We start from the raw sequence: 57,671 nt of genomic DNA on the forward strand, positions 1-57,671 counted from the left end.
GACTAGGTGAGATCCCTCAGGGAGTGAAACGAGCGAGGAAGCTCATGGCAAAAAGGAGGATCGACTAAAGTCGCCACGTCCTGTGGGTACGTCGATCGACCCTACGTCGTGTAGGGCCATAGGAAAGTGTTCAAATGTGGAATCACCCCGAAAGACACGACCAGCATAAGCCGAGCATCAAAAGGATGGTGGTTTTTCCATCCGTTGATGAACGGCTTATGTTGGTCGTGTCTGGGTGATGGAACAAGACGAGTTATTTCCCCACCAGCCCTTCTCCATAACAACATAACGGATCAAAATTATCTCGAAACTGAGTATTCAATTATCCACCCCTATTGCGTAATAAGCCTTATGAAAAATCAACGATAAACGATAACAGATCCTTTAAGTTAAGATTTAAACATTTTCCACGCGGATAGGATAGCGATCAGCCATAAAGGGAAGGAAATCAGCGTACCCCATAGACATCCTTTAAAAAACTTCTGTTCTTCCAAAGAATCCTCTCCTCTTCTCCTTCTATAATTCTATAAGCCTGCTTATCCATCCACACCCTGCACATCAACAAAGGGGAGCTGCTATGTTATCATCGAAGTGCATGTTTTCCCGGATTGATCCTTGATCCCTGGGTTTATCCTACTCCATAGGAAACTAGAAATCTGTTGAAATATCTGCTATATTTATGAAGTTATCCAATTTACAAGTCGATTTTAGAGATAAAGGAGTTTTTAAGTTGAGAATTGCCGTTCTCCTGCCTTGTTACAATGAAGAGCAAACCATTGGCGCTGTCATTGAAGATTTTAGAAAAGAACTGCCAGACGCTGATATTTACGTATACGATAATAACTCTAAAGACCGAACATCTGAGGTAGCCCGTGAGCATGGGGCTATTGTTAAGAAAGAATTCCGGCAAGGTAAAGGACATGTGGTACGCTCTATGTTTCGGGACATTGACGCCGATTATTATGTCATGGCGGACGGGGACCGGACGTACCCGGCTCGATTCGTTCATCAGCTCCTGGAACCTCTAAAAAATCAGGAAGCGAATATCGTCATCGGCGATCGCTTATCTAATGGAACCTACGTGGAAGAAAACAAACGGAAGTTTCATAATTTAGGAAATAATATGGTACGCGGATTAATTAATTTCTTGTATAAAAGTGACCTGAAAGATATTATGACCGGTTACCGTGCATTTGACCGTCTATTTGTAAAATCGATGCCGGTCATGAGTCCGGGCTTTGAAATTGAAACCGAAATGACAATCCACACGCTTGATAAACGTTTTATGATTAAAGAAATCCCGATTGAATATAAAGACCGTCCGGAAGGAAGCGAATCCAAGCTCAATACCTTAAGTGACGGTTATAAAGTACTTAATAAGATTTTTACCTTGTTCAAAGAGTATAAACCCATGTTGTTCTTCTCTTTCTGGTCCATTCTGTTTCTGGTGTTTGGGCTGATTGCCGGCGTCCCCGTGATCATAGAATTTTGGGAAACCGGATTTATTGATAAAATTCCTTCGGCCATCTTAGCGGTTGGACTCGTAATTCTTTCCGTTTTATCGTTCGCTTGCGGCTTGATTCTGGATACCGTAGCGGCCAACTTCAAAAAACAATTTGAATGGGAACTGAACAAAATTAAGCAGGATATGAAGGAACAAGAGTATGAATCGTAAGACAAACCTCTGGTTAATCAGTATCTTAGCCAGTTTATTAAGTACAATAGCTTTAGTCTCCCTTTACCAGAAATTCGGTGAAACACATTGGGTGGTCATTGGATTCACATTGGTCTTTTTCACCGTGATCCATCAATTAATCCTGACATCCTTTTTGAACCAGAAGAATTCATATATTCGTTTTACAATGCGCCCTCCGGTGCTGGTCTTCTTACTCTTATTTTCATTTATCCTGATGTGGAGTTTAAAAACGTCATCCGGGTATTTAGCCGCTTCTTCGTGGCTGTTCGCTGCCTGTGTTTTTCTTATTTCCTATGTAACCTTATTCGTATCCGTCGCATGGCTGCTCTATCTACTGGTCCACCATTCGGTCTCCCTTCACTGGAAAACCGTTTCGAGGTGGAAAATCTGCATTTACGCGATTTTTCCTATTCTAGTCTGGTCTATGTATTTAGTAGCCTATTATCCGGGAACGATGACACCGGATTCTTTATCGCATTGGGAACAAATCCACACCCTTGACTTCAGCAACTGGCATCCGGTTGTGTATACATGGTACATCCTGGGGTTAACGTCCATTTGGGAAACTCCAGCGATCGTAGCATTTTCACAAATTGTCATCCTTGCCCTATTCGGTGGGTACGCTGCATATAGTCTTGAAAAACGTGGAGTGAATTCAAAGTGGGTGTGGATCGGCGTGCTGTTATTCGGTCTTTATCCACTAAATGGGATCTTTCCGATTGCCATATGGAAGGACGTATTCTTTAGTGGTTTTATCTTTTTATTTACGATTTTCACTTATAACATCGTTTCAAGCAGAGGTACCTGGCTAGCTTCCAACTGGCATCAGCTTATGCTCGGGATTAATGCTTTAGCCATTAGTTTAATGCGCAGCAACGGCCTTCCCATTTTCGTGGTTATGGCCATCCTCCTGCTGGTTGCTTACCGGACCTATTTCAAGCGTCTGATAACCACGCTTGTGCTTGTCGGCCTTGCCTACTTCCTCATCTCCGGGCCCTTTTTCAACTATATGGATGTTCGTGCAACAAGCCCAAATGAAGCGTTAAGTATTCCTACACAGCAGTTCGCGCACATCATTAAAGAGAACGGGGAATTAACGAAAGAACAGAGGAATTACCTCGATTCCATTCTGCCACTGGAAACCTGGAAAGAGAATTATAATCCTTATCTGACGGATAAAATTAAATTTGCCGGAGAGTATGACCAGAAAGTTATTTTCGATGACTTCGGCTACTATTTAAGTACGTGGGCCGCTGTCGTTTCCAATAACTTTGGCCTTGCTGTAGAAGCTTATTTAGATCAGACATCGATTATCTGGCAGATCAACCAGCCGGAAGATGGTTACACAAGTACGTATGCAAGAAACGTATACCTTTATAATGACTACGATTTAAAAACGTCTCCTTTGAGCAGCAACGTTTATCAAGTTATCAACGACAACTTAGTAAGGGTTGAAATGTACTTACTGGAAGTGGTCTTAAGACCTGCTGTCTACACGGCCATCATCCTGCTGACAGGAGTAGCGCTGGCTCTCAAAACGGGGGTTCGTTCCCTGCTCATCCTGTTACCCGTTCTTCTCAATTCGGGAACGATGCTGCTCGCTACCCCAGCCCAGGATTTCCGTTACCAATTTGCTAATGTACTGGTGACATTCCTTATGGCGGCTGTCGTGTTCGTTACGTTCGATTCTAAACAAAAGAAGGTCCAGCATGAGTAATTTTACGAAATCTTTAAAAGAAAACCGAATCGGCATCTTGTTCATGGTGCTTGCTTCCCTCCAAACTGCCCTGGGCCAGATGTTCTGGAAAATGTCAGATGGAGGAATAAATTTTTTCTTAATCATAGGCTTTTTCCTTTATTTCCTGGGGGCCGTCATGATGATCGTTTCCTTCCGTTTTGGAAGTCTATCCGTACTCCACCCCCTGCTCAGTATTGGGTACGTTTTCGCCTTATTTTTCGGAAGTATCATTTTGCAGGAAACCATTACCGAAAGCAATTTAATCGGTACCGCTCTCATCATTGTAGGGGCCGCACTTATTGGGGGTGGCGACAATTAGCTGGCTGCTTGTCGTGCTCCTGTTTACGCTGCTAGGAGCTGTAGGCGGGTACTTTTTTAAAAAAGCTACCAGCCATGGATTTGCCTTAAACACGTATTTCTTTAAACATTTAATCGTGGGCTGCAGTTTTTACGGTGCAGGAGCCATACTGAATATCATTACACTAAACTATCTGCCTTACACGATCGTGTTCCCGCTTACGTCAATCACCTATGTGTGGACACTCATTATTTCCTATTTTCTTCTTAAAGAAGTTATTACACTAAAGAAAGTGATCGGCGTTACTTTAATTATCGCAGGATCCTTCTTTCTAATTCTGTAAGATAAATACTATTTAACAAAAAATGGATGGCCTGAGGTGTTCACCTCAGGTCATCCATTTTTTTCCTTATGATTTAACTTTAAGAACAGCCGGTAGAAGGATGAGAAGGAGAGAAATGCGATGATCGATCCTGTAAAGATCGGAATCATCAGCGGAAAGACATAAACACTGATATAAAGCATAATCGCTGAGGTTATAGCAACCGTCACGAAGGACAAAGGACTCACGATCGTAACAAGAAACGCCTTTTTAAACGCTGGTCTTGCTTTAAGATCGAAATGCACCGTTACAGAAAAGAAGTTGATTGTGAATACATATAAGATGATCCCCACGATAAAGAAAACATTCATAATCAACTCATTAACCGTAGAGAAATAATAGATGTCCCCGAGTAAGACGCCCCATAGAATCGTAAAGACTATACCGGCTTGTAAACTTACTTTATAATTTTCCTTATAATAGCTGATATATGTACGGTCAGGTCTGTCGTCGTGATCTTTTCTGACCCATTCCCTTGCTTTAGCAAACAGCGCCGTTGTAGCGGGAAAAAACAAAATCGGCATTAATACGATCAATGTAGGGGCCAGGTAATAGATATCCTCTGTCTTTTCCGCATATATCATGCTGATAACAAGTAAAGCGATCGGCAGGTTGAATACTGCCCATTGTAAATTGTTGAGTGAAAACTTGGCAATCCACTCACTTACTGCATATAGTCCGCCTCTAATTCCTGATGTACGGCTCATCTGTCTCCCCTTCCTATCTGAAGAAAAGCCCTTTTGCTGGAAAAGGGGTTTATACCTATTTATTTACGCCCACCACATCTCGCCTGGTGGTTCTTCAATCAGCACAGAACTCAGGTTTTTCACTGCCTGATTGAAACCTTCGTTGATCGACATGATCGGGTCTTCATGTTCGATGCTGACCACATGATCATAGCCGTATGTTCGTAAAGCACTCATAATATTCGACCATTCCTGCGTCCCGTGGCCATACCCTACGGAACGGAACGTCCAGGCACGAGTCCTCACATTACCATAAGGCTGCATGTCTGTAAGACCATACATATTTACATTTTCCTGATCAATATACGTATCTTTCGCGTGGAAATGGTGGATAGCATCTTCATTTCCAAGAATTTTAATCGCAGCTACCGGATCAATGCCCTGCCACCAGAGGTGACTTGGGTCCAGGTTCGCACCAATAGCCTCATTAGTAGCTTCGCGGAGCTTAAGCATCGTATAAGGCGTGTGCACAAGAAAGCCTGCGTGCAGCTCAAGGCCTACTTTAACTCCATGTTCTTTTGCAAATTCTCCTTGCTCTTTCCAATAAGGAATCAGCTTTTCGTTCCATTGCCATTCTAACACATCTGAGTACTCCGCGGGCCAGGGTGTGACCGGCCAGTTTGGTGCCGTATCGTTTTCATGGCCGCCCGGTGTACCAGAGAAAGTGTTTACAACCGGAACATCCATAAGGCTTGCCAGTTTAACCGATTTCACAAAAGCTTCGTGTGATTCTTCGGCAAATTTCTGATCAGGTGATATTGGATTTCCATGGCAGCTGAAGGCACTGATTGTTAATCCGCGGGAATGTACTTTTTCTAAGTATTCGTTACGCTTATCTTCACTTTCAAGCAGTTCATCAACGTTACAGTGAGCATTGCCCGGGTATCCGCCCGTGCCAATCTCTACCGCCTTAAGTCCAGAAGCTTTCACGTGGTCGAGCATCTCTTCCAAAGATTTATCGGAAAATAGTACTGTAAATACACCTAGTTTCATATCCTGACTCCTCCATTCATTCGTTTAGTCGAGCTTGACACTTGTTCCGGATTCACTGCTTAAATAAATGGCTTCCATTAATTTGGTCACTTTAAGCGCCTGTTCTGGTTTAACAATTAGTTCATCCTGACCGAGGCAGCTGTCGACAAAGTTTTTGGCCTGGTACAACCCTGGCTTTGGTTCTCCTTCACGGATCTTCGCTGAACTATCCCATAAAGCTCCGTATTTTGCCTGATACAGCTCAAAAGGATACACGCTTAAGCCGCCATCTACTCCAGAAATGCTTAATTTTGTATCATCATCTTTAATATTAGCGGCCCATGAGCATTCAAATTGTAGAGATAGTCCGTTATCAAACGTAATATAACTGGTTACATGGTCATCCACATCAAACGTTTCATGATCGAAAGCTCCCCAGTCGTTCACCTGGCCAGGAGTCTTACTCAAACGATTATAAGCTCTTCCCATAACTTCCACAGGCTTAGGGTCATCAAGGAGCCACAGGGCTAAATCGAGAAGATGGCAGCCAAAATCAATCAGGCTTCCTCCACCCTGCAAGTCTTTATTGGTAAAAACGCCCCACCCAGGAACTTTACGTCTTCTCATCGCCTGTACACGTGTAACCAACGGATCGCCAATCTCGTGGTTATCCATTGCTTTTTTGGCAAGCTGGGCTTCAGGGGTGAATCGGTAGTGATAGCCAATAGACAGCAGGCGGTCATTTTTCTTAGCTGCAGCGATCATGCGGGTACATTCTTCCGTTGTAATCGCCATTGGCTTTTCGCAGAGCACATGAACCCCTGCGTTTAGCGCGGCAATCGCGATTTCCGCATGAAACTTGTTTGGGGTACAGATCGTGACAGCATCCACCTTCTGAAAAAGGTCTTCATAATTCTCAAAAACATGAGGGATATCGAATAGACGAGCAGCTTCTTCCGCCCTGTCTTTATTTAGATCCTGTACAGCCGTCAGTACTACGGAATCCTCTAATTGTTGAAAAGAGGGGATATGCCTACCCTGGGCAATCCCCCCTGCTCCGATGATCCCCATCTTCAAACGTGTCACTTCTTGACCCGTTCCAAACTGCTGATTTGTCTTGTTTCTCCAGAGCGAAGGGCTCCCAGGATGACGTCAAGGGATTTCATTCCTTCTTCCCCTGTGATCAACGGCTCTGTATCATTTTGAATACTTTCTACAAAATGATCGACCACATGAGAATTGCTCTGTCCGCCTTCGTCATTGGACTGAATTTTGCCAAGCTGATAATTTACGATATCTCCATTGGTGTACTGCGCTACTAAGGAGTAAACTGGATCATCCTCCAGACGCAAGGTTCCTTTTTCACCATAGATAACGGTCGAATTATCTTCCCCCGGCTGGTACGCCCAGCTTGCTGTCATAGTTCCTACCACGCCTTCTTCGCTGCGCAGAATGCAAACGGCATTATCATCAACGGTAATATTTTCTTTGGCATTGTTCTCGATAAACCCTGCTACATCAATGAACTCTTGGCCTAGTATGTAGCGAAGTAAATCTGCCTTATGTACTCCGAGGTCGCCCATAGCACCTATAAAGGCTTGATCTTTCTTGAAGAACCAGCTGTCTTTTCCTTCTGCACTCCAGCCTTCCGGGCCGCCGTGTCCAAATGTCGTACGGAAACTGTACACCTTCCCAAGCGCTCCAGAAGCGATCAGTTCTTTCGCCTTTACATGAGAAGGAACAAAGCGCTGATTGTGAGCAATCATCAGTTTTTTGTTATGATTCTCAGCAGCTTGAATCATTTCTTCCGCTTCTTCTCTGGAGGTCGCCATTGGTTTTTCACACAACACATGACAGCCGGCTTTTAGGGCTGCAATGGATACAGGTGCGTGAAGATAGTTTGGGAGACACACACTGACGGCATCAATATTCTCTTTAGCCAAAAGATCTTCATAACTCGTGTAAGCGTTGGCTCCATATTCTTCAGCTACTTCTTTAACTCGTGCTTCAACAATGTCACATACAGCTGTGATCTCTACATTTTTATTCGCATCATATTCTAATAAATGCCGATTTTGAGCAATGCTTCCACATCCAAGGACAGCAATCTTCAATTTAGACATAGTGAAAACCTCCTGTTATTTAGTAGAAATTTCTTCTAAAGGCTGGGCGTTCCCATAAACATGTTTCGGGGTATTCGTGTTGTTTACCCATTTTACACCATTTTTGATTACATTTTGTATTTCTTTATTGTGGTAAGTTGGATAGGTTTCATGGCCGGGGCGGAAATAGAAGACTTTCCCTCTGCCACGTCGGAAAGTTGCTCCGCTCCTGAACACTTCTCCCCCTTCAAACCAGCTTAAGAAAATCAGTTCTTCCGGTGTCGGAATATCAAAATGTTCACCGTACATCTCTTCTTTTTCAAGCTCAATATACTCTCCCACACCGTCTGTAATCGGATGAGTTGGATCTACAACCCATATACGTTCTTTCTCGTCAGCTTCTCTCCATTTCAAATCGCAGGTCGTGCCCATGAGTTTCTTAAACACTTTGGAAAAGTGAGCCGAATGTAAAACGACAAGTCCCATACCTTCCAAAACGCGCTGCTTTACCTTTTCGGCAATTTCATCTTTTACGTCTTCGTGTGCTTTATGCCCCCACCAGACAAGTACGTCGGTTTCCGCTAAAACTTCATCGGTCAGGCCGTGTTCTTCCTCATCCAGCGTTGCGGTTTTCACATTTTCGTGATCTTCTCCAAGAAAGCCGGCAATAGCTCCATGAATTCCTTCCGGGTAAATATCACTGACTACTTTGTTTTCTTTTTCATGGCGATTTTCATTCCAAACTAATACGTTCATGATTTCCTCTCCCTTTCTTTATCTCTTTTTTAATGTGGTGTCCGGTCTTGTTCTGGGTCTGTATTTTGAACCTCAAGTCTTATGCAGGATTCTCTTTCGACAATAATGGTCGGGATAATAATGCTCTTTTTCATCATATCCGGATGATTCAGTAATTCGATCAAACTCCTCGCCGATTCGTGACCAAGCTGGAAGGACTGCGTGTCCACTGTTGTAAGCGGCGGTTTGGACAACCTGGCAATCATCGTATTGTTAAACCCGACAATGCTCATTTCATCCGGCAAACGAATTCCTTTGTCCTCCAAGGCCCTCATCACCTTCATCGAGTTGTAATCATCTGTAATCACAAGCCCGGTGGGCGGTTCATTCAACTGCAATATCTCTTCCACCACGGTCTCAGCATCCGCTTTCCCGGATTGGATATTCTTCAAGTAGTCCCGCGGCAGCTCCAGCCCTTGCTCGCTCAGAGATAATTTGAATCCTGACAAACGGTCACGTGCCACTTCATAATGGGAGTCTCCGCCGATAAAACCGATTTTTTGATGCCCCAGACCAATGAGATAATCGGTAACCTCTTTACTGGCCTGGACATTATCATTATCGACAAACATGGTATCACTCGTATGAGAGACAGGTTTACCAATCATCACAAATGGAAAGTTGCATTCCCTTAAGTAAGGAACAACATTGTCATCTTCTCTTGAGTAAAGAACGATCACCCCGTCCACTCGTTTACCCTGAACCATCTTCACCACTTCCCGGTAAACCGATTCTTCTGTATTACCAGTGGTTAAGTAGATACTGTAATCCTTCTCATGGCAGGCATCGCTGATTCCTCTGAGCAATTCCGAAAAGAAAGGATTATCAAAAGAATGGACAGAAGCCACTTTTGTCACAATCCCAATCGTTTGAGTGGACTGGCTGACAAGGACCCGGCCATTATAATTCAGGTGATAGCCAAGTTCATCCATAACTTTCCGAACCCGTCGCTTTGTCTTTTCGCTGATCCTTGGGCTGTCAGAAATGACACGGGATACAGTGGACGGGGCAACATTTGCTTTTTTTGCTACATCTTTAATAGTGACAGACACGTGCATCTACTCCTCTGACTCTATTTCACAGCACCCTCAGAAACTCCATTGATGATTTGTTTCTGCGCGAAGAAATATCCGATAATAACCGGAAGAATTGCAATCGTCAGCCCTGCCAGAGCCAAGTGCCATTGTTTCGTGTACTGCCCAAAGAAATAGAACATTTTCAATGGAATGGTTGCATTCGCTTCACTTAATACTAAAGAAGGCAGCAAGTAGTCATTCCAGATCCAGATTGTGTTCAGAATCCCAACAGTCACGGATATAGGTTTTAACAGTGGGAAAATAATATACCAGAACAACTGGAAGCGGTTAGCCCCATCAATAATCGCGGCCTCATCCATAGATTTAGAAACACCCGTCATCGCCCCGTGATAAAGGAAGATCGACAAGCTGCACCCGAAACCAAGATACATGAAGATTAATCCGCCTGCATTCAACATGTCCGCTTGTCCAAATATGGACACGAGCGGGATCATAACAGACTGGAATGGAATAAGCATCGCAGCAACGAATATGAAGAAAATGAACCCGCTTAATTTACTTTTATTACGAGCAAGAGCATAGCCGGCCATGGAAGAAAACAGAATGATGATAGCTATACTGCATCCGGTGACAAGCACCGAATTAAACAATGATTTAAGAAAAGCTAAGTCGACAAAGGCCTGTGCAAAGTTATCAAAGGCGAGTTCAGATGGGAAACCTAAAACCCCGCCGAAAATATCACGTTTCGTTTTAAAAGCATTTACGACCATTAAGTAGAAAGGAGCGATCCACAATAAACCAAGCAGAAGGCCAAGAATTTCAATGGAAAATAAATTGCGTTTTTCCTGATTCTTTTTCATTACATCTCAACCTCCCGTTTCTTGTTGTAATACACTTGGGTTAATGCAACGACGGCCACAATTAAGAAGAAAATAACCGCCTTTGCCTGCGCATAGGCCATTTGATTGTCAGAGAACGCCGTACGGACAATTTCCATGGAAACCATTTGTGTCGAGTTAAAAGGTCCGCCGTTTGTAAGTGACAAGTTCTGATCATAAATCTTAAAGGACATAGACAGCGTTAAGAACATGCTGATCGTGAAAGCCGGAGCAACAAGCGGAAACGTAATATTCTTGAAGCGCTGGAAACTGCTCGCGCCATCAATTTTTGCCGCTTCTATTAAGTCTTTAGGAATGTTCTCAAGATAAGCAATGTAGATGATCATGATGTATCCGGCCATCTGCCAGGCTGTTAAAATGACCAGACCCCAGAAACCTGTGTTGGTCGTGGATAACCAGCCATTCAAACCTTCAATACCGGTTAAGTTCGCTATGTCGCCAAACACACTAATAAAGATAAACTGCCAGATAAATCCGAGAATCAATCCGCCAATCAGGTTCGGCATAAAGAACACGGTACGCAATAAGTTATTGGACTTAATGTTACGTGTCACAATTAAAGCCAGCGCCATTCCAAATACATTGAGGAGAATAACCGTGACGACAGCAAATTTGATTGTAAACCAAATCGATTGCATGAACTCATCTTCCTGGAACAAATTAATGTAGTTTTGGAATCCTAAGAATTCCGTAGCTGCAAGTCCATTCCAGTTTGTGAATGAATAAATAAAACCATAGATGAACGGAATAACGACAACAATTCCCAACCCGAGGATCACGGGAGTTAAGAATAACCAAAAGGCAAGACTGCGGTTTTTCATGTAAACCTCCTCCAATACTTTACACGTGCACTTTTATGTAAAAAGTCCGTGGTTTATCGATATGATATCGATTTCATATTCTGATAAAATAAACATCTCTCCTATTAGACTACCTATACGTCTAAATATCCTAATAGAGGAGATATTTATATGTACCGGCAGGATCGTATAGAAGCGATCCTGCCGGCTGTTTAGTTAAAGACTACTGACGAGCATCTTCCCAGGCTTTCGTTGCCTGCTGTTCAACTTCTTCCCAGGTAATGTCACCTGCGATGTATTCCTGCATAGCTACACCAAGAGCATCTTCTGTCCAAGCTGTTGGAGCACCAAGGAAGACCCAGCCCAGTGTATTTCCTTCTTTAGCATAGTTATAGATTTCCTGAGAAATCGGATCCGCAATTTCCTGATCTTCATAACCTTCGTATGCCGGAATAAACTTGAATTCTTCCGTTACGAATTTCTTGCCTGTTTCAGACGTGTACATCCAATCTAAGAAATCTTTACTTGCCTGCACGACTTCCTCTTCAGACTCTTTATTTACTACCCAGTAGTTAGGAACGCCAACTGGAATGCTTCCTTCATATCCTTCTACAGGAATCGGAAGAAGTCCAACGTTGTTTTGAGCGAACTCTTCATCCATGGAGGCAACCGTGTTATACACCCAGTTCCCCTGTTGAATCATCGCTACATTCCCAAGTGAGAAATGCTCCTCAACCTGTTGAGAATAATCAAGGCTTAAGGTTGGTTGAATAGAGTTATCATTTTGCAAGTCTGTGAAACGCTTCATTTGGTCACCCATAGTGAATTCAACTGTGTCAGCTTCATAAGCTTCCATCACATCATGGTTAAACTCATCCGCAAGATAGGCATTAGCCAAGTGGTTACCCATTACCCATTTCTCTTTAGCAGGAAATGCAAATGGTGCTTCAATACCCAGCTCGTCCTTTTTACTGTTAAGTGTTTCTACAGCTGCTTCTAAATCATCCATCGATTTAATCTCATCAGGATTGATTCCTGCTTCTTCAAAAACTTTCTTGTTATATAGAAGTCCATAACCTTCCTGGTTGAATGGAAGTCCCAGCACCTGGTCATTCCGCTTAACACTTGACAGCGTTCCTTCAAGAGCGGCGCCCGCTGCTTCTGTATCGGATAAATCAGCTAAGTATTTTTCATATTCATCTACATCTGTCGGACCGCCGACGTTGAAAATATCCGGTTCCTCTCCTGAAGAGAAGGAAGTTTTCAGTGACGCACCATAATCATTTCCGCCGCCAACTGTTTTAACATTAATATTCACGTCAGGATTTTCTTCTTCATACATGGAAACCAGTTCTTCAAACTGATCTTTAAATTCGACTTTAAATTGGAAAACATCCACCGTTACGGCGTCTCCAGATGCTTCCTCTCCTCCTGAATCTCCACCGCTGTCGCCTGAAGAGAAGGAGCAGCCTGTTAATGCGATACTAGAAGCTAGAAGTGCAGTAGCAATACCCGAGTAAAATTTTTTACCTTTCATTTTTCCACCCCTATTTTTCCGAATTATTGAATCCGCTTTCAATATGTGACAAAAAAATAATTGACCTTGCCACACCCTAACTACGATTTAGCGCGCATACGTTTGCACGATTGTTATGAAAAAAAACTCATTCACTAAATTAGAGTCCCTTAATTAAATGAGCTTTCCTACCATTGAGCAAATTTGTGAATACGTTTGCACAAAAATTCAATAACTCTTAAGTTATGTAAATAGTAACACGCTCCTTATATAAAAACAACAAATAATTTTTAAAAAATTCTCTAAATTGGAAGCGATACCAAAATAGATTATCTATCTCTTAAATACTGATTTATTAAAAGCCGCTTTTAAACACCAAACGTGAATGATTCAAGCATCATGAATTTAGTTTGCTTCTCATAAACTAAACCAGCGGGGTGAACTTACTTATGAATAATAAGAACGGTAAATTAAACTGGAATGCTTTTTCTGAGAATGTTGAGAAAGTTCTGGGTGAAGACTTTTGGAACGATATGCATCATGTTATTCCGAAAAGAGGACCTTCTTATGACTATTATGAGACAGAGAAAGAAGGCGTTATAATTGTGGATCTCCCCGGTTATCATTCCAATGATCCACTTCACTTATCCCAGCAGGGTACTCAATTAATTATTAAGGGACAAATCTCCTACCCCTACCCTGTTCCTGAAGAAAAATTACTTCACAGTGAAAGATTGAAAGGTGAATTCAAACGGATTATTCCCGTCCCCTTTCATTTCACGTACGAAGACGTCCAAACATCCTATAAAGACGGGGTTGTTCTTATCAAAATTACAAAGAACTCTTCGGCAAATGAAATAGAAATCCAGTTTTAATAAAAAACGTGGATTTCTTTTTCATAGTCCTCTCTCTTTTTGTGGAGCCGTACTTCAATCGTCCCATCGCTGTATTGAGCGGATATATTCCGCCGGCTGGGCTGTCCGGGTAAAGGAATCGTTTTTTTACTTTCCCCTATGCCTTCCACAAATAATTTACAGTTACCCAGAGTAAGACGCAGTGCATCCATATCTGTTTCTTTGGGCAGTCGAATTTGAACAATATAATAAAGCATTAACTCTACTACCTCATAATCAAAACCTGTGTGTTCCTTGGGATCAGAGGTCGAATGAGGCGAATTAAACATATGCTGGGTTGGTTTAAGGGCATCTTCAATCGATTGCTGCACATATTTATTGATATTTGCCATATCAAACATTGAATTTGAAAAAGGGAGTCCCGGCTTGCCGTCCTTTTGATCACGGTCCGATTGATTGAACCACTTCATAAACTCTTTCATGCTTACAAAATCCTTTCATACCTTAATGACAGGAGGTGGATACTATGACTCGTATATCTTTTCATAACCTCACCGTTGATCAAGTCTCCAACTCTTCAGGAATTTACTCTGGTACAAATGTTCAGTCCAGGTTCTCTGCTCATCGTCAGAAAAATGAAGGTAACGGAATGATTATAGGAAACAAAAATGTCCTGCAGCAGAACAGACATCTGATTATTAAAAAGCCAAATCCTCACGGAGAGTAGATGTCATGTTTTTTGGTAAACGCAATAAACGCTCTCATGATATCGAACATCTCTACAAAGAAATCTTGAAACTCCAAAAAGCCATATTGGAAAATCAGGGTAAAACTGTAGAATATCATTTTCATTTTGACAAAGTTGACATCCATGACCCTAAACTGGAGCAGTTAAGTTTCCAACTGGATCATTTAGATATCGAAGATTTAAGTGGAGCTCTGAATCTGGGAAATAACTTTGGCGTTCAAGTGAAACCATCTTACAAAGAAAAACCTAAATTGGAAAAAACAAAAGATGGTTTAAAATTTACATTCAAAGAAAAGGAGGAGTAACTTGAATTTTCTTTCTCCTAATTTCTTCATCCGCAATATTCATATTGGAACAGTAGAGGACGCTTCATGTGTCAATCTCGGAAATAATGCGCCCAGCGGGTTTGAAAGCCATAAAAAACATAACCAGGGATTTGGAAATGTTTATGGAGACGGCAATTCGCTCAAAGGCTTGCGCTCTATCCTAAGTGATTCAGCGATCCTCGATATGATGGTGAACAGCAAAGATCAGGAAGTACCGGAATGGATTCAAACAATGATAAAAAATGAGATGGAAAAGGACACTCATGCGTCCCCATAGCCTTTTCCATTGGATTTCTTGATCGTTTCTTCTTTAATAGGCATATCCACCATATCTTCATCATGGATCACATTTATATTCTGGTGAACGACATTCCCATTTCCAACAATGGTACCTAATGCCGAATTTTCTTTTTGATGAGAAGACCAGTTGTTTTGACTATTAGATCCTACAAATATCCCTGAACTCATTTTAATCTGGTTGACGTTAATGCAATCGAAGTGCACCTTCATATCATCAGTCCCTTAGTATTGAACGTTAGGCTGCGGGTTACTGATTTCCGGGTTAGTAACTGGCACATCTATTACATCATTATCGAAAATGGTGTTTACGTTACTTGTTGCAATAATTATTCCTACAGGAATGCCGGCAGCATTATTATTCTTCCCCTGCCACGACCAGTCGGCTTGATTATTTTGCCCGGTTGATATTGTTGCATTATCATTAAGTGCATTAACCGCTATCTGGTTAAATACTATGGAAACAGGCATTTATTTCACCTCACCTCATTGTTAAAATATCCTATTCCAGGCCGCAGGGGAACGTGTCAGTCACCCAGGTGTTTGATTATTCTCAGCGGCTCCTTTCCACCTTTCCTCTTCCATAAGATCATAGCAATCTATACACAATTGGATATGGACTTTCCAATCGTCTTCCGGTATGACCAGGTCATCCTCACTTACTTCCCTTTGACAATTCCAGCAGATTTTATTTCTTCGATTTATCTCGCGGAGGAACTCGTCGAATCTTCCCATCTGTTTCTCCCCTTTTCCATGTTTAGATATGTTAAGCGTTGTTATTTTTTATACGGATTTTTCCCATATAGTCGAATACTTGACTCCGGAGTGTGGTATGGGTGGATCTTAATAATCAAAGTATAAGATACTGCTTACTCTTCTACTAATGAGTAAGTTATTATCTTTAAAGGGATTGAATACTGATTATTCAATTTTTTATAAACAAATACAGGATTTTTAAAGGGGTTTTTCTCTCAAATATCTAATGTTGTATAAAGGGGGATAATTATTTAGAAATGGGGATTTACAAATGAAAACAATACCAGTTGCCGCACAAATGTACACACTAAGAGAAGAAGCTCAAAAAGATTTTGCCGGTACAGTCAGGAAAGTAGCCGATTTAGGATTTGATGCTGTAGAGTTTGCCGGGTTCGGCGGATTATCAGCAACAGAAATTAAAAGTTTACTTGAAGAAACAGGATTGCAGGCGGCTTCCTGCCATGTTCCGCTGGAAGATTTAAAAAATAATCTGGAACAAATCATTAACGACCAGAAAATAATTGGAAGCTCTTATATCGTCTGTCCTTACATAGATGAACGTGAGGAAGAAGATTATCAGCAGTTAATTCCTCTTTTAGATTGTCTGGGTGAACAGTGCCGTCAGGAAGGAATCACGTTGTGCTACCACAACCACGATTTTGAGCTGAAGAAGCTGTCGGATGGCCGTACAGCTCTTGAGACCATCTTCGATGATACTCAAGATGAGAACTTAAAAACAGAATTTGATATCTACTGGCTAAAAAAAGCAGGGGAACAGCCGGATCAATGGCTAAAACGATATCAGGGCAGAAGCCCTCTTTTGCACTTGAAGGACATGACGGTGGATGACGAATCATTTTTTGCAGAGCTCGGAACGGGTGGTGTAGACCTGGATGCTGTATTCCAGGCAGGTGAGGAAGCAGGAGTACAGTGGTGGATTATTGAGCAGGATGAGAGCCGTCGCTCTCCTTTAGAAAGCCTCGCGATCAGTATGGATTATATTAAACAAAAATTTAAATAAGAATAAGGCGCAGGCTATTAAAAAAGTCTGCGCCTTTTCTCGGTATGTAAAAAAGCCTGAGTTCACTTGCTGAACCAGGCCTAATTATTTACTTTGATGGATCTTCCATTTATTAAATTCCAGATATTCGCGAAATTGGTCTTTAGACACTCCTGAGTTCATTGCTTCCTGAACGAGTTCCAGCCAGTCATCATCAAGCGTTTCATCCTTTGCATCTGACTCTCCATGAAGAAGAAAATTAATAGAGACATCCAATTCTTTTGATATTTTTTCTAAGAATTGAATGGATGGGTTGGTCTGAATATTACGTTCAATGGAGCTTAAGTATGACTTTGCAACTCCAGCCCTCTCAGCTAATTCAGACAGCGACATATGACGGGCTTTGCGAATTTGTTTGATGCGTTCACCGATCATATTTTCACCTACTTTCTTACCTAGTATGAGTATAGCATATTTTATGAGTGCGTTCTATTTAAAGCACAAAAATCAGTAAGTAGACCTATTCTTGAACATTATAACTCATTCTTTTGTATCTTATAACACAATAGTTATCCAAAATGCCTTTGTAATTCATTCCTATTATATTCATCGGCTGAGAAGTCATTTACTTAAGTTTTTTATTCCAAAAGATCCGTGTTTTAATGTGTGAGACTTTGTTCAATCAGATATAATAAAGATAAATACAAAATAACAGGTGATTGCTATGAACGATCTTGTTGAACGTTTCGAGGTAGCCTTTAATCAAATCCATCAGCACCTTAAGGAGTTTAATGGGTACCCGAAAAATGATAACTTCGTTGAATTATTACAGCGAAGCAAGTTGAAGCACAGTGTGATCCGTGTCCACTTTGATCTTTTAAAACAATATGCAAAACTTCGAAATGCACTTGTCCACGAGAGAATACGTGATGATTATTATATTGCCACCCCTCATTTGGAAGTAGTGGAGAGCTTGGAGCATATTAAACAAACGCTTGATCAACCTCCTGAAGCACTTGAATTTGCAACTCATCCGGTCATTTTCTTTAAAGACACCAGCTTATTGACCGAAATTATGACCGCCTTTGATCAGCAGGGGGTTTCGCAATTTCCTATCTATAGCGGGGACAATGAATTCCTTGGTCTACTAACGAATGATGGAATTGTACGCTGGATTGCTCGTTCAGTGGACAACAACCTTGTAAATTTAGCGGATGTTACTGCTAAGGATGTTCTACAAGACGGATTAAATCCTAGTATAGAATTTTTATCCTCTCACGGAACGGTGTATGAATTAGAGGAACGATTTGAAAGAAGTCTGGAAGAGGAACGCAAATTAAAAGCTGTGATTCTAACTGAATCCGGTAAAGCCAATGACGCTCCTTTAGGAATCGTAACCACCTGGGACTTAATCAAGGTGGATCGGAGGAATGAAGATGAGTGAAGAAAAAACGACGGTTCGGGAGTTCTTCAGGTTTATTAAGGGTGGGATTCCTTCTAAATGGATTCTTACCCTGGCCATTGTCCTCAGCCTTTTTGAAACGGCAGCCAGCCTGGTGGTTCCATTATTCACCAGGAATTTAGTAGACGGGTTGTCTACTGGTTCTTTGAGCACCGGACTCATTACCTTTCTTATCATAACCTTTGTGATTCAAACCGTTTCCAGCGGTTTTTCATATTACTTGCTTGCCTATATTGGAGAACACATCGTTTCATACATAAGAAGACAGTTGTGGGAAAGGGTTCTCCATCTGCCGGTAGCTTATTTTGATGAGCATGAATCCGGTGAAACGATGAGCCGGATCACACAGGATACCAATACTGTAAAAAATTTAATTACCAATCATCTGGTTACTTTTTTTACAGGAATTATCTCCATTATTGGGGCTGTGATCATTCTGTTAACCATTGATTGGAGAATGACGGTCATTATGCTTGCCGCGGTTCCCCTTTCTTTTCTTATCATTCTTCCACTAGGACGTATGATGTACCGTGTATCTAAAAAAATGCAGGATGAAATGGCCGACTTCAGTGCAAATTTGGGTCGAGTTCTAAGTGAAATCAGACTCGTAAAATCATCTAATGCTGAAAGCGCAGAAAAGGCTAAGGGACGGGGAGGAATTAACCGTCTTTTTACTTACGGGTTAAAAGAAGCCCGAATTCAGTCCGTCATTTCTCCATTTATGACGACAATTATTATGGTTGTCCTCGTCATACTTATAGGATATGGAGGTGTCCGTGTCGCTTCTGGGGATCTGAGTGCGGGCTCTCTTGTAGCGATCATCATCTATATGTTTCAAATTATTGTTCCCTTCAGCCAGATGGCTACATTCATGACTGCTTTTCAAAAGGCTATGGGGGCTACTGAGCGAATTCAGGCCCTATTAAAAACTCAGCCTGAAATAAATACGCAGCGTAGTCAATTTAAAATGAAGCCTCTTCAGTTCCATCACGTTTCCTTCTCCTATGCTGAAAACCAGATGGTTTTACATGATTTGAATTTTACGGTGCAACCTGGAGAAACGGTCGCTCTTGTTGGTCCGAGCGGGGCCGGAAAGACTACTGTATTTTCTTTAATCGAGCGTTTCTATGCCCCCGTCTCAGGTGAAATCAGAATGGGTGACACACCCATCCAATCCATTAACCTCGCTGTGTGGCGGCAGTCCATTGGTTACGTTTCACAGGAAAGCCCTATCATGGCAGGTTCTATCCGAGACAATGTGTGCTATGGTCTTGACCGGAGCATAACACATTCAGAAATTGAAAATGCCCTGCACCAGGCTAACGCTTATGAATTCGTCCAAGCATTACCGGAACAGTTAGAAACTTTGGTCGGTGAACGTGGAATCAAACTCTCTGGAGGCCAGAGGCAGCGTATAGCCATTGCTCGAGCCTTACTGCGCAATCCTGCTATTCTGCTATTAGATGAAGCGACCTCGAACCTTGACTCAGAATCCGAAGCTGCGGTGCAGAAAGCTCTAAAGGTTCTTATGCATGGCCGCACTACATTTATCATTGCGCACCGGTTGTCTACAGTGGTTGAAGCGGATCACATGCTTGTATTTGAAAAAGGACAGGTAACTGGGCAAGGGACCCACAAAGAGCTTTATGATCAAAATAATCTTTACCGGCAGCTTGTGGATCAGCAAATTATTTCATAAGCGAATTTAGGTTTTTTATTAATTTTTTATTTGCAAAATATGTTATTGTTGTACCATAACTTGATGAAGTATATCATTAGATTAACTACACTTAAGTAAAGGGGTTTGGTTATGGCAGATGAACGAAGAATTGAACCATTCCGCTACTCATTTAATGAACCGCTGCCAGGGTTTTATAATAAAAAATTAAACCCGAATATCTCCGGACCGCTGCAAGTGAAAGACATCAGCTTGAATGGCCTGCGCTTCTCTTGTGATGAGAACCCGGATCTCTCTATGACAGATGAGGTTCTTCTTTCGTTTATTTATCATAAAGAAACGTACTCAGCAGAAGGACGAATCATTTGGATCAGCTCAGACAATGGTACGATGACTTGCGGGGTTAACATATTTATGTTCCCTGAATCTCTCCGCAATGAAATTTACCGCCTGGGTAATTCCCTGAACAAAAATAAGAACTTTATATAATTTAAAGCCTCCCACACGGGGAGACTTTCTTTGGATATAAAATACCACCTCAGGTCATCCAATATTTGGATGACCTGAGGTGGTGATTTTTGGTTTATGGGTGATAGGTGATGGGATCGTGTGTTATTTTGCTATTTTGATGAGGCCGTTTTGGAAGGTTCTGATTCATTTCCTTCTAAATCGACCGTTGTTACATAATATTTGTATTGAGAAGCTTCGGGATCTGCATACGCTTTTCTCTCATGATTCGAGATACTGGCAACTTTTTCAAATTCCTCTCCATCCTTACTTCTATATACTCTATAGCCCGCTACATAATCTTTACGAACGGCGTACCATGTAACAAGGCTTCCGTTAACTTCGATATTCGTAGGAGCTTTAATATCTGCCTTTTCCATTTCAACTTCTTTCAGGGTGGAGTAAACGACCAGACGATCCTGGTGACCGCCTTGATCCCTAACGAACTCCCCCGTACAAGTGATAAGGTTCAGCCTTTTTTCATCAGTGGGGCCAAAAATCCGACCGATTGGGGACTCTTTCTCTGGATAACTTTCCAATTTCTGAACGACGTATGTTTTCTTTTTGCCGTTTTGATCCGTGACTGTAATTTCATCCCCTTTTTCAAGCTTATCCAAGTCATAGAAAACCGCAGGACCTGTACGACTGTCCACGTGCCCGGCAATAACTGAATTCCCTGTATTCCCAGGTTCCGTACCAGGTTCAAACCACCCCGCTTTATCGGGATCTTCAGGCACGCCCATTTGTCCATTATCAAGGACGCCAACCGATTCAATGTCAGAATTAACATCAATAGCAGGGATTTGAATATTGGCAGGAACAATTCCAGTTTCTTTCTGCTTTTCTTCTTTCACCACTTCAGATGAATTCATATCTTTATTTTTATTAATTACAGTGAACTCTCCGCCAGCCACCTGTTCCTTCAGCTTTTCCTCGGATGGTGTAATATCTGAGGCTTCGACCTCTGGATTTTCAATTCTCTCTACTTGAGTTTCCGTATCCGAACTGGTCAGATTCGCCCATACATTCGTTTCATACCCAACCATGAGAAGGGCTACTATTCCTACGACTGTAAAGTAAATCTTCCACTTCATCTCCATAACCCATCACCTTTTCTTTTATTGATTATTTCATAATTTAAAATAATTAAGAAGAGAGGAGGCTCCTCTCTTCTTAATTCTAACGAACCCACTCATGTGAAGCGAATTTATTGATTAGATTTCTTTCTATAAAGTACTCCACCTGAGAGAAGAGCAAGAATTCCAAATGCTGCCCAGGCCCATGCTGATAGTGAACCTGCCTCACTCATTCCGCCCATTCCTGTATCAGGCATTTCTTCAGGCATTTGATCGTTAGCGAACTGATCTGGCATTTGCTTAGCTATCGCATCTCCAAGCGTTTCACCGATACCAAACATAAAGCCGTAACCCTCACGGAAGCTGTTATAAGCAGCTTCATAATCTTGCGCTGCATAGTGATCAAACGTTTCGAGAACATCTTCTTCATGTGTCCATACCGCTTCAGTTGCGGCTTCTTGAGGAAGGTTGCCTTCCGTGGCTGAAGCTAGGAAAACACCGAAATCTTCCGCAAACATTTTCAAGCTTTCTTCTGCATCCATCCGAGCTTCTTCATTGTTTTCCAAAGCTGCTGTTACAATATCAGATTGAGCTGTGATATGATCCTGCTGCCATACTTTCTCAAATTGCTCTGCCCCTTGTTCTCCATAAAGAGACTCGATTGTTGCCGCAAATTCTTTCGTATGTTCATTTTCTGCCCAGGTTACAAAATCGTAATCAGGAGCCTGGTTGAATCCTTTTTGCATTTCAAGAGTTGCCAGCGCAAAGTGCTCAGATGCCAGCGCATTCAAGTTAGAACGAAGATCTGCTGCCTTAGAATCTGCTGCAGTCTGCTGAAATTTGTCCGGCATTTGGGTCGTAATAGCTGTGGACAAGGCTTTACTAATATCAAACATCCGATGGAATCCTTCGCGGAAAGATTGATAAGCCTTCTGGTATTCTTCATTTACATAGTGGTCAAAAACGTTAATTACGTCCTCTTCGTGAGCAGCCAGTACTTTCTTTGCTGCTTCTTCAGACAGATTTCCCTCTGTTGCTTTTGATAGAAATGCTCCAAATTCATTCACAAATTCTTCTACTTCTTGTTCAGCCGCTTTGCGGGCTTCTGGGTCATCATTCTTTGCCGCTTTCACAAAATCGTCGGAATAATCATTATGACCTCTAAATATGTCCTCAAACTGCTCCGCTGCTTCTTCACCATAGACAGAAGCGATTGCCGGTGTCATATCCTGCGCATTTTGATCCAGCTTATTCCAAACCTGATCGGCATCTTCAGCGTCCTCATAAGATTTCATCATAAACGTAGTAGCCAGTACAAAGTGTTCCGACAACAATTTGTCCAAATCTGCTCTTAAATCCGCGGCAGGGGTTTTAACTGTCGCCATTGTGTCCCCGTGGTTATCAGCCAATGCTGCGGATGGTGCTAAAAGCAGTATCGCCATCATAATGGTCAAAATTTTCTTTAGTGATTTCATGCTCTCATCTCTCCTTTTGATTTTTTCATTTTTTCCGTTGAGTGATTTGCTTTTCACATAGCTATCGTCTAATAAAATCAATTGGATCACTTTTTTGTAAATTTCTTTTTTAATTTTTTAAAATAAAAAAACACCTCAGGTCATCCAAATTATGGATGACCTGAGGTGGAAATAAATAGGAGTCTTATTCTGTTGTTTCTTCTGTTTTGTTTTTACGGAACTTTCCGGTGATCTTATTGGATAAATCGTCAAGGTACGTATAAACCACCGGTATTAAGATAAGTGTAAAGAAACTGGACACCGTCAAGCCAAAGATAATTGTAACGGCTAGCGGCTGCTGAGCTTCCGCACCTCGGCCGATCCCTATGGCCAGCGGCACCATTCCAAGGACCGTAGTCAGCGTAGTCATAAGGATAGGACGCAGACGGTTCGGTCCAGCTTCAAGAATGGCTTCATAACGGTCATAAGATTTCCTTCGCAGGATATTAATGTAGTCCACAAGAACAATGGCGTTGTTGACCACAATACCTGCGAGCATAATAATACCTACAAATGCCGGCAAACTGAACGGTAAATTCGTAATGAACAGACCGCCGGTAATACCGATTAGAGTTGCAGGCAAGGAGAACATAATGATGAACGGAAACAGGAAGTTTTCAAATTGAATGGCCATTACGGCGTAGACCAGGAAGAGGGAGAAGATTAACGCTAAGGAAAGATCCCCAAAAGCTTCCTGCATATCCTGTGCCTGTCCTCCAATTTCAAAAGAATAGCCATCAGGCATGTTCAGGCTCTCCAATTCTGCTCGAACGTCCTCTGTTACGCTTCCCAGGTCCCGTCCTGCGACTTCCGATTCTACATTGACTTGCGGCTGCTGGTCCTGACGAAGCAGCGTAACTGGACCCTGAACTTGTTCAAGTTCAGCAATAGATGCCAGCGGAACAAGTCCTCCATTAGGTGTTTGTACCGTCATTCCTTCCAAGTCAGAAATTGTCTGTCTCTCATCTTCCGGTAGAATCAACCGTACATCAAGTTCGTCGCCGCCCTGGCGATATCGGGTAGCAATTTGACCATTAAACGCAAGCTGAGTCTGTCCAATCACCTGCTGATAAGAAAGACCATATTGCGCCGCTTTTTCCCGGTTTACATTAATACGCATTTCCGGACGCCCTTCCTCCGTAGAAGAAGTAGCATTACTCACACCCTCGACTTGATTCATAACATAAGAAACCTGATTGGCTAATTGGGAAAGGACTTCAAAGTCATCACCATTTAGCTGTACTTGAAGCGGAGCTCCTGTGCCCAGTCCTGCATTCAATTCACTTACTTGAACTTCAGCACCAGCCAGGCCGCTCAGAGATTCATCCAGCTGTTCCATTACTCGCTGCGTGGTCCTTTCCCGTTCATCGGGGTCCACCAGTTGTATGGTGTAGGAAGCCTGATCAGAGGAGCCATTTCCAACGCTTCCCATGCCGCCTCCACCTACAGATAAGTAGCTGACATCAATAACGTCTCCGAACTCTTCAATTCGTGAATCAATTTGGTTTGTAAACTCTTCTGTATCTTCAATAGATGTGCCGGACGGCATTTCCACACTCACTTCAATTTGACCTTGATCAGAAGGAGGTATAAATTCCGTTCCAATGAGAGGAATTAAAGCCGCACTTCCTGCTATAAGAGCCGCAGTAATGGCTATAGTTGTCTTTCTGAACTTTAATACCCTTCGCAGTAAAGAGCGATATTTATCATTTACTTTATCAAGGAATCGATCAAACCAGTAACGCCGTCCGCTATCTTTCAATGATTTCGTCAGCAATTTTGAGGAAAGCATAGGGATTAAGGTTACTGATACAGCCAGCGATGCAATTAAGGCAAACATAATAGTCAACGCTAAAGGGGTAAACAGCTCGGAAGCAATTCCCTCAACAAATATAATTGGTAAAAATACGACAAGCGTTGTAGTAGCTGAAGCAACTACTGCTGGAGCCAGTTCAGATGCTCCCTCTTTAGCCGCTTCCACCATCGAGTAACCCTGCTGCCGATAGCTGACGATATTTTCTAATATGACGATGGAACTATCCACCATCATCCCTATGCCTAAAGCAAGTCCACCCATCGTTAGTACATTCAATGTTTCCCCTGTAAAATACATAAGAGTAAACGTTGAAATAATCGCAATCGGGATCGAGATGCCAATTACAAGAGTGGCCCTGATACTTTTCAGGAACAATAGTAATATAAGAATAGAGAAAATTCCCCCGAGAATGATGTTCAGCACGACACTGTTAATCGAAATCTTTATAAATTCAGATGTATCCAGCACGATTTCCGAACTTACATTTTCCGGAAGATCTGCACTTCCTTCATCAAGTGCTTCTCGAACGTTATTAGCCGCTTCTACGGTATTCGCATCGGTTTTTTTAAGAACTGAGAGTACAACTGAAGAAGAACCATTTACTTTTGCGACTGTATTAGAATTGGTAAGCTTTTCTTCCACCTCAGCTATTTGATCCAAGGTTACCTGCGCACCAGATGGCGATTGTAGAATTGTACTACGAACATCTTCAATTGACTCAAACTCGCCATCAATTCTAATTTGCAGATCTTTTTGTCCTTTATCTACAGCACCTGCAGAGGCCGACTGATTGGAAGCATTCAACGTCTGAACAATGGTTTGAGAATCAAGACCATACTGAGCCATCTGAGCACGGTCCACCAATACCTGTACTTCCCTTACCTTGCCGCCTTCGATACTTACGGACGCCACACCTTCCTGCCTTTCCAGGAAAGGGACAAGCCGGTTCTCAGCCACTTGCTGTAATTCTTCAGGATCATCACCTGATAATCCAACCGTCATGATCGGGAGTTGCTGTGGATCAAAGCGCAGAACACTAGGTTCTCCCGCTCCATCTGGAAGAGCAGCCCGCACCTGATCTACATTTTCCCTCACCTGAAGCAAAGTACTGTCCAAATCTACTCCCGTATTAAATTGCAATAGAACGAGCGAAGCCCCAGCCTGCGATTGGGACTGGAGCACTTCAAGACCTTCAATCGAACTTACGGAGGATTCGACGGGCCGGCTGACCAGTTCTTCCACCTCTTGTGGTGCTGCTCCTTCATAGGAAGTAGAAACTACGGCAATGGGCAGGTCAATTTCCGGATAGAGATCAATCGTCAAGCTACGTAAAGAAACAAATCCTAAAGCGAGAATAGCTGCGACAATCATGATAACCCCAACAGGGCGCTTGACAGACAGATTAACTAGCTTCACTCTGTTCGTCCTCCTCCATGATCGTCACTTTCCCGCCATCTGTCAGCGTCAGCTGACCCGTAGTAATCACTTGAGCATCTGCTGGAAGTTCAGCATTAATGGCTGTACGTTCGGTTTGAGCTTCCACTACTTCAACATTTACACGTACAGCTTTCCCATCCACTACATGGTAGATATAAGACTGATTACCTTCTTCCATTACGGCATCCGTTGGTACAACCAAACTGTTTTCCACTACTGTTTCAGGCAGTAAGAAAGTCGCCATCATGCCCGGTTTGATACGCTCTTCGCCATTTTCAACTGCTGCTTCAACAGGATAAAGACCCGTATCGTCAGGAATAGAAGACACGGATTCTACGGTAGAAGTTACCTTCTCATCTAACGTACTAATTTCCACTTCCAGTTCATCTCCATTATTGAATAGAGAAAGCTGCTCAGCTGTAATCGATGCTGTTACCGTCATAGGGTTCAGTCCTACAATAGTAGCAAAGGGCTGCTGATTCGTTACGAGTGCGCCCTCCGTTACTTCAAGGGAAGCAATCTCACCGGTAGCCGGGGCTTTAATAATTTTGTTCGAGGTTTGATCCTGCGTTTGGTTCAGCTGGACATTCGCCTGCTCCACCTGCAGTTCAGCCTGATCAACAGCAATCCTAGCTTGTTCCAGTTGCTGACGAGCCTGATCCACCTGTGCTTCAGCCTGAGCTATGCCGGAGGATTGCTGCGATCCACCCTTAAGCTGTTTAAGCTGAGCCTGGGCCTGATCCGCCCTGCTTTGAGCCTGTTGATATAGAACCTCAGGAATGATTCCTTCTTCAAAAAGTGATTTCGTCTGATCAGCAAGCCCCTGGGCTTGCTCATATTGCTGCTTAGCCATCTCTTTCGCCTGCTCATTTTGATTTTCCTGTGCATCTTCGGCCTCTTCAGCTAATTCCAGCTGATCCTGCGCATTTTCAAGGCCACTTTCCGCCTGCTCTTTAGAAATCTGCGCATTTTCAAGCTGTTTTTCTGCTTGGCGTACAGCGATTTGCTGAAGTTCAACCTGGCTTTCTCCATCCCCAGGATCCACTACACCAATTTGCTGTCCTTCTTCAATCCGGTCTCCTTTGGAAACGTTCAGCGTAACCAGCTCTCCTGGGGTTTCAGAAATAACGGGGGTCGTATCAGAAGTTGTCGTTCGTCCAATTATTTCGCGATTTATGACAAAATCCTCTTTCTGAACTTGTTCAACTTCTACCGGTGTTACTCTTTCCTCTGTTTCTTCTTCCGTGTTGTCGTTTGAACAGGCGGCCAGAAAAATTAATAGAAATATCAGCACGGCTATTCTTTTCATGTAAGACTTCCTCTCCTTCTATATCTAAGCAGCTCATTTAAAAACCAGAAAACTAGTGTGCGAGGGCGATTATGTAACTTTTTCATTTCCGTAGTGTCTCCTTGAGGACAACTTCCATTCCTTCACTCACGTTCAATTTCATTCTGACCAAGTAGTCATAATTATGAATAATGTTACTAAAGTACGGATTGTAATGCAACTTGTACAAAACACTCTAAAATGACAATATTGTGTCACTTTTTCTGGAAAATAGATTAAATAATGAATTTAAAAAAGTACTCATAAAAAAAGCCGGACCCTGGGCCGGATCCGGTTATTTTTATTGAATGATATTTCCGAGCTGTGCTGTCATTAAGTCCAACTTTTTGACCTTTGGAAGATTGTAATCGCGAAAGCGTTCATCAAAGTGCTTGAACATGGGCTCCATAGCTTCATCATCGATTAGTTCCGTATAAGTTCTGTAAGCATGCTGATATTGTTTCATGTAACGCTTCATCTTCTTCTCAAAACCGGACAAGTGATAAGTGGAAGAAAAGTCGAATGCTTTCACAATATCACTATCGTATGTTGGGAATTCAGGATTGATCGCATGCAGCATGGAAGCCGCTAATGGGAACTGCATGGTCGGGTTGCCTTTGTGGTTCTTAATCTCGTACAAGCTCTTTGTAATTTGTACAATGTTCGGTCTTTCTTCTTTTCTCTGCTCTTCCATCAACTTAAAATAAGATGTTTCGAACTCATTCGTTAAGCTGGGATTGTCTAATCGGAAAAAATAACGAAAGATAAATTGATATAAACTATCATCCGGTACGTAAGTATTCTGGAACTCTCTATGAAGATAGAGGTAGACGTCCAGTTTTTCCTGTGGAATTTTGTTGACTACACTTTCAAAGTCTTCTAAAAGTAAGTCCTTTAAATCGCTTGCCGTTCTGTATTTCATTAATAATCACCTCTATTCGCTTATTCCACACCAATAAAACCAGGAAACGTAAAATTATAAAGGATTTATTAATGTGTATCTTACCTCTATTCTACATAAGCGAAACGGATTTTCCAATCAATTTCAAATAGTCGGACTTAGTTTTAAAGAGTCCGGAAAATTGTTTATATCTTTCTTTACTAACCGATATAATGATTAAGCCATACCTTTCTGCGTAAATAATCCTTAGCAGGAACGATACAATAAAGCCTGTGCCATGCACCTATTTCTTTTAGAAGGCGAGGAAACTATGTGAATCACACGGCAAAAATGCTGGCGGTCAGTGGAGTTATTTCTTTTCTAGCTGGAGTTGGATTGCTTTTACTCGATTTTTTGTCGGCCTTTCATTTTCTTATTCCTCTTCTAACCCTGGGTGGCATATGTATGGTGATCATTTCAGTATTTTTATCCTATAATAGCAAACAAAATAAAAGCCGCTAAGTTTAGCGGCTTTTCTACTATTGATTGTCCTTACTATCATTTTCATTTTCTGTCATGTCATTCTCCATGGTATCTTCGTTCGTCATATCTTCTTCTGTAGCATCATTTTCCCCATCCGTCATATCTTCTTGATCCATATTTTCTTCGTCGTCCTCATTCATACCGTCTTCATTCATTTGATTCTCTTCTTTGTTCTCTTCCTCATTCATATTCTGTTCCGTGTCATTTTCTTCTTTACCCATTGGATCTTCATCCGTACCACAGGCACCTAGAAGGGAAACCATCAGCATAGCAATTAGTAACTTAATTGATAGAGACTTCATTTATATTCCTCCTTTTTAATGATTACGATCAATAGTATATCCGCACTGGTAATACTCATCCATTTTTACCAAAAAAATTCCGGCCGAAGCCGGAATAAATAGTTGAAGCTTTAATTCTTCTTCTGATATTCAATGGATCGAATCAAAAAGGCAGCAAATTGCTCTCGTGTCACCGTTTCTGATGGGCCGAACTGGTCGGCACTTACTCCAGAAGTTATCCCTGCATGGTACAGACGATTTACTGATTCGTCATACCATATGTCCTCTTTTACATCCACAAACGGATGCTCTTTCGATGATTTCTCAAAATTATAGACATTCTGCAGCAGGACAGCCATTTCGCTCCGCTTCAAATCATCTTCTATATGGAAGTTTCCTTTCTCATCTCCATTAAAAATACCTTCATCAGCTACAGCGGATACAGTATCAAAATAACGGTTCTCAGGGGATACATCCACAAAACCAGGGTCTGGACGACCAGTCAATGAAAGATTCTCAGCACGCACGAAAAGCATAGCGGCATGAATACGAATTAAATTCTCCTTCATCCCGAAAGTATCTTCATTATGGCCTCTAAGGATGTTCATATCGAATAATTGATCAATACTCTCTTCAGCATAATGATTAGCAGGTACGTCTTTAAATTTATTTCTTAAATAATTCGATGCTACATATCCCTCAGTGCCGTTCTCTTTTTCAACTTTATACCATACAAATGGATTTAAACTGACCGGACTTTTTTCATACGTATAGGAAGCTTCGATCGTCAGGTGTTCCCCCTGTTTCACTTTTCCTATTACGTTCGGGTTGGAAGTTGTCGGCTGGGAGCGCAAATTAACCTCTTGAACGGCCCCAACGGTTTGTCCCTTTTTATAAAAATAGTTGGAAGATGTAAATGGCTCCAGAAAACGATACTCCATGGTTGCAAACTGAATGTTATCTCTTTTTGCAGGGTCATAGTCAAAATCATCCCTTGAAAAATCTAATTCCCCAAGTTCGCGGTCCATGTTTCTTTCGATGATCTCGAACACTTCTTCTTGATAAGCTTCTTTATTCTCGTCACCATTCTCCTGGAGAACCGGACTATTTACTGGTTTAATACCATTATAGGCCATTACAGCGAAATACCAGTTTTCTATATAATTTCTTTGATATGCGTTAACAGATCCTTCACTTTTATTGATGGATGGCAGGTCGTTTCGATCATACATTTTGTTTAAAATCTCGACACCAGCTTCAATATTGTACACGATATCCTGCTTTAAGCGTGAATCATCATAGGTATTCTTCTGCGTCACCTGCATGATTCCAATTCCGCCATCTTCTGAGATAAGCGGCTTGTTGTCTTCATACTGTTTCCAGGCACTTTCTTTTTCAGCAACAGCTTTAACAATTTCAGGAGGTACATCATACTTAACAGCCGCCTCTGTTAAAAGACAATTGATGGTTTGCTGGTCAGGGTTCACGCCATCTGAATGTTCGAAACTGCATTTATCTGCAATTTTCGTTTCTGCATGTACACTTGGAATGAGAAAGATGTTCACACCGACCAGGAAAAACAAGACTCCAAAGGCTTTAAGATAATTTCTAATGCGAAGCCACTCCTTCTGTTAGATTCATAGATTTATTCTTTCAACGCTAGAATTATACCATTTTTTACCTTTAAACCCCATAAAAAATGACCCGGACCTTAAGATCCGAGTCATTTAAATTATTTCAAAGCGAACATAATTTCAGCCTCACAGGCTACTTCACCATCTACGGTTGCTTTCGCTTTTCCTTTCCCCATCGGTCCTTTCAGTCTTACAATGTCCACTTCAAGTTTTAGACGGTCGCCTGGTTTTACCTGGCGCTTAAAGCGGCACTTATCAATACCTGTAAAAAAGGCCAGTTTCCCCTGGTTTTCTTCTTTTTTAAGCATAGCTACCGCTCCCATTTGAGCTAGGGCTTCCGTAATTAACACCCCTGGCATCACCGGGTAATCAGGAAAGTGTCCCTGAAAAAACGGTTCATTCATCGTTACATTCTTGTATCCTACAGCGCGTTCTCCTTCTACAATTTCTTCGACTTGATCAATTAGCAGAAACGGATACCTGTGTGGAATAATTTCTTTAATTTCTTGGATATCTAACATACATGCAGCTCCTTTTGTTCATTCTACCCTTATTATATAGATGGATGTCCCTCTCGACAAAAGATAATTAAGACTTCCCTTTAAAACCGAGGCAATAAAATCATAATAATGATTGTTGCATATAGGCTACCATTACTTGAAGACTTGATTTCGAGATATTGTTTATGAGGAAGATCATTCGGGGGAAGGAGCTAGGCGAGACCCCACAGGGAGTGATAACGACCGAGGAGGCTTATTGTTAAAGGAGGGCCACGCCCTGTGGCAACTTCGATCGATCCTACGTCTTGTAGGGCCGCAGGAAAGCGAGTTGTTTCCGTAGCCAAACCCTCTCTATATGAGCAACGGACCCGAATTATCTCGAAACTGAGTCTTCCACAATCCGGCCGTTTGTGCAAAAACGCTTATCTTACAATTCATCACTATTTATCAGTTTGCACTAAAAAACACAAAAGTCTTCTAGAAAATTATAAACCGCTGTGACTAAAGTGGTCACAGCGGTTTATTTTATGACGAGCGAGTTAACTCCTTGTTATCTTCCTGCTGGGAAGAAAACGAACGTTCTCCGTCGTTCATCTCCTGAGTTTGTTCCCATTCTTTCACTGGAGAAGACGGACTCATCCAGAAAGTGTACCAGGAACCTTCTTTAACAATCGGATCTAAATCATACATATCAAAATTAGAATGAGCTGTAACCTCTTTTAACTCTTTCTTATCAGGCAGCGCAAAAAGATTCGAATGAGCTACAAAGAAGCTGTTAAACGCTGAAGAAAAAGCTTCCCCATGCTCGGTTTCATTAATAGGTGTGATAACAGAAACGACTCCTTGAGCTTCCACATAACTATACATTTGCTCTAGAAGATCAGGGCGCGAATCTGGATGAACATAATGAAAGATATTGTGAAGCAGTACAACGTCCACTTTCTTTCCATCTACCGGCTCCCATTCATTTATATCTCCTACTTCAAACTTTATATTAGAGAAATCATCAGATAATACGCGTGCACGATCGATGACCTTTTGGTTCAGATCTACCCCAATCATCTGGACATCCGGGAATTCTTCTGCTAACTTTCGCAGGTAACCGCCGTGGCCGCATCCAAGATCCACAATGGTATCTACTTTTCTTGCGCGTATCATCTTCTTAATCTTTTTAATCGCAAAGTGTTCAAGCAGGGCTGAAGTTTCCGCCACAACTTCTCCATGCCTCTCATGGTCGAACAGGGCACGCTCATGAGACTTTAGTATAGAGGGATATTGCAGCATTGTAGGAATATGAAGCTCCATCATCTCTTTCAGCAATGCTTTAACACCAGGCGACTGCTCCTGACCCATAAGAGCAGAACATCTTCTTTTTGACGTACGGTAACGTTCATTTGGACGCTTCTTCAGGTGCTTAACTGCGACTCCTACTTTAACCCAGGAAGCTAATAAATCATAGGAGTACCCTGTTTTTTCACTTACCGCTTCTACTGTCCTCGCTGATTCGAATTCATCAAACAGTCCTAACTCAGATCCCACATAAGCATGCCAGCTTGGCAGAAACGATTCATTCTTTTTCATCCACTTTCTAGCCTGCATAGCCGTTACCCATTCATTCATATGATTCATCCTTTCCTAGTTCTCTTTTTCCCATGGATAGTCTTCTGATTCTGAAAATAAGTATTTCCACTGTGTCTTATCTTTTATCTTTTTACGGCGTGCTGGAAGAACGCTTCCCTGGATCGCCCGATCGAGTAAGTTGAAATTCCATGCTCCCAATCCGGATATATTGAGCATTTGTTTCACGTGAAGCTGATCATCATCGTAAATCCGCTGGACAGCCCTCATTCGGACTTTTCTCCACCATTCGAAACGGAAAGAATAGACGAGTGCTGACAGGTGACTTAAATGAAGAAGGGAGGAAACACGAGGCTTCCTTACATCTTCATAGTAATGCAAATACTCATGATAATTTTCATTATTTTCTTTACACCATGCAAGCAGTTCTCCAAGGACATCAGCATCCTGTACAGCCAGGTTCATACCCTCTCCAGCCATGGGATGAACGGTGTGAGCAGCGTCACCTATAATGGCAAGGTTTCCAGAATAATACTTGTCCACGTGATAGGTATAGGGAATCATAAGCTGAACTTTTTTCCAATCGTCAATGGTACGCACTCCCTCTGACAACTCTGGTTCAAGTTCGCTGTAGGCTTGGTAGAGGTACTCAAGCCCCTTTTCTTTAATGGTCTTGTATTCTCCAGCTTTTATCAGATAAACGGTTCTCACTTCATTATCAGGGAGAGGAAACAAGCCTAGAAAGCGGTCGGCTGTGGTTATAATTTTTCCTTTGGTGTAAGATGCTGGTCTAGGCATTGTGACTGTTAGAAAATGGTGATTGTAGTCTTTACGCTTCACATCAGCATTCATAGCTTTTCGAGTAGGGGAGCTGCGCCCCTCTGCGCCGATATATACCTTGGCTTCTATATAGAAAGTCTCCTTTTTCTGTTTCACCTTTGCCATTCCTTTTTCAAAACCTAAAAATCGAGCACCGCCTAAATAGTGGAAATGTTCTTCGAAGGTTTGTCCCTTATCCCGTATAATGGACTTCGTTCTCTCATGCGGAACCATTAAAGCATGGTCATATTTACTGGCCACTCGACTATAATTCAGCTCCGTTAAATTAATCTCTTCAGGGGATTCCCCTTCATGGCGGTGAATTTCCTGAAATCTAAGCTGGTCAATCACGTGACCGCATCCTTCAATTTCATCAATGACTCCAAGTCTTTCCAGTATCGCAATGGTTTTAGGCTGCAGCAATTCTCCTTTATATACAGGTGACTCCTTCGTCAGCTGTTCAGCAATCGTGACATGAACGCCGCGACTGGCCAGTTTAGCTGCCAGTGTTAAACCTCCAACACCTCCACCAGCGATAAATACGTCGGTTCTCAAAGCTTGCGTCCTCCCCACTAAATAAATGATTAGATTTAAGATTTATTCCCTAAATAACTGTTTCAGAAACAAGTTGATGTGCCAGACATTTCCTTTTCATCCCCTGGACATAAAAAAACACGAGTCTTTAAGACCCGTGTAGAATTGTTCTCATGCTATTCCGTTTTTGTAACAATATCCCAAATGTGCTGCCAAGTGTCCCAGCTGAGAGCATCCATAGGTTTTCCGTCTCCGATCACTCCGTATCCGACCATTAACCCAATAAACAAAGCCACGATACTTAAGGCCAGAACAATGATAATACGCAACCAAATAGGAAGAACACGGATACGACTTTTATGTCCCGTCTTTTCATTGAAGGTCTTTTTCAGCTTCTGCCAATACCCTTGTTTCTTTGTATGATCTTGTTTAGTCGCTTCGTCTAAAGCTTTACGTTTCTTCTGTCTATCCTTTTCACGTTTATGGTTTTTGTCATTTGTATTAGGATCTGTTGCCATGGTCGTCAAACTCCTTACGTTTATGATCTGAGCTGATTGATCAGACCCATCATCTGATCACCCGTGGAAATCGATTTTGCATTAAATTGGTAAGCTCGCTGAGCATTAAGCATATCCGTCATTTGCTTGGAAATATCAACGTTAGAAGATTCAAGTGTTTGGTTCTGTACCCGTGTTTCATTTGGAGGAACTTCTGAGGTTATTTCTGTTCCTTCCATACCACTGGGAACTTTAAAGCGATTGCCGTCCACCGCCTCAAGCATTCTTGGTCTTACGGCTTCCACTACTCCAAGCTGCCCTTCAACGGAAGACTGACCGTCGCGTGTTACCACCACTGAACCTTCTTCATTGATCTTCAATTCCGTAAATCCATTTTCAAGAACAATAGAATCTCCCGCGTCTCCAAGTACAGGATACCCTTCCGCGTCTGTGAGCATTACTTCATTGTCGTTTACCGGATTTAAATAAAAATTCCCTGCTCGAGTGTACTGTGTCTCTAAGCCCGCTTCTGTAGGAATTTGTAATTGAAATAAATGACTCTTCTCTAACAAGGCGATGTCCAGTTCTCTACCTGTATTCTGAAGGCTTCCCTGGCTAAGGTCAACATTTGTGTGACCAAGACTTGCCCCTGACCCTATTCTTACTCCATCAGGTGTCTGACGGCTTCCGGGAGCTGGTTCGGAGGATAAATTGTCGATTTGCTGATATAACAATGAAGAAAAGTCGGCCTGTCGACTTTTGTAGCCAGTCGTGTTCCCATTAGCAAGATTATTCCCTATTAAATCAAGCTTACTCTGCAGTTGTCCCATTGTAACAGAAGCCTGAATCATCGAACGGTTAATCAATAGTTCCCAACTCCTTATCGCAGTCTGGCAATCTCAGTGACTGTTTTCTGCATACTTTGGTCGTAAGCTTTAAGTACTCGTTGGTTCATTTCAAAAGACCGATATGTATTCATCATTTCCGTCATTGTACGGGCACTGTTTACATTGGAACTTTCAAGAAAGTTCTGTTTTACATCGACTTCAACTGTGTTATCTTCGCGGGCATCTATAAGCTGAGTGCCGTCTTCCCCAAGCCTGTATAGACCTTCGCCTTCCTTCACCATATCTTCCGCTGCCGGACTATAGGATAAGCCTAAAGGGATAGCTTGTCCCTCTACAGTGATTATACCTTCCTCAGAGACGTCAAATTCCATCCCGTTCGTTTCAATTGGATTTCCTGACTGATCCAATACATAATTCCCTTGATTAGTGGTCAAATACCCATCACCATCGACAGTGAAATTCCCATTTCTAGTGTAACGCTGTTCTCCTGACTCATTTTGAACATCAAAAAAAACAGAACCCGACTCGTCGGGCACGTTTCTTTGAAGGAGAGCTAAATCAGTACCAACACCCGTTTCTCTTAAATCACCTTGAGTGAAAGCGGGCACAGCCTCCTGCATATAAACACCTGTGTTAAGGGATCCGACAGGGTGCTGTACAGGAATATTCCTGCTCATTGTAGAACCAGAAGATTTGCGGCTTCCCATTTGTTCAATCAGCAATTCTGGAAAAGCACGCATCGTCCCCTGATCAGCTTTGTATCCTGGTGTATTCACGTTGGACATATTATTCGATAATGTTTCCTGCATGCGTTGATTAGCAAGCATTCCTGAGGCAGCTGTGTAGAATCCTCTTAACAAGGTGATCGCTCCTTTATTCAAAATTAACGAAAGCTATAAAACTATTTTACTGCGTTTATCCATGTTTTCCAGTATGATTCCTGTACCAGCAGCTACACAATCCATCGGGAGAGTAAGCAATCAGCACAGGGACTTTTAAATCTTCTAAAAGAAGCTGAGCCACACCGTGAAGAAGTGCACCTCCACCCGTCAAGGTAACCCCGCGGTCAATAATATCAGCAGAGAGCTCTGGAGGCGTCCGCTCTAATACTTCTCTAGCCGTTTGAACGATAACCTGAACAGGTTCGCGAAGCGCCTTCTCTATTTCTTCCGAACTGACTGAAATAGTACGGGGGAGCCCAGTAATCATATCACGGCCTCGAATATCAACTACTTCTATCCGAGTCGCTGGAAATACAGTACCTTCATTAATTTTTATATTCTCAGCAGTCCGTTCACCAATTAATAATTGGTACTCTTTTTATATATATTGAAGTATTTCCTGGTCCAATCGATTTCCTGCTATTTTGATAGATGAAGCTGTAACAATTTCCCCCATCGAAAGAACCGCTATATCAGTTGTTTCTCCCCCAATATCCACAACCATATTTCCATATGGCTGGTAGATATCCATGCCTGCACCTATCGCAGGCACTTTTGGTTCTTCTTCTAAAAAAACTTTCTTACCGCCTGCTTTTTCAGCTGCTTGCTTTATTGCCTGCTGTTCCACCTTGGTTATATTCGTTGGACAGCAGACCAGCATCCGTGGTCTGGATAGAAAGTTTCGAACATTTGTTTTTTTGGATAAAGTACTTGAGCATAGCTTCTGTTACATCGAAGTCTGCAATAACGCCATCCTTCAATGGACGGATAGCTTCAATATTCTCAGGTGTGCGTCCCACCATCCGCTGAGCATCTTCTCCTACTTCCAGTACTTTTCCAGTATTACGGTCCATCGCAACTACGGTTGGTTGATTTAATACGATCCCTTTACCCTTAACATGAATGAGCACGTTAGCTGTACCAAGGTCTATCCCGATATCTCTTGCAAATATGTCCTGTAGATCCTCCCTATTGAAAGCATCCATGCCCGTAAACACAAAATCGTCATAATCCTTCCGGTTAAGTGAGAGGTCCATAGTATTCAACCATGTTTTGGACATTCAACCTGCGTTCTGAAATTTTACATCTCTTAAAAAAATAACGTTCATTGCCTGTGTATCATCGTACACATCTAATTCTATATTCTATCATAAAATTATGACAATCGTCGCATTCGGGATGAAAAAATCATCTTATACGCAAGGGATTTTTCTTTAGAGAGGATGACAAAGGAAGTCATGCAAGAGGCTGCACAGGTCCTTCTTCAAGCAGTTGGGCTTTATACTTTCTTCGAGTTGCTTCTCCTCCGCGGAGGTGTCTGATCTCCTTATGATAATCTAGTATTTTTTTAACTTCTTTAGCAAGCTCCGGATTCACTTCCGGGAGCCTTTCTGTAAGATCTTTATGAACCGTACTTTTAGAAACGCCAAATTCCTTGGCGATCACTCTGACCGTTTTTTTAGTTTCAATGAGGTGCTCTCCAATCCTGATGGTCCTTTCTTTGATGTAATCATGCACTCCACTCGCCTCCTGTGATTGTCTATCCAAGGGGGTGGTTTCAAAGGAAAGCGCTTATGCTGTTAGTATGAGGGGGGTACTCTAGGTGTAAGTCATGGTGTTCCTCCCTGGACGTTACCGAGTGCTCGGTTATCCTCATTGTATTATTAAAAAAGGTGAGTTATGCCACAGGGATAAGGATGGAGCTTGCTTTACAGGAGTTTTTTATGTAAATGCTTTTTGCTAGTTTATGATACAGCATTAAAAAAATGAGGGGGCAGGCCCCTCATTTAGGTTTGAGTTGTAGAAATGGATGATGCACTATCCTCATCAGGAGTTTGTTCTCCTTCTGTGTTATCTGCAGGATCTTCATCCGTATTTAGTTGCTCATCGTTTGGCTCATCAGATACTTCTGGTTCTTCTGTTGAGTCTTCGGCAGGAGTACTGTCATCTTCAGCAGAAGGTACTTCTGCTTCTTTCTCAGCCTCTGCTTCTTCTTTCACTTCTTCGCCGATCTTACTGGAAGGTTGTCCAAAAAAGCTTTCCGGATTTACAGGCTGACCATCATTTCGTAATTCGAAATGAACGTGCACGCCACTTGCCTGGCCGAAGGAATTCTGTCCAGCAGAACCTAACACATCACCTTGAGTAACTTCAGAACCAGCTTGGACTTTAATGTCAGCTAGACTAGCATAGACAGTTGATACGTCTTCATCATGTGTAATTTCAATGACATTGCCATAAAGCGGATCTTCTTTTACTTCTGTGACTTTTCCAGATAGAGCTGCTGTTACTTCAAAAGCTTCTCCATCTTCTCTCGTTATATCGACGCCTTCACTCTGATAGTACTTATTGTTGTATAGGACCAGTGCACTTTCTTGATCTTCCTGAGACGCATTGTAATCATAGAACTTAGTAACGATAGACGCGGCTTCTTCATCAACGACTGGCATTTGTAAGTTTTCGTTTTGCTCCATGACTGGAACTGAAGCCTCTCCGGAATCTTGAGTAGTGAACTCATCCTGGACTTCCGTTTCTGATTGATTAGCTAACTGGTTTTCTACTTCCTTACCACTTTGCTGATACCAGAACACCCCTACTAGAACTAATGCTGCTACTGACAAATACAAAGCTGGATACAACCATTTCTTGCGCATTAAGCGTTTAAACTTTAATTTAGTCACGCTTTTCTTTCCTTCCTCTCTCATGTTCATCACCTCAAAAATCATTCTGAACACTTCTGAGGAATTATATACATGTGGAGGAAATTTTTTCTTAAAAGTATTTACCATGTCAAGATAGAAATAAAGATCACATCGGTCGAATTAGTTTGTCCAAATTGCAAACCGCCCATCTTATGAAATGAAAAGCAGGACCCTTAGCTTAAGGTCCTGTCTTTATCATATTCCATCAGTTGACAGGCTTATCATTTCTGGATGTTAACAATGCCGTCTGTTTATTGATAGAAGATACTTCGGTATCGTGATAATAATGAGTCACTATGTCTTTATAACTGCTGCCGCTCTTAGCCATCCCATTTGCTCCATATTGACTCATTCCTACACCGTGGCCATATCCTTTCGTCGTGAAAATGACGTGGTCACCTTTTTGCTGCATAGAAAAATCGCTTGAAGGCAGCTCGAAGGTTTCCCTTATCTGTCGCCCTGAGAAGGTCTGATCCCCAACTTGAACCTTATCTACACGATTTCCCTCTGTCTTTGTCATGGTCATGTTTTGCACATTCCCTTTAAAATTTACCCCAAGGGCTGTTTGTACCTGAGTGATCGGAATAATTTTCTGATCTGCGAATTTAGGTGATTGTTGATCCCAGGGGCTTTCCACACTTTTCAAATAAGGAATCTCATTCTCCCAGTAGTCTTCTGCATTTTCAGTGTATCCATTGCTCGTTGAAAAGAAAGCGGCCGTTATCGGCTCCTGGTTATAAGTGATTATTTCTCCTGCTGTCTCGCTGACTGCTGTGTTAATTTTCTCCATATTGCTCGTATATTGATCGTGCCACTGAGCTCTCAGCTCTTCATCATTCTTATACACCTGGTGATTAACGGTGTCCGTCACATCAGCTTCCTGCGATACAGCCTCTTCTTCAAGCAAATGCCTAGTTATATAAGTTCGTGCTGCTAACGCCTGCGCTTTTAGTGCTTCCAGCTCAAACTCAGCAGGCATTTCAGATGCAACCACCCTTGCAACATAAGTTTCCAGTGGGACTTCTTCTATCTTCCCTGATTGGCTTCGTTCCACTCTGACCGCTATCGGAGAGAGGTCTTTTGGTGAATCAGCGGCTTTTTCAATCGGATTTGGAGTCTCCTGGACTTCATGTGAAGCACTGGAACCTGTAAAAGGCACCACAATTAGAGTGGGTAGTATAAGTATAGCCCCGAACAGGCCACCTGTTATGAAGAATGCCATCCAATTTTTTCTTTTCATTCTCACCCTCCTGATTACATTGTAGATCTCTCTACTAAAATGTATCCCTCAAACAAGGATGATAGAACCAAAAAAAAGCTTGGCTGTTTCAAAAAATAATGAAACAGCCAAGCTAAAAAGATATATACATTATAAGGTCGATAATGATTCGTTAGCTTCTTGTTCTTCAGAGTAAGATTCTTGTTCGTTAATTCTTTCTATATCAGCACCAAGTCCCGCAAGTTTGTTGGAGAAATCAACATATCCACGGTCCAGATGCTTAAGTTCTGTTACACGTGTATAACCATCGGCAACAAGACCAGCAAGAATAAGAGCTGCTCCCGCTCGTAAATCAGTCGCGGCTACTTCTGCTCCTTGTAAAGATGAAGGACCCTCCACAATAACGTTGCGGCCTTCAATCTTAAGATGAGCATTCATCCGGCGGAATTCTTCCACATGCATGAAACGATTTTCGAATACGGTTTCCGTAATCACGCTTGTGCCTTTGGCGTTTAACATTAATGCCATCATTTGAGACTGCATATCAGTAGGAAAACCTGGATGTGGCATTGTCTTAATGTCTGTGGCCTTCAGCTGTTCAGGACCAATAACTCGAAGTCCATCATCTTCCTCTTTAATGGTAACGCCCATTTCTTCCATTTTTGAAATAACAGAACGAAGGTGTTCACGAATAGCACCTTTAACTAATACATTACCTCCAGTAATAGCAGCTGCAACCATAAATGTTCCAGCTTCTACGCGGTCAGGGATAATGGTATGAGTCGCTCCTATAAGCTTGTCGACTCCTTCAATACGGATGGTCTCGGTACCGGCTCCAATAACCTTACCGCCCATTTTATTGAGATAATTGGCTAAATCTACAATTTCCGGTTCTTTTGCACAGTTTTCAAGGATGGTTGTTCCTTCAGCTAGAGCAGCAGCCATCATAACGTTTTCTGTAGCCCCTACACTTGGAACATCAAAGTAAACCTTGGCACCCTGCAGACGACCTTTAACTTCTGCCTCAATGTAACCATTTCCTACTGTAACTTCGGCACCCATAGCTTCAAAGCCTTTTAAGTGCTGATCAATAGGACGTGATCCAATCGCACAACCACCAGGCAGGGCAACCTTAGCATGGCCATACCGGGCCAAAAGTGGTCCCAACACGAGGACAGAAGCTCGCATTTTCCTCACATATTCTATTGGTGCTTCTGTTTCAAGATCTCCAGAAGCATCTACGGTAACTGTGTTCCCATCTACTTTAACATCAGCATTCATATGTCGAATCACTTCATTGATAGTCGTAACATCTGCTAAAGCAGGAACTTCGTGTAAAACACTTTTTCCTTCACTGGCAATTATACTTGCTGCGATGACAGGCAGTACGGCATTCTTGGCGCCTTCTGCTTTTACAGTGCCATTCAGCTGCCTCCCACCACGGACGATGATTTTTTCCAAATTTCATTCTCCTCCGCGTCCATATTCATTATTATTAATATTCAGCAGTAATAATGGGTGTGCCAATAGTGATGTTTGTCCGCCCGCCCAAAGTTCTTGTAGCGAACTGAACATTCATCTTTCCACCGGCTGTCGGGATTGCTTGTCCCCATTTTTCCGTATATCCGGAGCTGCTAGTCCAATCTTTTTCTGCAACTTGATCTAATGGTTTAATGTCGAATGTTTGTTTGAATTTTTTATACACTAAAACATCATCTATAATACCACTAGACTCCGCTTTAAGACAAGAGAAAATTAGGACGTTTTTCGAGAAATAACGTTTCTCGGTTTCTCGGATCCGATCTTTTACTTCTGGTGTCAAAGAAATTGTACCCTTACCAGCTATATAGTAAACCAATTCCGCCTTTTCATCTTTATTTTTCGGCAGAATAATACTATAACTTTCGTCAAATTCCTTATTAATAAGACCGTCTTTTAGAATGATTTTATTTGCGTTCTCTTGATCCTCATAAGATACTTCAGCAGTTCGATAGGATTCGGAAATCTTTTTTTCCAATAATAATGAATCTGATCTCGATATCGTCTCTTTGAGGGTGATCGACCATTCTTTGACGTCCAGCTGCTCATTCTCAGCAAATGCTGCAAAATTTTCAATAGGTGTCTTCGCAGTCAGTTCCTGTGAATAAGCACCTGTACATACCATAATCAATACTGTAATCCCTGCTAGTAAACTTTTCATTTTCTGATGCCTCCCCGAGCATAGACTTACTATAAGTCTGACCGGAGAAGACAACAATCATACTGGACATTTTCAGACAAACTATTCATTTAATAATAGTTTCATTGATTTCCGTTCAAAATAAGAAGACCAGACTATTAGACCATGCAATAAAATCAAGAAAAAATCGGCTGACCGTTGTTCCAATAGCAATGGTAATAAATATGATTAAAACTCTTGCTTCAAAGACACGTTGTTTCCTGAAAAACGCATCGAAATTGACCGACTGAAGGACTCTCCACGTTATGATAATGAAGATAATGTGTGAGGTCATACTAAGAATGGCTTCTTCAGCAAAATATTGATCCATACTAATCCCTCTCTTTCGTCACTACTTTTAGCAACATCATTCATCTACACAAAAATACCTTTTTATCCAATTGGCTAAACCCAAATATAACAGAAGGTGACAAAGAAAATATTTCTCTCACATTTCCCGGGCAATAATGACAAATATTTCTGCCAGATTGATTCATTACATAAACCGCCATACTTCTCTTTTATAATGACTTTACGAAAGATAAACGATAGGTTTACTTTCATATTTCTTTAATAAAAAAACTGCTCTCATTATGAAAGCAGTTTAGAAGTTATTCTCATAAACATCTAAGCGATTGATGGCTCGCTTAAGAGCCATTTCAGCCCGTTTGAAATCAATGTCGGCTTGTTTGTCCTGAAGACGTCTTTCAGCACGTTCTTTCGCCATTCGGGCACGGTCTATATCAATCTCAGTCGGCTTCTCAGCTGACTGGGCTAAAATCGTCACCTTATCCGGGCGGACTTCAAGAAATCCCCCATTAACAGCGATACGATCCGATTTGCCTTGCCCTTTTAAGCGAATTGCACTGATTGTGAGTGGAGCGACCATAGGAATATGACCTGCTAAAATTCCTAGCTCGCCCCCCTCCGCCTTACAACTAACCATTTCAAATGCATCTTCCAATACCGGGCCATCAGGAGTGACAACACTCACCGTTAGTGTGCTCATAAACATTTCCTCCTAGGCTGTTTAAACGATAAGGCGTTCAAGATAAACGCCTCATCACTTAGTAATAGGTTTATTGCATTTGTTTAGATTTTTCGACAACTTCTTCAATACGACCCACTAATCGGAAAGCATCCTCTGGAATGTCATCGTATTTTCCGTCAAGAATTTCTTTAAAGCCTTTAACTGTTTCAGAAACTTGTACATAAGAACCTTCTTGGCCAGTAAACTGTTCTGCAACGTGGAAGTTTTGTGATAAGAAGAACTGAACTCTACGGGCACGTGCCACAGTAAGTTTATCTTCATCCGATAACTCATCCATACCAAGAATAGCAATGATATCTTGCAGCTCTTTATATCGTTGCAGGGTACGTTGTACCTCACGTGCGACCGAGTAATGCTCCTCGCCTACGATCTCAGGGTCTAGCGCACGAGATGTAGAAGCAAGTGGGTCAACAGCTGGGTAAATACCTTGCTCGGACAATTTACGCTCAAGGTTTGTTGTGGCATCTAAGTGTGCGAAAGTAGTTGCAGGAGCAGGGTCCGTATAGTCATCGGCAGGTACATAAATAGCCTGGATGGAAGTTACTGAACCTTTATCTGTAGAGGTAATACGTTCTTGTAACTGACCCATTTCAGTAGCCAAGGTTGGCTGATAACCAACCGCTGAAGGCATCCGTCCTAGCAAGGCAGAAACCTCTAGCCCACCCTGGGTAAAGCGGAATATATTATCGATAAAGAACAGTACGTCTTGCCCTTGTTCATCACGGAAATATTCTGCCATAGTCAGGCCAGTTAGAGCCACACGCATACGAGCTCCTGGTGGTTCATTCATTTGACCGAACACCATGGCAGTCTTAGCGATTACTCCTGAATCTTTCATTTCAAAATAAAGGTCATTACCTTCACGCGTACGTTCACCAACACCCGCAAATACGGAAATACCACCGTGTTCTTGCGCAATATTGTTAATCAATTCTTGAATTAGAACCGTTTTCCCTACGCCGGCACCACCAAATAACCCGATTTTACCACCCTTTACATAAGGTGCTAACAGGTCAACAACTTTAATTCCGGTTTCTAGAATTTCTGTTTCTGTTGCTAAGTTTTCAAATACTGGTGCCTGACGGTGGATTGGATCACGACGGACATCATCGCTAAGAGGCTCATCTAAATCAATGTTCTCCCCTTCTACGTTAAACACTCTTCCTAGTGTAACTTCACCGACAGGTACTGAAATAGGGCTACCTGTATCTATAACAGGTGTTCCACGCATAACGCCTTCTGTAGAAGACATAGCAATTGTACGTACAGTGTTGTCACCCAAATGAAGGGCTACTTCTAATGTAAGGGCAACGCTTTTTTCATCTTCCGTCTGCGCTTCATAGCTGACATGCAATGCGTTATTGATATCTGGGAGCTGTCCTTCATCAAAAGTTACGTCGACAACTGGTCCCATAATTTGAGTTACGCGTCCTTTACTCATCGATTTCCCTCCTATCGTACTATTCAAATCAGGTATTACTATTCTAAGGCAGCTGCACCGCCCACAATTTCTGTAATTTCCTGAGTAATAGCAGCTTGTCGCGCACGGTTATAAGAAAGTGTCAGATCGTCGATTAAATCATCCGCATTATCTGTAGCACTCTTCATAGCCGTCATACGTGCTGCATGTTCACTGGCTTTTCCATCCAGTAAAGCTCCGTAAATTAAACTTTCAGCGTACTGTGGAAGTAGTACATCTAATATCTTATCTTCATCGGGCTCATATTCATAAGAGCTTGATGCCGATCTCTCTTCGTTTAATTCAGTTAGAGGGAGCACTTTTCTTTCTGTTACTTCTTGTGTGATCGCACTAACATAATGATTGTAATAGAGATACAGCTCATCAATTTCTTCATCCGTAAACAATTGTACCGTATCTTTAGCAATATCTTTAATATCAGCAAAATCAGGCTGATCTGCTAAGCCGGTGATGTCCATATCTACTGGCATATTACGTTTTCGGAAGAAATCACGTCCAACTCGGCCGATTGTTATGAGCTTATATTCGTCTGCTGAGGTATGTTTCGTACTAATTTGCTGATATACCTTACGCAGAATACTGCTATTGTAAGCACCGGCCAACCCACGATCTGAAGTAATGACCAAGTAACCTGTGGTCTTAACCTCACGGCTCTGAAGCATTGGATGTCGGCTGCTTGTACCAGCTGAGATATTTGCTACTACCTCTTGAATTTTTTCACTGTAAGGAACAAACGACTTAGCATTTTGCTCCGCTTTATTTAATTTAGAAGCTGACACCATTTCCATGGCTTTTGTAATCTGCTTCGTTTTTTTAGTTGAAGTTATCCGTCCTTTAATGTCTCTAAGGGATGCCACGCTGTTTCACCACCCTTTCCAGCTATGACTCAATTATTCAGAAACAACAAAAGTTTTTTTGAATTCTTCTACGGCTCCACTCATATCATCAGTTTCTGCCAATTTGCCAGTTTCACGAATTTGAGAAAGCAGTTCTTTACGATTATTGTCTAACCAACTGTGGAATTCAGATTCAAAACGAGTAACATCGTCTACTGGAATATCATCCAAGAATCCTTTTGTGAGTGCGTAAATAATCATAACTTGCTTTTCAACAGCTAGTGGCTGATGGAGTCCTTGTTTTAGAACTTCAACAGTACGCGCACCGCGGTTCAGTTTTGCTTGAGTAGATTTATCAAGGTCAGACCCAAACTGAGCGAAAGCTTCCAACTCACGATAAGACGCTAAGTCCAGACGTAAAGTTCCGGCAACTTTCTTCATTGCTTTAATTTGAGCAGAACCCCCTACACGGGAAACTGATAATCCTGCATTGATTGCTGGTCGTACACCTGAGAAGAACAAATCAGATTGCAAGAAGATCTGTCCATCAGTAATGGAAATAACGTTTGTTGGAATATAAGCAGAGATATCCCCCGCTTGAGTCTCAACAAATGGAAGCGCTGTTAGTGAACCTCCACCGTTTGCATCACTCAATTTAGCCGCACGTTCAAGTAAACGAGAGTGCAGGTAGAAGACATCACCAGGAAATGCTTCACGGCCCGGCGGACGGCGAAGTAGCAAGGACAGTTCGCGGTAAGCAGCAGCCTGTTTAGAAAGATCATCATATACCACCAGTACATGTTTACCGTTATACATGAATTCTTCCCCAAGAGATACACCTGCATATGGAGCAAGGTACAAGAGAGGAGCTGGTTGAGAAGCACTCGCTGTTACAACAATCGTGTAATCCAATGCACCATGACGACGTAGAGTTTCTACTGTACCTCTGACGGTTGATTCCTTCTGACCGATCGCTACATAAATACAGACCATGTCCTGATCATGCTGGTTTATAATCGCATCGATAGCTACTGATGTTTTACCTGTTTGACGGTCACCGATGATTAATTCCCGTTGGCCACGGCCAATTGGAACAAGTGCGTCAATTGCTTTAACACCTGTTTGAAGCGGCTCATCAACGGACTTACGATCCATAACACCAGGTGCTGGTGATTCAATCGGACGTGTTTTCGTAGTTTCAATTGGTCCTCTTCCATCTACAGGCTGTCCTAAAGGATTTACGACGCGGCCAAGCATTTCTTCCCCAACGGGTACTTGCATAATGCGACCTGTTCGGCGAACTTCGTCTCCTTCTTTAATATCTGTATATGGTCCTAGAATGACAAGACCAACATTACTTTCCTCTAAGTTCTGCGCCAATCCCATGACGCCATTAGAAAATTCAACCAACTCACCAGCCATGACATTGTCAAGGCCATGTGCACGTGCTATACCGTCACCTACTTCAATTACGGTCCCTACATCTTTGACTTCTATATCTGATTCATAGTTTTCAATCTGCTGTTTGATCAGTGCACTGATTTCTTCAGCTTTGATGCTCATGCCATTTCACCCCTATCATCTTTTATTCGAGACTAGTTCACGCTCTAAGCGGTTTAATTTACCACTAACGGAACCATCGAAAATACGATTTCCCACTCTTACTCGAATACCACCTAGTAAAGAAGGGTCCACGATATTCGTTATTATCAATGATTTTTTACTTACTTTTTTGGCAAAGGTATTAGAAATTTGTTGTTGCTCATTTTCAGACAACTCACGGGTAGAGTATACCGTGGCATCCGCAATTCCTTTTTTTTCATTTACCATCGTTATGAACTGGTGAATGAATTCAGGAATCGTTTCTTCTCTATGACGATCGACTAACAATTTCATTGTATTAATCAGTTCGTCCGAGATAGATTTAAAAGAGTCGCTAATGACTTGTTTTTTCTGATCCGATGTTATTCTGGGATGTTTCAGAAATGTATAGAAAGAAGCGTTGTTTTGAAGCACAGCACCAACGGTTTTAAGTTCAAGTTCAAATTGTTCTAGCTTCGACTGTTCTTGGGCGAGTTGAAAAAGAGCATTTGCATAACGCTTTGCAACAATTGTGTCACTCATCGTTCTTTCCCTGCTTCATCAATATATTGCTGAATTAATTCATTCTGATCTTGTTCAGAGAGTTCTTTTTCAATCACTTTAGACGCGATCATGACAGACATAGTAGCCACCTGATCTTTAAGCGACTGAATAGCTTTGTCTTTCTCTTGAACAATCTCTTCTTTTGCAGCATCTTTCATTCGTTCTGCCTCATTACGAGCAGAATTCACAATCGATTGTTCCTGCTGTTGAGCCGTTTTACGTGCATCTTCGATGATTTTTTGTGCATCCTGCCTAGTCTTTTTCAACTCTTCAGAAGCTTCACGCTGCATGCGCTGCGCTTCTTCACGGCTCTTTTCTGCCGTATTTATTTCATTAGAGATATAATCCTCGCGCTCTTTCATCATGTTCATAAAGGGTCCCCAAGCAAATTTCTTGAGTAATGCTAGTAGGACAAGAAATAGAATCAGTTGGACGATCATATCACCAAGATTCAGTCCGCCCTCTGCCCCTAGGATAAATACTCCTGTAAAGTTTTGCACCTTGCTCACTCCTTTCAACGGTCCCGAAATGGGCTATACATAACAAAAATTCGGCTTAAAATTTTTAAGTCGAAGTTTCTTAGTACTAAAAATGGGTTAATAATATTCTGTTAGAGAGAACCCAATGGCGAAAGTGAACACTCCGCCATTGACCGAATACTCTCACGATTATTATGACCCTAATACGATAAACGCAATAACGACACCGATAATCGGAAGTGCCTCAACTAGTGCTACACCAATAAACATTGTAGTTTGAAGTACACTACGTAGTTCTGGTTGACGTGCAATTCCCTCAACTGTTCTACCTACGATTAGACCGTTACCAATACCTGCACCTACGGCTGCAAGACCTACTGCAATTGCTGCTGCAATTAGATTCATCTAAAATTCCTCCTCAATGTATTTAAAAATTTATTGTATTAATTAATGGTCAGAACTCACTTTGTGAGACATGTAAACCATTGTCAACATGGTGAAAATAAATGCCTGGATAAAGCCTATAAATGTACTGAAAGCCTGCCACGCCAACATTGGGATGGCGCCTCCTAAAAACCCTAGAAAACCTGCTGATGCAATCCCAGCTAGAAGGCCAAGTAAAATTTCACCGGCATAAATGTTTCCGTAAAGTCGCAGACCTAACGTCAATGTGTTCGCAAACTCCTCAATAATCTTAAAAGGTAGAAGAAAAGGAAGCGGACGTATGAAGTCCTTTCCATATTCAGAGGTACCTCTTAGTTTCACCCCATAATAGTGGGTGAGTACTACGACCATAACAGCTAAGGTAATCGTGATTCCTGGGTCAGATGTAGGCGATTTCCACCATAAAACATTGCCTGGAGCCCAAATCGTCACAACACCTAACATATTGGAGACAAAGATATATGTGAAGAGAGTCAGCCCTAAAGGTAGAAATAGTTTTCCAACTTTCCAGTCCATGTTAGAACCAATAATGCCTTTCACAAAATCAATGAGCCACTCAATAAAGTTTTGAAAACCTTTTGGCCGACGCTCCAGCCCTCTCGTAGCTGCTATAGTAATGATTAGTACAATTGCGGATGCAATGAACATCATTAAAATATTTGAAAGATTAAAATCCAGCCAAGAAAGACCAAAAGCGTCATTCCACATCGGTGCTTCGTGATTCAATCTGTTCACCTCTCTTCCATCATGCTATTCTGTTGACTTATAAATAAGGTAATCTATAAAAATGACAAGGTAGGCTGTCATTAAGCCCAATACTACTGAAATAATGTGGAAATGTTCCTCGAATTGAAGAGCTACGACGGCAGCAAGTGCCCCTGTAGCTAAACGTGATAATGTACCGATGCTCGGTTTACGTTTTTTTGAAAATGGTTTTTCCGCGGAATGCTTACCTAATTTGTGGATTTTTCTTTGCATTGTCCAGAGGTTGTAAAAACTAAGAGTGGTTCCTAAAAGGAGACCTAGGAATATTGGTTCCCATGGTGAAAACCCCCACCCTATAACAAGTAATGCAAGAAGGTAAAACATCCATTTTCGCTGACGGGCCATCATCTGTTGGTAATGCTTCATGCTAATCGTCTCCCGTGTACGTCCGTACTAAATGAATGGTCCCATATGTACCTGCTCCTAATCCTAGAAAAATCCCCATAATTAAGAAGGTAGGCTCTGTGGAAAACTGACCGTCTATCCATTTCCCAAGATAAACACCGACAAGTGGTCCGCCGGCAAGCTGAGAAACGATAGCACTTGTTAATGCCATGGCTCGAAAAGGGGGGGTGGAATCTTTCATTTACAAGCCTCATTTCACAAGAATAAAAAAGTGTCAGAACCTTTGCAATTCCTTATGAAAACCTTATCATCCCACACTATGTAAGAATACATTAGGGGTTATGTGATGTCAATGAGTATGTGATTAAAAATACAAATGTATGACACTTTTCGATCACATTTTCGTCACATTTATGACAAAACTTACTTGTACCATTTTACCAGTTTTATACCAGAAATATATATGTTTTTTGTTATTTCTACAAAAACTTTCCACCTCAGGTCATCCATTTTATGGATGACCTGAGGTGGAAAGTACTGGTTCTTATGAAGATGTGAATTTTACTGGGAATGGATAGCTTTCTTTCTGGTCTTCATACTCGAGAGTAAAGACAGCTATATAAGCCCCTTCAAGATGATTCATATTCACTTTAAATTCACCTTGTACCATACCCGGCTGAGGGTCATCAAGTTCAAATAACCTCCCATGAGAGAGCATGGTACCGGCTCTGTATAGATCGACAGTGATTTTATCTACGGACTCCGTAAGATGGAAGCGATAAGTGTATCGCCTTGCATCCGCCCATTTAGATGATAATTCCAAACCGGACACTTTTTCATAATCAGACGTTCCAATCATGTAAAGATAAGGAACGTGGAAGTCGTGATCTTGATTTTTCAGTTTGATAAAGCCCTGATGAACTCCAGGTTTAAGAAAGGATTTCGTAAGATGGAGTCCAATCTCTACTTCCTTCGTTTCATTCGGTTCCAAATGGACAGTGGTCGGGATGTCCCACCTGCTCCCATTTTCACGAACCGGGACTTCAAGGTGTACTGTCTGACTCTCATTAGTCGGATTTGTAAGCTTCAATACTTCTTTTTTATTTAACAATGGTTGATCCACGCGCCCAAAAGCAAGCGAGCCAGGTTCGATTAACAGAGTTGGGTCGAATGATTCTTCTATATCAATAAAGCCCGTACCTTGTTCAGTAGGCGAATAAGGAAGATTATCTTTTTCAAGAATATCTGCTGAACTCATCATAGCCCTTTTTATTTGCTGAGGAGACCAATCCGGGTAAGCTTCTTTTAATAAAGCTGCAAGTCCTGCAACATGCGGAGCAGCCATACTCGTTCCTTGCAGTGCTGCATATCCTCCCGGTACCGTGCTTAAAATGTTTACACCCGGTGCTACCACATCTGGTTTTAATCCCCATGTAGTCGTTACGGGACCACGAGAACTGAAAGGAGCCATTCTATGATCAAGTGAAATTTCGGTAGTTTCCAGCCATTGATTCTGCTGAACTCCCTGTTGAATCAGCCACTCCCCATCTTTTTGGGATACAGCAGCGACCGGAATTGGAATGGAAAGGTTCTCTAACGAACCCTGAAATAAGCCTGGTTCATTATTGTATATAACCACACCGGCCGCACCAGCTTGATAAGCTTTAAAAGCTTTTTCCTGAAAAGGAATTACCCCACGTTCAAACAACACGATTTTTCCGGAAGCATCATTCAGTTCTTCTTCTCCTCTGCCAGCGTCCACTAAAGGATATTTTCTGGAAAGTTCCCATGGCTCTGACCCGAGCAGTACTTGAACAGGGATATGGCGATCGTCTCCAGGAATTCCAAATACCGGAGCTTTTGAAGGAAGTGCCGAAGCCCCTACGGTTATGGCCTTTGATGAAGTGGCAGGGGATCCTACAGTCCAAGCGTCCGGCCCCGAATTACCAGCTGCAACTATAACGGTCACGCCAAGCTCTACCGCTCTATTAACAGCATGTGTAGTGGGCCAGTCCGGACCGTTCACATCATTACCAAGTGAAAGATTGATCACATCCATTCCCTCTTTAACCGCTTCTTCCAGAGCAGCGATAACCTGCACCGAGGATCCAATCCCCCCTGGTCCTAATGCCCGATATGCGTATAACTCAGCATCTGGAGCTATCCCTTTCATTTTTCCATCAGCCGCAATGACACCCGCTACATGAGATCCATGCATGGTCGCGCCTTCCCCTTTCGTTTCCATGGGATCATTATCAAAATCTACGGTATCAAAACCACCTTTGTAGTTCTTTTGTAGATCCGGATGAGAATAGTCCACTCCTGTATCAATGACACCGACTTTTACCCCTTGACCTGTATAGGAAAGATGATATTGATCGCGGATTACTTGAGTAGAAAAGGTGCCCATTTCCTGTTGCAGACTTTTATAATTTACGACTGGATACTGATTCACTACCATATCCATACGAGCAAGTTTTTCAAGTTCTTGAGCCCTCCCTTTAACTGCCAGACCGTTAAAGATCGTGTCATACTGTGCCACAATCTCCAGCCGCGGAATTCTTGACTCAATTTGTTCTGCAAGAAGGGATGCGGACTCTTCCGTCTCAATAATAACGGTTACTTCATCTTTTCCATCCGGGGACTGAAAGCCTGTAAGAAGTAATAAAAGAATGAACAAGTGCAGCAAACGCATAGGCCAGTCTCCTTTTTAGTTAGTTTGTGATGGATAAGTACAGCTATGCATGAATGTGCCCAGACAATTTTTGTATAAAAAAAGACCAAACCCTTATGGATTTGATCTTTTAACCATTATTCAATTTCAAACGGTGCTGGCTTATCTTCACGATGATTAAAGAAATACCGGATCGCTTCAGCAATTCTGGCAGATGCTTTTCCATCCCCATATGGATTGGAAGCATGCGACATTTCTTTATGTTTTTCTTCATCAGACAGTAATTCATTTGCTAAATGGAAAATATGATCTTCTTCTGTACCGGCAAGCTTCAGCGTTCCTGCTTCAATTCCTTCCGGACGCTCAGTAGTGTCGCGAAGAACCAATACAGGAACTCCAAGTGAAGGTGCTTCTTCTTGGACGCCTCCTGAGTCAGTAAGGATTAAATGAGCTCTGGAAGCAAAGTTATGGAAATCAATCACATCAAGTGGATCAATTAATTTGATACGATCATCATTTCCCAGAATCTCATCAGCCGTTTCTTTAACGGCCGGATTCAGGTGTACAGGATAGATCACTTGAATATCATCATGTTCTTCCACTAAGCGCTTAATAGCTCGAAACATCTGTTTCATATTATTCCCAAGGTTTTCACGTCTATGAGCGGTCATCAGAACTAACCTTTTATCTCCAAGTTCATCAAGCACTTCTGAGGCATAATCGTCTTTAACGGTCGTTTGCAGCGCATCAATGGCTGTATTTCCTGTGACAAAAATCTGGTTGGTAGGCTTGTTTTCTGCAAGCAGATTATCCATGGATTTATTTGTCGGAGCAAAATGTAAATCCGCCATGACCCCAGTCAGCTGACGATTCATTTCCTCAGGGTAAGGAGAGTATTTATTCCATGTTCGAAGCCCTGCTTCTACGTGGCCAACAGGAATCTGGTTATAATAAGCCGCAAGTGAAGCCGCAAAAGTCGTAGTTGTATCCCCATGTACAAGAACCACATCAGGTTTTGTTTCTTTCATAACTTCATCAAGGCCTTCAAGGGCACGGGTCGTCACTTGTGCCAGGGTTTGACGCGCCTTCATAATATTTAAATCAAAATCGGGCTCAATACCAAAAATCGACATCACTTGATCCAGCATTTCTCTATGCTGCGCTGTTACCGTGACAATTGGTTCGAACTGGTCGGAACGATTTTTCAATTCCAGAACAAGCGGAGCCATTTTAATAGCTTCCGGTCTCGTCCCAAAAATGGTCATTACTTTTATGCGTTCTGCCATGAATGTACCTCCCTTAATGGAGCTTGAATAATTCTATTTATTTTGTACCATACAATCGGTCACCGGCATCTCCCAGACCTGGAACAATGTAGCCTTTTTCATTTAACTTCTCATCAAGAGCTGCGAGATAGATATCGACATCCGGGTGCTCTTCACGAACAGCATCTACACCTTCAGGCGCTGCAACGAGACACATTAAGCGAATTTGGCGGGCTCCTCTTTTCTTCAATGAATGGATAGCCTCATTGGCTGAGCCGCCTGTAGCAAGCATTGGGTCAATGACGATAAGTTCACGTTCTTCAATATCACTAGGAAGTTTGACATAATACTCTACCGGCTGCAGTGTTTCAGGGTCGCGATAAAGTCCGACATGTCCTATTTTAGCGGCAGGAATCAACTGAACAATTCCATCTACCATACCTAGACCGGCACGAAGAATGGGTACAAGTCCAATTTTCTTACCCGTCAGTACTTTAGCTTTTGCGTCGGATGTGACAGGGGTATCAATTTCAACCTCTTCAAGAGGCAGATCACGAGTAATTTCAAAAGCCATCAATGCGGCGACTTCGTCAACTAGTTCACGAAAATCCTTCGTCCCTGTTTCCTTTTTACGTATGTACGTCAGTTTGTGCTGAATTAACGGATGATCCAGTACATATACCTTTCCCATTGCCGATCACTCCTTCTCATAGTTTGCATCCTTTAAATTGTACTGAAAAACAAGATGAACTGCAACCCGATAAATATGAATTTGCCCGGTCCTCTCCATTCTTTCCTACTGGTATATCCTAAGACATAATAATAGCCGCCAGCACCAGGCTGACGGCTATCTTCTATTAAATAGAAGAATAATTTAAAGTTTGGTAAAGAGGGAAACGGGAAGTCAGCTCACGCACACGCTCTGCCGCTTCTTTCATTTTTTCTTCATTATCGTGATGCTCAAGAGTGAAAGCAATTAGGTCTGCTATTTCATCCATCTCGTTTTCTTTGAAACCGCGAGTTGTTACAGCAGCGGTTCCAATCCGGATTCCACTCGTTACAAATGGGCTTTCTGTGTCAAAAGGAATCGTATTTTTATTGGTTGTAATACCAATATCATCCAAGGCCTTTTCGATCACTTTTCCTGTAAGACCTTTCTTTTGCAGATTCAATAAAAGCAGATGATTATCCGTGCCGCCCGATACAATGTCGACACCTTTATCTACAAGTGATTCCCCTAGACGTTTAGCATTTGCAATGATCTGCTTGGAATAATCTTTAAACTCCGGTTGCAGCGCTTCTTTAAAGGAAACAGCTTTGGCAGCAATTATATGCATCAACGGACCACCCTGCATACCAGGAAACACATTCTTATCGATTTTTTTCGCGAACTCTTTTTGACAAAGAATCATACCGCCGCGTGGGCCGCGAAGGGTTTTATGAGTCGTAGTTGTAACGAAATGCGCATGCGGCACTGGGTTAGGGTGGAGACCGCAGGCAATCAGACCGGCAATATGCGCCATATCTACAAGAAGATAAGCTCCTACTTCATCCGCAATTTCACGGAATTTAGCAAAATCAATTTCACGTGGATAAGCACTCGCGCCGGCAACAATCAGCTTAGGCTGGACTTCTTTCGCTTTTTTCAATACGGCTTCATAGTTAATTCGTTCATCATTTTCTTCAACGCCATATTCTTCAAAGTTGTACAGCTTGCCACTGAAGTTTACAGAACTTCCGTGTGTAAGATGTCCTCCGTGATTTAGATTCATTCCAAGTACGGTATCTCCGTGATCAAGAACGGTAAAATAAACAGCCATGTTGGCTTGGGCACCGGAATGAGGCTGGACGTTGGCATGATCCGCACCAAAAAGCTCTTTCGCACGGTCACGAGCCAGGTTTTCTACGACGTCGACATGCTCACAGCCTCCATAGTAACGACGGCCAGGATATCCTTCCGCATATTTATTAGTCATAACGGAACCCATTGTTTCCATCACAGCCTCGGAAACAAAGTTTTCAGAAGCTATTAACTCAATATTATTCTGTTGACGATCTCTTTCATCCTGAATAGCTGCAAATACCTCTGCGTCTGTTGATTTCACTTGATTCATAGTAAACCGTTCCCCTTTCCATTCCTATTCGTCACATGAACCTTCTTCTTCTATCCTTTCATAAACAGCCCGGACTCCTCCGATTAAAGGAGGCCGCGTTTTGGCAGCCGTAATGTGGGCGGATCCAATCGTTTTCTGCTCAATACGCACCGGGACGGCCACCCGCTTCAAATGCATTCCAATTAAAGTATCCCCTATATCAAGTCCTCCATCGGCCTGGATGGTTTCTACCAGGACCGGGTCATCCATATGTTTAAAGGCATAAGAAGCCATAGAACCACCGGCTTTAGGTACCGGAATGGCTGAGACCTCTGTCAACCTCTCTTTCTCAAAAACAGAGCGATCCACAACGATCGACCGATTTAAATGCTCGCAGCATTGGAAAGCTACATGAATATTCGCCTGATCTTCCATCTTTTTAAGTTCACGGAACATAACTTCTGCCATAGACTCGTTTCCGGAAGTGCCAATCCGCTCGCCAGCTACCTCGCTAGTCGAACATCCTACCACAAATATACCATCTTTAATGGATCCCGTTTGCAAAAGTTGTTCCACTACAGTCCTGGTATCATCCTGGATGGTTTGGACATCTATCACGCCTGCCCCTCCTTATCGTTTTATTTCTAAAAAAGGAGAAGCCTGGATGCTCCTCCTTTAGTTATCAGCTTCCGCATTATTTAGCTTCCACTTATCTGCTTTCATTGTATTATTTATTCTCATATTCGGCAATCTTAGTTACACGGTTTTGGTGACGGCCGCCTTCAAATTCTGTCGTAACCCACGTTTTCGCAATCTCTTTAGCAAGGCCAGGACCAATGACGCGCTCGCCCATGCAAAGAACATTTGAATCGTTATGTTCTCGTGTAACCTTTGCTGTAAAAAGATCATGCACAAGAGCAGCACGTACTCCTTTTACTTTATTTGCAGAAATGGACATTCCGATTCCAGTTCCGCAAATAAGAATAGCTTTATCAAACTCTCCGTCAGCTACTCGTTCAGCTGCTGGAATACCATAGTCAGGGTAATCTACGGACCCTTCACAGTTACAGCCAATATCTTCAAAATCAATTTGAAGTTCAGTCAAAACATCAGCTACTTCC

The 57,671-nt window shown here is 42.1% G+C and carries 61 protein-coding genes and 1 pseudogene (1 of these 62 running past the window's edge); 12 read left to right on the plus strand and 50 right to left on the minus strand.

Going from position 1 to position 57,671, the window contains the following annotated elements; translation table 11 throughout:
* Positions 1 to 730 precede the first annotated feature (730 nt).
* The 4 genes from WAM07_RS11435 to WAM07_RS11450 are packed head-to-tail and all read left to right on the plus strand — an operon-like array spanning position 731 to position 4,075.
* Positions 731 to 1,675 carry a glycosyltransferase family 2 protein gene (locus tag WAM07_RS11435; RefSeq protein ID WP_422166965.1) on the plus strand — a complete coding sequence of 315 codons (945 nt, stop codon included), beginning with the start codon at positions 731 to 733 and terminating at the stop codon, positions 1,673 to 1,675.
* Positions 1,665 to 3,413, plus strand: coding sequence for a DUF6020 family protein (locus WAM07_RS11440; protein WP_422166966.1), 1,749 nt, complete (start codon positions 1,665 to 1,667; stop codon positions 3,411 to 3,413). Before WAM07_RS11435 ends, WAM07_RS11440 begins: the two co-directional genes overlap by 11 nt.
* Entirely contained in the window at positions 3,406 to 3,753 is a 348-nt protein-coding gene (locus tag WAM07_RS11445; RefSeq protein ID WP_422166968.1) for an EamA family transporter, read from the plus strand. The genes WAM07_RS11440 and WAM07_RS11445 overlap by 8 nt, the downstream gene beginning before the upstream one ends.
* On the plus strand, positions 3,734 to 4,075 hold the full coding sequence (locus tag WAM07_RS11450; RefSeq protein WP_089751361.1) for an EamA family transporter: 342 nt from the start codon (positions 3,734 to 3,736) through the stop codon (positions 4,073 to 4,075). Before WAM07_RS11445 ends, WAM07_RS11450 begins: the two co-directional genes overlap by 20 nt.
* Positions 4,076 to 4,125: 50 nt before the next feature.
* On the opposite strand, the gene WAM07_RS11455 is transcribed toward WAM07_RS11450, so the two are convergent.
* The 9 genes from WAM07_RS11455 to WAM07_RS11495 all read right to left on the minus strand — a co-directional run bounded on the left by WAM07_RS11455 (position 4,126) and on the right by WAM07_RS11495 (position 13,002).
* Positions 4,126 to 4,821: a YesL family protein gene (locus WAM07_RS11455; RefSeq protein ID WP_422166970.1), complete on the minus strand. Its 696-nt coding sequence runs from the start codon at positions 4,819 to 4,821 to the stop codon at positions 4,126 to 4,128.
* Positions 4,822 to 4,884: 63 nt separating this feature from the next.
* Entirely contained in the window at positions 4,885 to 5,853 is a 969-nt protein-coding gene (locus WAM07_RS11460) for a sugar phosphate isomerase/epimerase family protein (RefSeq protein WP_422166972.1), read from the minus strand.
* Between the two features lie 24 nt (positions 5,854 to 5,877).
* Positions 5,878 to 6,918, minus strand: coding sequence for a Gfo/Idh/MocA family protein (locus WAM07_RS11465; RefSeq protein ID WP_422166974.1), 1,041 nt, complete (start codon positions 6,916 to 6,918; stop codon positions 5,878 to 5,880).
* The gene (locus tag WAM07_RS11470; protein ID WP_422166976.1) at positions 6,915 to 7,955 is read right to left on the minus strand and encodes a Gfo/Idh/MocA family protein; all 1,041 of its coding nucleotides are present in this window, start codon (positions 7,953 to 7,955) and stop codon (positions 6,915 to 6,917) included. The genes WAM07_RS11465 and WAM07_RS11470 overlap by 4 nt, the downstream gene beginning before the upstream one ends.
* 15 nt (positions 7,956 to 7,970) lie before the next feature.
* Entirely contained in the window at positions 7,971 to 8,690 is a 720-nt protein-coding gene (locus WAM07_RS11475) for a ThuA domain-containing protein (protein WP_422166978.1), read from the minus strand.
* Between the two features lie 29 nt (positions 8,691 to 8,719).
* Complete coding sequence (locus WAM07_RS11480; RefSeq protein WP_422166980.1) at positions 8,720 to 9,781, minus strand: LacI family DNA-binding transcriptional regulator; 1,062 nt, start codon at positions 9,779 to 9,781, stop codon at positions 8,720 to 8,722.
* A 20-nt stretch (positions 9,782 to 9,801) separates the two neighbouring features.
* Positions 9,802 to 10,626, minus strand: coding sequence for a carbohydrate ABC transporter permease (locus tag WAM07_RS11485; protein WP_014644782.1), 825 nt, complete (start codon positions 10,624 to 10,626; stop codon positions 9,802 to 9,804).
* Entirely contained in the window at positions 10,626 to 11,486 is an 861-nt protein-coding gene (locus WAM07_RS11490) for a carbohydrate ABC transporter permease (RefSeq protein WP_422166982.1), read from the minus strand. The genes WAM07_RS11485 and WAM07_RS11490 overlap by 1 nt, the downstream gene beginning before the upstream one ends.
* Before the next feature lie 202 nt (positions 11,487 to 11,688).
* Positions 11,689 to 13,002 carry an ABC transporter substrate-binding protein gene (locus WAM07_RS11495; RefSeq protein ID WP_422166984.1) on the minus strand — a complete coding sequence of 438 codons (1,314 nt, stop codon included), beginning with the start codon at positions 13,000 to 13,002 and terminating at the stop codon, positions 11,689 to 11,691.
* A gap of 428 nt (positions 13,003 to 13,430) precedes the next feature.
* On the opposite strand from WAM07_RS11495, the gene WAM07_RS11500 reads away from it, so the two are divergent.
* Positions 13,431 to 13,856: an Hsp20/alpha crystallin family protein gene (locus tag WAM07_RS11500; protein WP_422166986.1), complete on the plus strand. Its 426-nt coding sequence runs from the start codon at positions 13,431 to 13,433 to the stop codon at positions 13,854 to 13,856.
* On the opposite strand, the gene WAM07_RS11505 is transcribed toward WAM07_RS11500, so the two are convergent.
* A complete protein-coding gene (locus WAM07_RS11505) occupies positions 13,853 to 14,317 on the minus strand; it encodes a hypothetical protein (protein ID WP_422166988.1) in 465 nt (154 codons plus the stop codon). The two genes, WAM07_RS11500 and WAM07_RS11505, sit on opposite strands and share 4 nt — an antisense overlap.
* 44 nt (positions 14,318 to 14,361) lie before the next feature.
* Between WAM07_RS11505 and WAM07_RS11510 the strand changes: the two genes are divergently transcribed.
* Genes WAM07_RS11510 through WAM07_RS11520 form a run of 3 tightly spaced genes read left to right on the plus strand, consistent with a single transcriptional unit; the run spans position 14,362 to position 15,186 of the window.
* Positions 14,362 to 14,562 (plus strand): hypothetical protein, encoded by a 201-nt coding sequence (locus tag WAM07_RS11510; RefSeq protein WP_422166990.1) that lies wholly within the window; start codon positions 14,362 to 14,364, stop codon positions 14,560 to 14,562.
* 5 nt (positions 14,563 to 14,567) lie between these two features.
* Positions 14,568 to 14,888 carry a hypothetical protein gene (locus tag WAM07_RS11515; protein WP_422166992.1) on the plus strand — a complete coding sequence of 107 codons (321 nt, stop codon included), beginning with the start codon at positions 14,568 to 14,570 and terminating at the stop codon, positions 14,886 to 14,888.
* A gap of 1 nt (position 14,889) precedes the next feature.
* Positions 14,890 to 15,186 carry a hypothetical protein gene (locus WAM07_RS11520; RefSeq protein WP_422166994.1) on the plus strand — a complete coding sequence of 99 codons (297 nt, stop codon included), beginning with the start codon at positions 14,890 to 14,892 and terminating at the stop codon, positions 15,184 to 15,186.
* Here the strand turns inward: WAM07_RS11520 and WAM07_RS11525 are convergent.
* The 3 genes from WAM07_RS11525 to WAM07_RS11535 are packed head-to-tail and all read right to left on the minus strand — an operon-like array spanning position 15,171 to position 15,941.
* Positions 15,171 to 15,419 (minus strand): hypothetical protein, encoded by a 249-nt coding sequence (locus tag WAM07_RS11525; protein ID WP_422166996.1) that lies wholly within the window; start codon positions 15,417 to 15,419, stop codon positions 15,171 to 15,173. The two genes, WAM07_RS11520 and WAM07_RS11525, sit on opposite strands and share 16 nt — an antisense overlap.
* A gap of 12 nt (positions 15,420 to 15,431) precedes the next feature.
* The gene (locus tag WAM07_RS11530; protein WP_422166998.1) at positions 15,432 to 15,677 is read right to left on the minus strand and encodes a hypothetical protein; all 246 of its coding nucleotides are present in this window, start codon (positions 15,675 to 15,677) and stop codon (positions 15,432 to 15,434) included.
* A 60-nt stretch (positions 15,678 to 15,737) separates the two neighbouring features.
* On the minus strand, positions 15,738 to 15,941 hold the full coding sequence (locus tag WAM07_RS11535; RefSeq protein WP_422167000.1) for a hypothetical protein: 204 nt from the start codon (positions 15,939 to 15,941) through the stop codon (positions 15,738 to 15,740).
* Positions 15,942 to 16,233: 292 nt separating this feature from the next.
* Between WAM07_RS11535 and WAM07_RS11540 the strand changes: the two genes are divergently transcribed.
* Positions 16,234 to 16,983: a sugar phosphate isomerase/epimerase family protein gene (locus tag WAM07_RS11540; protein ID WP_422167002.1), complete on the plus strand. Its 750-nt coding sequence runs from the start codon at positions 16,234 to 16,236 to the stop codon at positions 16,981 to 16,983.
* Between the two features lie 84 nt (positions 16,984 to 17,067).
* Here WAM07_RS11540 and WAM07_RS11545 read toward each other — a convergent pair whose 3' ends face one another.
* The gene (locus WAM07_RS11545; protein ID WP_224893925.1) at positions 17,068 to 17,397 is read right to left on the minus strand and encodes a helix-turn-helix domain-containing protein; all 330 of its coding nucleotides are present in this window, start codon (positions 17,395 to 17,397) and stop codon (positions 17,068 to 17,070) included.
* Positions 17,398 to 17,686: 289 nt separating this feature from the next.
* Between WAM07_RS11545 and WAM07_RS11550 the strand changes: the two genes are divergently transcribed.
* The 3 genes from WAM07_RS11550 (at position 17,687) to WAM07_RS11560 (ending at position 20,591) form a co-directional block, all read left to right on the plus strand.
* Positions 17,687 to 18,406 (plus strand): CBS domain-containing protein, encoded by a 720-nt coding sequence (locus WAM07_RS11550; RefSeq protein ID WP_422167005.1) that lies wholly within the window; start codon positions 17,687 to 17,689, stop codon positions 18,404 to 18,406.
* Positions 18,399 to 20,123: an ABC transporter ATP-binding protein gene (locus WAM07_RS11555; protein WP_422167007.1), complete on the plus strand. Its 1,725-nt coding sequence runs from the start codon at positions 18,399 to 18,401 to the stop codon at positions 20,121 to 20,123. Before WAM07_RS11550 ends, WAM07_RS11555 begins: the two co-directional genes overlap by 8 nt.
* A gap of 111 nt (positions 20,124 to 20,234) precedes the next feature.
* Positions 20,235 to 20,591, plus strand: coding sequence for a PilZ domain-containing protein (locus tag WAM07_RS11560; protein ID WP_422167010.1), 357 nt, complete (start codon positions 20,235 to 20,237; stop codon positions 20,589 to 20,591).
* Between the two features lie 131 nt (positions 20,592 to 20,722).
* Here the strand turns inward: WAM07_RS11560 and WAM07_RS11565 are convergent, their stop codons facing one another.
* The 36 genes and pseudogenes from WAM07_RS11565 to rpiB form a co-directional block, all read right to left on the minus strand.
* Entirely contained in the window at positions 20,723 to 21,703 is a 981-nt protein-coding gene (locus WAM07_RS11565) for a sortase domain-bontaining protein (protein WP_422167012.1), read from the minus strand.
* 113 nt (positions 21,704 to 21,816) lie between these two features.
* Positions 21,817 to 23,160: a copper amine oxidase gene (locus WAM07_RS11570; protein WP_422167014.1), complete on the minus strand. Its 1,344-nt coding sequence runs from the start codon at positions 23,158 to 23,160 to the stop codon at positions 21,817 to 21,819.
* 184 nt (positions 23,161 to 23,344) lie between these two features.
* Positions 23,345 to 26,431: an efflux RND transporter permease subunit gene (locus tag WAM07_RS11575; RefSeq protein WP_422167017.1), complete on the minus strand. Its 3,087-nt coding sequence runs from the start codon at positions 26,429 to 26,431 to the stop codon at positions 23,345 to 23,347.
* The gene (locus WAM07_RS11580) at positions 26,418 to 27,761 is read right to left on the minus strand and encodes an efflux RND transporter periplasmic adaptor subunit (RefSeq protein ID WP_422167019.1); all 1,344 of its coding nucleotides are present in this window, start codon (positions 27,759 to 27,761) and stop codon (positions 26,418 to 26,420) included. The genes WAM07_RS11575 and WAM07_RS11580 overlap by 14 nt, the downstream gene beginning before the upstream one ends.
* 319 nt (positions 27,762 to 28,080) lie before the next feature.
* Positions 28,081 to 28,701: a hypothetical protein gene (locus tag WAM07_RS11585; protein ID WP_422167021.1), complete on the minus strand. Its 621-nt coding sequence runs from the start codon at positions 28,699 to 28,701 to the stop codon at positions 28,081 to 28,083.
* A gap of 497 nt (positions 28,702 to 29,198) precedes the next feature.
* The gene (locus tag WAM07_RS11590; RefSeq protein ID WP_224893935.1) at positions 29,199 to 29,504 is read right to left on the minus strand and encodes a hypothetical protein; all 306 of its coding nucleotides are present in this window, start codon (positions 29,502 to 29,504) and stop codon (positions 29,199 to 29,201) included.
* A gap of 110 nt (positions 29,505 to 29,614) precedes the next feature.
* A complete protein-coding gene (locus WAM07_RS11595) occupies positions 29,615 to 31,066 on the minus strand; it encodes an S-layer homology domain-containing protein (protein ID WP_422167024.1) in 1,452 nt (483 codons plus the stop codon).
* Positions 31,067 to 31,215: 149 nt separating this feature from the next.
* Positions 31,216 to 31,638: a 3-hydroxyacyl-ACP dehydratase FabZ gene (fabZ, locus tag WAM07_RS11600; protein WP_014644805.1), complete on the minus strand. Its 423-nt coding sequence runs from the start codon at positions 31,636 to 31,638 to the stop codon at positions 31,216 to 31,218.
* A 504-nt stretch (positions 31,639 to 32,142) separates the two neighbouring features.
* Positions 32,143 to 33,237, minus strand: a complete 1,095-nt coding sequence (locus WAM07_RS11605) for a class I SAM-dependent methyltransferase (protein WP_422167026.1) — start codon at positions 33,235 to 33,237, stop codon at positions 32,143 to 32,145.
* A 15-nt stretch (positions 33,238 to 33,252) separates the two neighbouring features.
* Positions 33,253 to 34,569, minus strand: a complete 1,317-nt coding sequence (locus WAM07_RS11610) for an FAD-dependent oxidoreductase (RefSeq protein WP_422167027.1) — start codon at positions 34,567 to 34,569, stop codon at positions 33,253 to 33,255.
* A gap of 155 nt (positions 34,570 to 34,724) precedes the next feature.
* Positions 34,725 to 35,066: a DNA-directed RNA polymerase subunit beta gene (locus tag WAM07_RS11615; protein WP_422167029.1), complete on the minus strand. Its 342-nt coding sequence runs from the start codon at positions 35,064 to 35,066 to the stop codon at positions 34,725 to 34,727.
* Between the two features lie 20 nt (positions 35,067 to 35,086).
* A complete protein-coding gene (locus WAM07_RS11620; protein ID WP_422167031.1) occupies positions 35,087 to 35,911 on the minus strand; it encodes a flagellar hook-basal body protein in 825 nt (274 codons plus the stop codon).
* 14 nt (positions 35,912 to 35,925) lie between these two features.
* Positions 35,926 to 36,753, minus strand: a complete 828-nt coding sequence (locus WAM07_RS11625; protein ID WP_422167033.1) for a flagellar hook-basal body protein — start codon at positions 36,751 to 36,753, stop codon at positions 35,926 to 35,928.
* Between the two features lie 33 nt (positions 36,754 to 36,786).
* A pseudogene (gene mreB / locus WAM07_RS11630) lies at positions 36,787 to 37,787 on the minus strand (rod shape-determining protein MreB).
* 283 nt (positions 37,788 to 38,070) lie between these two features.
* Complete coding sequence (gene spoIIID / locus WAM07_RS11635) at positions 38,071 to 38,352, minus strand: sporulation transcriptional regulator SpoIIID (RefSeq protein ID WP_014644812.1); 282 nt, start codon at positions 38,350 to 38,352, stop codon at positions 38,071 to 38,073.
* A 269-nt stretch (positions 38,353 to 38,621) separates the two neighbouring features.
* Complete coding sequence (locus WAM07_RS11640) at positions 38,622 to 39,515, minus strand: peptidoglycan DD-metalloendopeptidase family protein (RefSeq protein ID WP_422167035.1); 894 nt, start codon at positions 39,513 to 39,515, stop codon at positions 38,622 to 38,624.
* Between the two features lie 226 nt (positions 39,516 to 39,741).
* Positions 39,742 to 40,776 (minus strand): stage II sporulation protein D, encoded by a 1,035-nt coding sequence (gene spoIID / locus WAM07_RS11645; protein WP_422167037.1) that lies wholly within the window; start codon positions 40,774 to 40,776, stop codon positions 39,742 to 39,744.
* A 129-nt stretch (positions 40,777 to 40,905) separates the two neighbouring features.
* Positions 40,906 to 42,216, minus strand: coding sequence for a UDP-N-acetylglucosamine 1-carboxyvinyltransferase (gene murA, locus WAM07_RS11650; RefSeq protein WP_422167039.1), 1,311 nt, complete (start codon positions 42,214 to 42,216; stop codon positions 40,906 to 40,908).
* 34 nt (positions 42,217 to 42,250) lie between these two features.
* Positions 42,251 to 42,955, minus strand: a complete 705-nt coding sequence (locus WAM07_RS11655; protein ID WP_422167040.1) for a YwmB family TATA-box binding protein — start codon at positions 42,953 to 42,955, stop codon at positions 42,251 to 42,253.
* Between the two features lie 115 nt (positions 42,956 to 43,070).
* On the minus strand, positions 43,071 to 43,304 hold the full coding sequence (locus WAM07_RS11660) for a DUF1146 family protein (RefSeq protein ID WP_422167042.1): 234 nt from the start codon (positions 43,302 to 43,304) through the stop codon (positions 43,071 to 43,073).
* Positions 43,305 to 43,577: 273 nt separating this feature from the next.
* Positions 43,578 to 43,982, minus strand: a complete 405-nt coding sequence (locus WAM07_RS11665) for a F0F1 ATP synthase subunit epsilon (protein ID WP_422167044.1) — start codon at positions 43,980 to 43,982, stop codon at positions 43,578 to 43,580.
* Between the two features lie 70 nt (positions 43,983 to 44,052).
* Complete coding sequence (atpD, locus tag WAM07_RS11670) at positions 44,053 to 45,465, minus strand: F0F1 ATP synthase subunit beta (protein WP_422167046.1); 1,413 nt, start codon at positions 45,463 to 45,465, stop codon at positions 44,053 to 44,055.
* Between the two features lie 38 nt (positions 45,466 to 45,503).
* Complete coding sequence (locus WAM07_RS11675) at positions 45,504 to 46,361, minus strand: F0F1 ATP synthase subunit gamma (protein WP_422167048.1); 858 nt, start codon at positions 46,359 to 46,361, stop codon at positions 45,504 to 45,506.
* Positions 46,362 to 46,394: 33 nt separating this feature from the next.
* Positions 46,395 to 47,903: a F0F1 ATP synthase subunit alpha gene (gene atpA, locus WAM07_RS11680; RefSeq protein ID WP_422167049.1), complete on the minus strand. Its 1,509-nt coding sequence runs from the start codon at positions 47,901 to 47,903 to the stop codon at positions 46,395 to 46,397.
* Positions 47,904 to 47,918: 15 nt separating this feature from the next.
* On the minus strand, positions 47,919 to 48,464 hold the full coding sequence (locus WAM07_RS11685) for a F0F1 ATP synthase subunit delta (protein ID WP_422167051.1): 546 nt from the start codon (positions 48,462 to 48,464) through the stop codon (positions 47,919 to 47,921).
* Positions 48,461 to 48,985: a F0F1 ATP synthase subunit B gene (locus WAM07_RS11690; RefSeq protein ID WP_422167053.1), complete on the minus strand. Its 525-nt coding sequence runs from the start codon at positions 48,983 to 48,985 to the stop codon at positions 48,461 to 48,463. Before WAM07_RS11690 ends, WAM07_RS11685 begins: the two co-directional genes overlap by 4 nt.
* Before the next feature lie 171 nt (positions 48,986 to 49,156).
* Positions 49,157 to 49,369, minus strand: a complete 213-nt coding sequence (atpE, locus tag WAM07_RS11695) for a F0F1 ATP synthase subunit C (RefSeq protein ID WP_422167055.1) — start codon at positions 49,367 to 49,369, stop codon at positions 49,157 to 49,159.
* A gap of 42 nt (positions 49,370 to 49,411) precedes the next feature.
* Positions 49,412 to 50,134: a F0F1 ATP synthase subunit A gene (atpB, locus tag WAM07_RS11700; protein ID WP_422167056.1), complete on the minus strand. Its 723-nt coding sequence runs from the start codon at positions 50,132 to 50,134 to the stop codon at positions 49,412 to 49,414.
* A gap of 24 nt (positions 50,135 to 50,158) precedes the next feature.
* Positions 50,159 to 50,539, minus strand: coding sequence for an ATP synthase subunit I (locus WAM07_RS11705; RefSeq protein ID WP_422167058.1), 381 nt, complete (start codon positions 50,537 to 50,539; stop codon positions 50,159 to 50,161).
* A 1-nt stretch (position 50,540) separates the two neighbouring features.
* Complete coding sequence (locus tag WAM07_RS11710) at positions 50,541 to 50,759, minus strand: AtpZ/AtpI family protein (protein WP_422167060.1); 219 nt, start codon at positions 50,757 to 50,759, stop codon at positions 50,541 to 50,543.
* Between the two features lie 303 nt (positions 50,760 to 51,062).
* Positions 51,063 to 53,213: a S8 family serine peptidase gene (locus WAM07_RS11715; RefSeq protein WP_422167062.1), complete on the minus strand. Its 2,151-nt coding sequence runs from the start codon at positions 53,211 to 53,213 to the stop codon at positions 51,063 to 51,065.
* A 116-nt stretch (positions 53,214 to 53,329) separates the two neighbouring features.
* On the minus strand, positions 53,330 to 54,478 hold the full coding sequence (gene wecB / locus WAM07_RS11720; RefSeq protein ID WP_422167064.1) for a non-hydrolyzing UDP-N-acetylglucosamine 2-epimerase: 1,149 nt from the start codon (positions 54,476 to 54,478) through the stop codon (positions 53,330 to 53,332).
* Positions 54,479 to 54,515: 37 nt separating this feature from the next.
* Complete coding sequence (gene upp, locus WAM07_RS11725; protein ID WP_089751315.1) at positions 54,516 to 55,148, minus strand: uracil phosphoribosyltransferase; 633 nt, start codon at positions 55,146 to 55,148, stop codon at positions 54,516 to 54,518.
* Positions 55,149 to 55,314: 166 nt separating this feature from the next.
* A complete protein-coding gene (gene glyA / locus WAM07_RS11730; RefSeq protein ID WP_422167066.1) occupies positions 55,315 to 56,571 on the minus strand; it encodes a serine hydroxymethyltransferase in 1,257 nt (418 codons plus the stop codon).
* Between the two features lie 24 nt (positions 56,572 to 56,595).
* Positions 56,596 to 57,168: a TIGR01440 family protein gene (locus tag WAM07_RS11735; RefSeq protein ID WP_422167068.1), complete on the minus strand. Its 573-nt coding sequence runs from the start codon at positions 57,166 to 57,168 to the stop codon at positions 56,596 to 56,598.
* 109 nt (positions 57,169 to 57,277) lie between these two features.
* Positions 57,278 to 57,671, minus strand: partial view of a ribose 5-phosphate isomerase B gene (gene rpiB / locus WAM07_RS11740; RefSeq protein WP_422167070.1) — the 3' portion only. The gene runs 47 nt beyond the window's last position; only the last 394 of its 441 coding nucleotides appear in the window; its start codon lies off the right edge, out of view — the gene reads right to left on this strand; its stop codon occupies positions 57,278 to 57,280.

The sequence above is a fragment of the Halobacillus sp. genome (assembly GCF_049282395.1).
Taxonomy (GTDB): Bacteria; Bacillota; Bacilli; order Bacillales; family Halobacillaceae; genus Halobacillus.

Coding starts and splice junctions, on each gene's coding strand:
- WAM07_RS11660 (WP_422167042.1), bottom strand. CDS start 43,304: ATGGATCAATATTTTGCTGAAGAAGCCATTCTTAGTATGACCTCACAC.
- WAM07_RS11510 (WP_422166990.1), top strand. CDS start 14,362: ATGACTCGTATATCTTTTCATAACCTCACCGTTGATCAAGTCTCCAAC.
- wecB (WP_422167064.1), bottom strand. CDS start 54,478: ATGGCAGAACGCATAAAAGTAATGACCATTTTTGGGACGAGACCGGAA.
- WAM07_RS11665 (WP_422167044.1), bottom strand. CDS start 43,982: ATGAGCACACTAACGGTGAGTGTTGTCACTCCTGATGGCCCGGTATTG.
- atpA (WP_422167049.1), bottom strand. CDS start 47,903: ATGAGCATCAAAGCTGAAGAAATCAGTGCACTGATCAAACAGCAGATT.
- atpD (WP_422167046.1), bottom strand. CDS start 45,465: ATGAGTAAAGGACGCGTAACTCAAATTATGGGACCAGTTGTCGACGTA.
- WAM07_RS11475 (WP_422166978.1), bottom strand. CDS start 8,690: ATGAACGTATTAGTTTGGAATGAAAATCGCCATGAAAAAGAAAACAAA.
- WAM07_RS11685 (WP_422167051.1), bottom strand. CDS start 48,464: ATGAGTGACACAATTGTTGCAAAGCGTTATGCAAATGCTCTTTTTCAA.
- atpE (WP_422167055.1), bottom strand. CDS start 49,369: ATGAATCTAATTGCAGCAGCAATTGCAGTAGGTCTTGCAGCCGTAGGT.
- WAM07_RS11540 (WP_422167002.1), top strand. CDS start 16,234: ATGAAAACAATACCAGTTGCCGCACAAATGTACACACTAAGAGAAGAA.
- WAM07_RS11705 (WP_422167058.1), bottom strand. CDS start 50,539: ATGAAGCATTACCAACAGATGATGGCCCGTCAGCGAAAATGGATGTTT.
- WAM07_RS11440 (WP_422166966.1), top strand. CDS start 1,665: ATGAATCGTAAGACAAACCTCTGGTTAATCAGTATCTTAGCCAGTTTA.
- glyA (WP_422167066.1), bottom strand. CDS start 56,571: ATGAATCAAGTGAAATCAACAGACGCAGAGGTATTTGCAGCTATTCAG.
- WAM07_RS11710 (WP_422167060.1), bottom strand. CDS start 50,759: ATGAAAGATTCCACCCCCCCTTTTCGAGCCATGGCATTAACAAGTGCT.
- WAM07_RS11455 (WP_422166970.1), bottom strand. CDS start 4,821: ATGAGCCGTACATCAGGAATTAGAGGCGGACTATATGCAGTAAGTGAG.
- WAM07_RS11535 (WP_422167000.1), bottom strand. CDS start 15,941: ATGGGAAGATTCGACGAGTTCCTCCGCGAGATAAATCGAAGAAATAAA.
- WAM07_RS11505 (WP_422166988.1), bottom strand. CDS start 14,317: ATGAAAGAGTTTATGAAGTGGTTCAATCAATCGGACCGTGATCAAAAG.
- WAM07_RS11580 (WP_422167019.1), bottom strand. CDS start 27,761: ATGAAAAGAATAGCCGTGCTGATATTTCTATTAATTTTTCTGGCCGCC.
- WAM07_RS11470 (WP_422166976.1), bottom strand. CDS start 7,955: ATGTCTAAATTGAAGATTGCTGTCCTTGGATGTGGAAGCATTGCTCAA.
- WAM07_RS11585 (WP_422167021.1), bottom strand. CDS start 28,701: ATGAAATACAGAACGGCAAGCGATTTAAAGGACTTACTTTTAGAAGAC.
- WAM07_RS11615 (WP_422167029.1), bottom strand. CDS start 35,066: ATGGCAACAGATCCTAATACAAATGACAAAAACCATAAACGTGAAAAG.
- WAM07_RS11570 (WP_422167014.1), bottom strand. CDS start 23,160: ATGAAATCACTAAAGAAAATTTTGACCATTATGATGGCGATACTGCTT.
- upp (WP_089751315.1), bottom strand. CDS start 55,148: ATGGGAAAGGTATATGTACTGGATCATCCGTTAATTCAGCACAAACTG.
- WAM07_RS11530 (WP_422166998.1), bottom strand. CDS start 15,677: ATGCCTGTTTCCATAGTATTTAACCAGATAGCGGTTAATGCACTTAAT.
- WAM07_RS11445 (WP_422166968.1), top strand. CDS start 3,406: ATGAGTAATTTTACGAAATCTTTAAAAGAAAACCGAATCGGCATCTTG.
- WAM07_RS11545 (WP_224893925.1), bottom strand. CDS start 17,397: ATGATCGGTGAACGCATCAAACAAATTCGCAAAGCCCGTCATATGTCG.
- spoIID (WP_422167037.1), bottom strand. CDS start 40,776: ATGAAAAGAAAAAATTGGATGGCATTCTTCATAACAGGTGGCCTGTTC.
- WAM07_RS11495 (WP_422166984.1), bottom strand. CDS start 13,002: ATGAAAGGTAAAAAATTTTACTCGGGTATTGCTACTGCACTTCTAGCT.
- WAM07_RS11485 (WP_014644782.1), bottom strand. CDS start 10,626: ATGAAAAAGAATCAGGAAAAACGCAATTTATTTTCCATTGAAATTCTT.
- WAM07_RS11605 (WP_422167026.1), bottom strand. CDS start 33,237: ATGAATGAATGGGTAACGGCTATGCAGGCTAGAAAGTGGATGAAAAAG.
- WAM07_RS11560 (WP_422167010.1), top strand. CDS start 20,235: ATGGCAGATGAACGAAGAATTGAACCATTCCGCTACTCATTTAATGAA.
- WAM07_RS11555 (WP_422167007.1), top strand. CDS start 18,399: ATGAGTGAAGAAAAAACGACGGTTCGGGAGTTCTTCAGGTTTATTAAG.
- WAM07_RS11655 (WP_422167040.1), bottom strand. CDS start 42,955: ATGAAAAGTTTACTAGCAGGGATTACAGTATTGATTATGGTATGTACA.
- WAM07_RS11490 (WP_422166982.1), bottom strand. CDS start 11,486: ATGAAAAACCGCAGTCTTGCCTTTTGGTTATTCTTAACTCCCGTGATC.
- WAM07_RS11500 (WP_422166986.1), top strand. CDS start 13,431: ATGAATAATAAGAACGGTAAATTAAACTGGAATGCTTTTTCTGAGAAT.
- WAM07_RS11715 (WP_422167062.1), bottom strand. CDS start 53,213: ATGCGTTTGCTGCACTTGTTCATTCTTTTATTACTTCTTACAGGCTTT.
- WAM07_RS11460 (WP_422166972.1), bottom strand. CDS start 5,853: ATGAAACTAGGTGTATTTACAGTACTATTTTCCGATAAATCTTTGGAA.
- WAM07_RS11550 (WP_422167005.1), top strand. CDS start 17,687: ATGAACGATCTTGTTGAACGTTTCGAGGTAGCCTTTAATCAAATCCAT.
- WAM07_RS11515 (WP_422166992.1), top strand. CDS start 14,568: ATGTTTTTTGGTAAACGCAATAAACGCTCTCATGATATCGAACATCTC.
- WAM07_RS11565 (WP_422167012.1), bottom strand. CDS start 21,703: ATGAAGTGGAAGATTTACTTTACAGTCGTAGGAATAGTAGCCCTTCTC.
- fabZ (WP_014644805.1), bottom strand. CDS start 31,638: ATGTTAGATATCCAAGAAATTAAAGAAATTATTCCACACAGGTATCCG.
- WAM07_RS11590 (WP_224893935.1), bottom strand. CDS start 29,504: ATGAAGTCTCTATCAATTAAGTTACTAATTGCTATGCTGATGGTTTCC.
- WAM07_RS11525 (WP_422166996.1), bottom strand. CDS start 15,419: ATGAAGGTGCACTTCGATTGCATTAACGTCAACCAGATTAAAATGAGT.